Source organism: Nonomuraea sp. NPDC001684 (genome assembly GCF_053596515.1).
The window spans coordinates 1-47,135 of the sequence record NZ_JBSFGJ010000027.1; the positions used below are offsets into that span (position 1 = coordinate 1).

Genomic DNA, 47,135 nt, shown 5'->3' on the forward strand with positions numbered 1-47,135 from the left:
ACCCGAGCGGGCCGGGATAGAGCGCGGCGGTCTCCAGCGGGATCGTCCCGTCGCCGAGCAGCGCGACGGCCACGGCCTCGCACACGACGGCGGCCCCGAGCGTGACGGCCCAGGCCGGGGCCGTCAGCAGCATCGTGAACGCGCTCATGGCGGCCCCCAGGAGCCCGGCGAGCACGAGCGCGAGCAGCATCGCCAGCGGCAGCGGCACCCCGGCGCCCGCCGTGGACGCCACGAAGGCGGCGCTCGCGGCCGCCACCGCGCCCACGGCGAGATTGGGCGTGCCGGTGCGCAGCGACAGGCCGAACCCCATGACGATCAGGCCGAGCTGCCCGGCGTGGGCGAGGATGTCGAGCAGGCGGTCACTGACCGTAGTGATCAGGACGAGTGCCAGGCCCAGCAGGGCGAGGAGTCCGAGCACGCCTTCCCAGGCGCGCTGCCAGGTGCTCACTCCGACGATGCTGACAGCGCCGGACGATCATCGCAACCCCGGCAGGCGCTACCGCGGCGCCGCCCGCTCCAGCAGCTCCTGCAGCACGGACTGCTCGTCGGGCGTGAGCGCGGCCAGCGGCGAGCCCTCGGTCAGCAGGCCCAGCAGGCGCTCCCGCAGGCCGGCGCCCTCCTGGGTGAGCACCAGCAGCTTGGCCCGGCGGTCGCTGGGATGGGGGCGGCGCTCCACCACCCCCTGCTGCTCCAGCCGGTCGATGACGAACGTGGCGTTGGAGGGCTCGCACCCCATGCGCCCCGCCAGGTCGCTCATGGTCATCGGGCCGGTCAGCTCGCGCAGCGCCACCGCCTGGGCGGTGGTGAGGTCGAGCGCGGCCGCGCGTTCCCTGACGTGCCCCTCGATCTGCCTGGCGAGCGCGCCCACCAGGCCGCAGAGGTTCCGCTCGGCCGCGGCCCGCGCTTCGGCTTCGGACGTTGTCATACCGCAAAACTACCTCAAGCTTGGATGTTTGCAACTTGAAAGGTTCTAGCTATAAGTTTCTGCCATGAGCACTTCTGAGAGCCTTCGTCTGCGCCGCCCGTCCACCCTCCGGTCGTTGCGGGTCGGCGATCTCAAGGTCACGTTCGTGCCCGACGGGAGCGTGCGGCTCAAGCCGTACGGCTGGCTGCCGGGCACGACCGAGCGCGACTGGGCCGAGAACGCCGACCACCTGGACGAGACCGGCAACCTCGTGGCCGGCATCGGCGGCCTGCTGGTGGAGGCGGGCGAGCGGGCCCTGCTGATCGACGCGGGCGTGGGCCCGGTGCACCAGCCGGACGACCCGGCCGACCCGCTGATCGGCGAGCTGCGCGGCGGCGACCTGCTGGACAACCTCGCCCGGCTGGGCCGCCGTCCCGAGGACGTCGAGGCGGTGGCCTTCACCCACCTGCACATCGACCACATCGGCTGGGCCTGGCACCCGGCCGCCGGCGGGCCCGCGTTCCCGGCCGCCGAGTACCTGTTCGCCGAGCCCGAATGGACCGAGCGCCACCGGACGCTCGACTTCGGCACGCCGGCGGAGGCCCTGACGACCATGGCTCCCCGGGTCAGGACGTTCGGCGACGGCGAGGAGATCTTCCCCGGCGTGCGGGCCACGTTCGCGCCCGGCCACACCGCCGGGCACACCGCCTACACGATCACCTCGGGCGGACAGCGGCTGCTGGCCTTCGGCGACGCCCTGCACTCCCCCGTGCAGGTGCGCCGTCCCGAGTGGCCGGCCGGCTCCGACCTGGACCGCGTGGAGTCGACCGTGCACCGGCGACGGCTGGTCGAGGAGCTGCTGCGGCCGGACACGATCGGCTTCGGCATCCACTTCGCCGACGTGGTCTTCGGCCGCGCGCGGGACACGGCCGAAGGGCCGGTCTGGGAGCCCGTGGCCTAGGGGGTGGCGGCGGGGGTGCCGTGCCAGCTCGCCCACAGGGCCGCGTACGAGCCGCCCTCGGCGACCAGCTCCTCGTGCGGGCCCAGCTCGGTGATCCGGCCGTCCTCCACGACGGCCACGCGGTCGGCGTCGTGCGCGGTGTAGAGCCGGTGGGCGATGGCGATCACCGTACGGCCCTCCAGGACGGCGGCCAGCGAGCGTTCCAGGTGGCGCGCGGCCCGCGGGTCGATCAGCGAGGTGGCCTCGTCGAGCACCAGCGTGTGCGGGTCGGCCAGGACCAGCCGGGCCAGCGCGAGCTGCTGGGCCTGCGCGGGCGGCACGGCGGCGCCGCCGGACCCGACCTCGGTCTCCAGCCCCTCGGGCAGCGCCTGCACCCAGTCGAGCGCGTCGACGGCGGCCAGCGCCGCGCGCACCGCCGCGTCGTCCGCGCCGGGGCGGGCGATCAGCAGGTTGTCGCGGACGGTGCCCTTGAAGACGTGGTGCTCCTGGGTGACCAGCGCGACGTGCCCGCGCAGGTCGTCGAGCGGCAGGTCGACCAGCGGCACGCCGCCCACGCTCACCTCGCCGGTGCGCGGCCCGTGGATGCCGGCCAGCAGCCGCCCGAGCGTGGACTTGCCGGCCCCCGACGGGCCGACCATGGCCAGCCGCTCGCCCGGTTCGACGGTCAGCGACACGCCGTGCAGCACGTCGCGGCCCTCGCGGTAGGCGTACCTGACGTCGTCGGCCCGCAGCAGCTCGCCGGCCGGGCGGGCCGCGGACGGCTCGCGGTCGTCGGGTACGTTGGCCACGCCGAGCAGCCGGGCCATGGCGGCGCCGCCCACCTGGAGCTCGTCGATCCACATGAGGAACCGGTCGAGCGGGTCGATGAGCTGCTGGGCGTAGACCAGGGCGGCGGTGACCTGCTGGACCGTCACCCAGTCGTTGGTGTAGAACAGGCCGCCGACCAGGAGCGTGGAGACCACCGGGATCACGTAGCCGAGCTCGACCGCGGGGAACCAGAGCGTCCGCAGGCCCAGGGTGTAGCGCTCGGCGGCGTAGGAGCGGCTGATGTCGCCGTCGGTGCGCGCGCGCCGGCGTTCCTGGAGGCCGAGCGCCTCCACGGCCCGCGCGCCCTCGACGGTCTCGGCCAGGCCCTCGGTCATGTCGGCGTACGCGGCGTTCTCGCGCAGGTAGCCGTCGCGCGCCCGCTTGAGGTACCAGCGGGTGGCGAACCAGATCAGCGGGCCGGCGACCAGCATCGGCAGCATGAGCTGCGGGCTGACCAGCACCAGCGCGCCCATGGTGATCACGAACGTGACCAGCGCGATGAGCGTCTCCGGCACGGCGTGCCGGACGGTCCTGGACAACGAGTCGACGTCGCGGGAGGTACGGGTGATCAGGTCGCCGGCGCCCGCCCGCTCGACCGTGGACAGCGGCAGGCCGAGCACCCGGTCGACGAACTCCTCCCGCAGCTCGGCCAGCACCTTCTCGCCCAGCCTGGCCGAGGCGAGCACGGCGAAGCGGACCAGCAGGCCCTGGAGGAACAGGAACGCGCCGATGACGACGGCCACGAGCAGCCCGTCGACCTCGCCGCCGTCCTGGACGGTCTGGACCAGGCTGCCGAGCTGCCACGGCACGACGAGCCCGGCGACGGCGGCCAGGCCGTGCAGGGCCAGGGCGACGGTGAGCTGCCGCGGGTACTTCAGCGTCAGCCTGCGCGCGTAGGCGCGCACCTGTTTCCGGTCGGCGACCGGCAGGATCTCGCGGGCCACGGTCAGCCCTCCCCTCGGGTCACGGTCGCGGCGTACTCGGGGGACGCGTCCAGCAGGTGCCGGTGTGTCCCCTCGGCCAGCACCCGGCCGCCGGCCACGTAGACCACGTGGTCGGCCCGGTCGAGCACCAGCGGGCTGGTCGTGCAGATCATGGTGGTGCGGCCGGCGCGCGCCTTGGCCAGCCGCTCGGCGATGCGGGCCTCGCTGTGGGCGTCGACGGCGCTGGTGGGCTCGACCAGGATGAGCACCTCGGGGTCGGCGACCAGGGCCCGCGCCAGGCGCAGCCGCTGCTGCTGGCCGCCGGAGAACTCGCGCCCGGCCTCGGACACCTGGGCGTCGAGGCCGTCGGGCAGCGCCTCGACGATGTCCTCGGCGCAGGCGGCGTGCAGGGCGGCGCGCACGTCTTCGTCGGTGGCCGCGTCGCGGACGTCGAGCTCGTTCCTGAGCCTGCCGGTGAACAGGCGGGCGTCGTTGCCGGCGACCAGGATGCGCGCGCGGATCTCGGCCATGGGCAGCGAGGCCAGCTCGACGGCGCCGAAGGTGACGTCGCCGGGCGCGTACCGGCCGAGGCGGTCGGCGATGGCGGCGGCCTCCTCGGGCGCGTCGGCCGCGACGGCGGTGAGCATGCCGGGCTGGAGGGTGACGCCGCTGTAGCAGTCGCGCAGCACGCCGCCGCCGCTGGTCTCGGTGCCGCCGGCGACCTCGGGCTCGATGGCCAGGATGCGGATGACGCGGCGGGCCGCGACGTGACCCTTGGTGAGCTTGTCAGCGGCCTCGGTCAAGGTGCGCAGCGGGCCGATGAGGAAGGCGGCGTAGCCGTAGAGCGCGACGAGGTCGCCGGTGCTGATCTCGCCGCCGACCGCGAACGTGGCGCCGATGCCGGTGACGACCGCGATGAGCAGGCCGGGCAGCAGGATCTGGGCGCCTTCGAGCAGCGACTCGACCCGGGCCACGCCCACCCCGGCGTGCCGCACGCGCTGGGACTCCTCGCCGTAGCGGCCGGCGAACACCTGCTCGCCGCCGATGCCGCGGAGCACCCGCAGGCCGGCCACGATGTCGGCGGCCCTGGTGGACAGGTCGCCGGTCAGCTCGCGCTGCCGCTTCTGCCGCCGGTGCAGCGGCTTGAGCAGCGGCGAGACGGCGAGCGCCATGAGCGGCACGCCGAACAGCACGAGCAGCCCGAGCGGGACCGAGGTCGTCAGCAGGATCACGGTGACCGCGACGATGGCCACCACGGACCCGGTGCCGCGCAGCAGGATGTCCATGGAGCTGCCGATGTGGGCGATGTCGGAGTTGCCGACGCTGACGACCTCGCCGGTCGAGACCTTCTTGGGCAGCGTCGCCCCGAGCCTGGCGGCCTGCCGCGCGGTCAGCTGGACGGTGCGGTAGGCGGCCGACAACCAGTTGAACACCGCCATCCGGTGCCGCATGATCCCGGTGAACGCCTGCAGCAGCCCCAGCCCGAGCAGGATCGACGCCCAGGTCAGCAGCGCCCGGGTGTCCTTGGCGGTGACCGCGTCGATGCCCTTGCCGAGCACCGCGGGCACGAGCGCCTGCACCAGCCACCACAGGGTGGCGAAGCCGATGCCGGCGAGCAGGGCACGCGCCTGACGCCGCGCGTTCCACCACAGGTAGCGGAGCGGGCTGCGGATGTCGGGCAGGCCGGGATCGGCCTCAGGAAGGGAGCGCATGGTCTGACAAGGTTGACAAGCCGGCGCCCGGCCCGGCAAACGGTTTTTCGCCTGGCTAACGATCGGGCACGTGCCGGAACGTGCGCACGGTGTAGATCAACGTGACCAGGGCGGTCAGCGCGAGCAGCAGGTAGCCCACGGTGTACGACCCGGACGCGCCGTAGACGGCCCCCATCACCAGCGGCGGGAAGTACCCGCCGAGCCCGCCGGCCGCGCCCACGAGCCCCGTCACCGTCCCCACCTTCGACGCCTCGACGAGCTCGGCGACCAGGGCGAAGACACCGCCCGTGCCGAGCCCGAGGAAGAAGGCGATGAGCACGAAGCAGGCTCCGGCGGGCACCTCGGCGGGCGGCCGGAACGACAGCGCGACCGCCATCACGACCGTCCCGGCCAGCGAGATGAGCAGCACCCTGACCGGCCCGATCCGGTCGGACAACGTGCCGCCGATCGGCCGGGCGGCGACGGCGGCGATCGAGAACCCGGCCGCCCGCAGCCCGGCGCCCGTCTGGGCGAAGTGGTAGACGTTCTGGAGCAGGGTAGGCAGGTACGTCGAGAACGCCACGAAGCCGCCGAAGGTGACGGCGTACAGGAAGGCGCACTGCCAGGTGGCCCTGAGCTTCGTGGCCTCGCGCATCCTGGGCAGGGCCGGGGCGGTGGCGGGCGACCAGGCGGGCGAGTCGCGGCTGCCGCCGATCATGATCACGCCCATCAGGGCGAGCACCGCGGCCATGAGCAGGTGGGTCGCGAACCGGCCGAACTCCTCCACCAGGCGGGGGGTGAAGAACGCCGACAGCGCGGTCCCGCCCATGCCGGCGCCGAACACGCCGGTGGCGAACCCTCTGCGGGCGGGCTCGTACCAGGCGTTGACGAACGGGATGCCGATGGCGAACGACGTGCCGGGGATGCCCAGCAGGAACCCCCAGAACAGCAGCCACCCGTACGACTCGGACCAGCCCACGAACAGGACGGGCACGATCGACACGAAACAGATGACCGCGAACATGCGCCGCCCGCCGAGCCGGTCGGCCAGCACGCCCACCGGGATGCGGCCGAGCGAGCCGACCAGCACCGGGATCGCGACCAGCAGCGAGGTCTGTGTCGCGGACAGGTGCAGCTGCCTGCTGTAACTGCCCGACAGGGGACCGATGAGGTTCCAGGCCCAGAACGTCACGGCGAAGGCCGCCGTGGCCAGCGCCAGGTTCCGCACCTGACCTTTACGAAGCGCAGACATACACCCTGTGTAACAGAGGGTCACCTTCTGTGATGAAGTGGGGGTATGAGCGCCGAGGATCTCCTGCTGAAGACCGGTCGGTTCCTCCGCAGATCGGCCACCAGTGGTGACCTGCGGACTCTCTACCTGAAAGGCGGCACGGAAGGCGACGCGTTCTACCGGGACCGGTGGAGTCACGACAAGGTGGTGCGCTCGACGCACGGCGTGAACTGCACGGGTTCGTGCTCGTGGAAGGTGTTCGTCAAGGACGGCATCATCACCTGGGAGACGCAGGAGACCGACTACCCGGGCGTGGGTCCCGACCGGCCGGAGTACGAGCCGCGCGGCTGCCCGCGCGGGGCGGCCTTCTCCTGGTACACCTACTCGCCGACCCGGATCCGCTACCCGTACGCGCGGGGCGTGCTGGTCCGGCTCTACCTGGAGGCGCGGGAGCGGCTGGGCGACCCGGTGGCCGCCTGGGCCGAGGTCACCACCGATCCGGAGAAGCGGGCGAGCTACCAGGGGGCGCGCGGCCGGGGCGGGCTCGTCCGGGTGACCTGGGACCTGGCCGTCGAGATGATCGCCGCGGCGCACGTGCACACCATCCAGGCGTACGGGCCGGACCGGGTCGCGGGGTTCTCGCCCATCCCGGCGATGTCGATGGTCTCGCACGCCGTCGGCTCCCGGTTCGTGTCGCTGATCGGCGGCACGATGCTCTCCTTCTACGACTGGTACGCCGACCTGCCGGTGGCCTCGCCGCAGGTGTTCGGCGACCAGACCGACGTCCCGGAGTCGGCCGACTGGTGGGACGCCGCGTACCTGGTGATGTGGGGCTCCAACGTCCCGGTCACCCGCACGCCGGACGCCCACTGGATGGCCGAGGCGCGCTACCGGGGCCAGAAGGTCGTGGTGGTCTCGCCCGACTACAGCGACGCGGCCAAGTTCGCCGACGAGTTCCTGAGCGTGCGTCCCGGCACGGACGGCGCCCTGGCCATGGCCATGGGCCACGTGCTGCTGAAGGAGTTCTTCGTCGACCGGGAGGTGCCCTACTTCACCGACTACGTCAAGCGCTGCACCGACCTGCCCTTCCTGGTCACGCTGCGCGAGCACGAGGACGCGTACGTGCCGGACAAGTTCCTCACGGCCAAGGACCTGGGCTCGGCGGAGGAGGCGGCCGAGTGGAAGACCGTGCTCATGGCCGGGTCCGGCGAGCCGGTGGTCCCGAACGGCTCGGTCGGCTTCCGCTGGACCGACTCGGGCGAGGGCCGCTGGAACCTCGACCTGGACGTCGACCCGAAGCTCACCCTGTACGGCGGCGAGTCGGCCCAGCTCCTGCTGCCGCGCTTCGACGGCGAGGGCTCCCTGCGCCGCGGCGTGCCGGTCGCCCGCGTCGGCGGACGGCTGGTGACCACGGTGTTCGACCTGCTGCTCGCCCAGTACGGCGTCCCCAGGCCCGGCCTGCCGGGGATCTGGCCCGGCGGGTACGACGACGCGGCCGAGCCGTACACGCCGGGCTGGCAGGAGCCGGTCACCGGCGTCCCGGCCGAGCGGGTGGTCAAGATCACCCGTGAGTTCGCCAGGACGGCCGAGACCACCCGCGGCCGATGCATGATCATCATGGGCGCGGGCGCCACCCAGTGGTTCCACGGCGACACCATCTACCGGGCTTTTCTGTCGCTGCTGCTGCTGACCGGCTGCCAGGGGCGCAACGGCGGCGGCTGGGCCCATTACGTCGGCCAGGAGAAGTGCCGTCCGCAGAGCGGCTGGGCGGTGCTGGCCGGCGCGCTCGACTGGTCGCGCCCGCCGCGGCAGGCGCCCGGCACGCCGTACTGGTACCTGCACACCGACCAGTGGCGTTACGACCGGTTCGACGCGGGCGCGCTGACCTCGCCGCTCGGGCCCGGCGCGTTCCGCGGCAGGCACACGGCCGACCTGGTGGCCGAGGCCGTGCGCAACGGCTGGATGCCCATGTCGCCCGCCTTCGACCGCAACCCGCTGGAGCTGGGCGAGCACGAGGACCCCGTGGCGTACACGCTGGAGGAGCTGCGGCGGGGCAGGCTCCGGCACGCCGCCGAGGACCCCGACGACCCGGCCAACTGGCCGCGGGTGCTGACCTTGTGGCGGTCGAACCTGCTCGGCTCGTCGGCCAAGGGCAACGAGTACTTCCTGCACCACCTGCTCGGCGCCACGTCGAACCTGGAGCAGCCCGACCCCGAGGCGCCGAGGGGCAAGCTGGATCTGCTGCTCACGCTGGACTTCCGGATGACGTCCTCGACGGTCTACTCCGACATCGTGCTGCCCGCCGCCACCTGGTACGAGAAGTACGACCTGTCCTCGACGGACATGCACCCGTTCGTGCACGCGTTCAACCCGGCCATCTCGCCGCCCTGGGAGACCAGGACGGACTTCGCCGCCTTCCACGCCATCGCCAGGGCCTTCAGCGCGCTGGCCAAGGAGCGGCTGGGGGTGCGCAAGGACGTCGTGGTGGTCCCGTACCAGCACGACACGCCGGGCGAGACCGGGCAGCCGGGCGGGCGCGCGCCCGGCGCGCCGGAGCCGACGCTGAAGGTGGTCGAGCGCGACTACGGCGCGGTCGCGGAGCAGCTGGCCGCGCTCGGCCCGCTCACCGAGCGGCTCGGCCTCCAGGTCAAGGGCGTGACCTTCATGCCGGACGAGGAGGTCGCCTGGCTCGGCCAGCGCTGCGGCCTGGTGCCGCGCGGCGTGGCCAAGGGCCGCCCCGAGCTGGACACCGACGCCAAGGCGTGCGAGACGATCCTCGCGCTGTCCGGGGTGAGCAACGGCAGGCTGGCCGCCCAGGGCTTCCGCCAGCTCGCCCGGCGCACCGGCCGCAGCTTCGACGACCTGATCGACGAGGGCCACCGCATCGTCTTCGCCGACACCCAGGCCCGGCCCACGCACGTCGCGGCCAGCCCCGAGTGGTCGGGCAAGGAGGCGCACGACCGCCGCTACTCGCCGTTCACGATCAACGTCGAGAACGGCAAGCCCTGGCACACGCTCACCGGCCGCATGCACTTCTTCCTCGACCACGACTGGATGCACGAGTACGGCGAGGCCCTGCCGGTCTACCGCCCGCCGCTGGACATGGCCGAGCTCTTCGGCGAGAGCGCCACCCTGCGCTACCTGACCCCGCACTCCAAGTGGTCGATCCACTCCGAGTACCAGGACAACCTGCTCATGTTGTCGCTGTCGCGCGGCGGCCCGACCATCTGGATGTCCACCGAGGACGCGACCCGGCTCGGCATCGCCGACAACGACTGGATCGAGGCGGTCAACCGCAACGGCGTCGTGGTGGCCAGGGCCATCGTGTCCCACCGCATGCCGCAGGGCACGGTCTACATGTTCCACGCCCAGGACCGCCTGATCGACGTGCCGAAGACGGAGGAGACCGGCCGCCGCGGCGGCATCCACAACGCGCTGACCAGGGTGCTGATCAAGCCCACGCACATGATCGGCGGCTACGCCCAGCTCTCGTACGCCTTCAACTACCTCGGCCCCACGGGCAACCAGCGGGACGAGGTCACCACCATTCGCCGCAGGTCGCAGGAGGTGCGCTACTGATGAAGATCATGGCTCAGATCGCCATGGTGATGAACCTGGACAAGTGCATCGGCTGTCACACCTGTTCCGTCACCTGCAAACAGACCTGGACCAACCGTCCCGGCGTCGAGTACGTCTGGTTCAACAACGTCGAGACCCGCCCCGGCCAGGGCTACCCCCGCCGGTACGAGGACCAGGAACGCTGGCGGGGCGGCTGGAAGCTCGACCGCAGGGGCCGGCTGACACTCCGCGCCGGAGGCCGGTTCCGCAAGCTGGCCAACATCTTCGCCAACCCGCTCATGCCCTCCATCCAGGACTACTACGAGCCCTGGACCTACGACTACGAGAACCTGACCCGGGCCCCGCTGTCCGACGACGTCCCGGTGGCGCCGCCGCGGTCGCTGATCAGCAACGAGCCCATGAAGATCCGCTGGAGCGCGAACTGGGACGACAACCTGGGCGGCGACCCGTCCCCCGACCCGGTGCTGGGGAAGCTGTCGGAGCAGGTCAGGCTGGAGTTCGAGCAGGCGTACATGTTCTACCTGCCGCGCATCTGCGAGCACTGCCTGAACCCGTCCTGCGTGGCCTCCTGCCCGTCGGGGGCCATGTACAAGCGGGCCGAGGACGGGATCGTCCTGGTGGACCAGGACAGTTGCCGGGGCTGGCGGATGTGCGTGACGGGGTGCCCGTACAAGAAGGTGTACTTCAACCACCGGACCGGCAAGGCCGAGAAGTGCACGTTCTGCTACCCGCGGGTCGAGGTGGGGCTGCCGACGGTGTGCTCGGAGACCTGCGTGGGCCGCCTGCGCTACCTCGGGGTGCTGCTCTACGACGCCGACCGGGTGAGCCAGGCCGCCTCGGTGGCGGACGAGCGGGACCTGTACGAGGCCCAGCTCGGCGTCTTCGTCGACCCCGACGACCCGGCGGTGGCCGCGTCGGGGCTGCCCGCCGACTGGATCGAGGCGGCCCGCAGGTCCCCGGTCTACGACCTGATCATGAAATATCGCATAGCGCTCCCCCTGCACCCGGAGTACCGGACGTTGCCGATGGTCTGGTACGTCCCGCCGCTCTCCCCCGTCGTGGACGCCCTGGCGAACACCGGGCACGACGGCGAGGACGCGGACAACCTGTTCGCCGCCATCGAGTCGCTGCGCATCCCCGTGGAGTACCTGGCCGAGCTGTTCACCGCGGGCGATCCCGTCCCGGTGACGGCCGCGCTGCGCCGTCTGGCCGCGATGCGCTCGTACATGCGAGGCGTCAACCTGGGGCAGGAGCCGGTCCTGCCGGACACCGGCCTGACCGAGGACGACATCAGGTCCATGTACCGCCTGCTGGCCCTGGCCAAGTACGAGGAGCGGTACGTGATCCCGACCGCGTACGGCAACGTGCCCGGCGTGGTCGAGGAGGCCGGCTGCAGCCTCGACTACTACGGCGGCCCCGGCATGCAGGCCCCCTTCGGGGAGGCGTCGGGCAAGCCGCTGCCGGTCTCCGTCGAGTCCTTCCACGGCCTCAGGGACCGCCAGACCAGCGACGAGATCACCCACGACCGGGTGAACCTCCTCAACTGGGACGGCCGGGGCATCCCCGCAGGACTCTTCCCGCCGAAAAAGGGAAAATCATGAACAAGGCCGTGATCTGGCAGGCTGCCGCGCACCTGCTCGCCTACCCCGACGAACGTTTCCACCGCCGCCTGCCGCTGATCAGGGAGGCCGCCGAGCCGCCCTTCGCGGCGTTCCTGGCGCGGATCGCTGACATGGACGCGGGCGACCTGGCCGCGCACTACGTCGACACGTTCGACCTGCACCGGCGCTGCTGCCTCTACCTGACCTACTACACCGACGGCGACACCCGCCGCCGCGGGGCGTCCCTGGCCGCGCTCAAGCAGCGTTACCGCGTGGCCGGCTGGGAGCTGATGGACGACGAGCTGCCCGACTTCCTGCCGGTCGTGCTGGAGTTCGCGGCGCTCGACCCGTCCGGGGCGGCGCTGCTGCGGGAGCATCGCATCGGGCTCGATCTGCTGCTGTCCGCCCTGACCGAGCTGGGCTCGCCGTACGCGGAGGTGATCGGGGTGGTGTGCGCGGCCCTGCCGTCGCCCACGGCCGCCGAACGCGCCGCGGCGCACCGCCTGGCCGCCGGAGGGCCGCCCGCCGAGACCGTGGGAGGGTACCGGTGAGCTGGGGCGAGAGCATGTTGTGGGTGGTCGCGCCGTACGTCACCCTGGTGATCTTCATCGGCGGCCTGATCTGGCGGTACCGGTACGACAAGTTCGGCTGGACCACCCGGTCGTCCCAGCTCTACGAGAGCCCGCTGCTGCGCGTGGCCAGCCCGGTGTTCCACTACGGCCTGATCTTCGTGATCATCGGGCACGTGACCGGCCTGCTCGTCCCGCTCTCCTGGACGGACGCGATCGGCGTGTCGAACGAGGCGTACCACGCCAACGCCCTGATCTGGGGCGGCCTGGCCGGGCTGGCCACGCTGGTGGCGCTGGCCCTGCTGGTCTACCGCCGCCGCACGAACGGGCCCGTCTTCCTGGCCACGACGAAGAACGACAAGACCATGTACGTCGTGCTCGCCGCGTCGATCGTCGCGGGCGTGGTGACGACGGTGGCGGGCTTCGTGCCGAGCGAGGTGAGCTACCGGACGACGGTCGCCCCCTGGTTCCGCGGCGTCTTCGTGCTCAACCCGGACGCCACCGCGATGGGGCACGCGAGCATCCTTTACAAGGTGCACACCGTGATCGGGATGGCGTTGTTCGTGCTTTTCCCGTTCAGCCGCCTCGTGCACGCCCTTTCGGCGCCGATCACCTATTTGTTCCGCCCTTACATCGTGTATCGGGCCCGGTCCCGATAGCGCGCCGCGCCGCCCGGAACGGGGGCGGGTGCGTCAGAATCGTTGGCTGTGGAGCACGGGTACACCAACAGCACGGTCGGCGACGGCGCTCTGGTCGTCAAGTGTTACCAGGGCCCGGAGGCCGCCTTCAGGCTGGGCACGGAGAGCAGATACCTGCGCCGGCTGCGCGGCCGGCTGCCGGTGCCGCGCGTGCACCAGATCACCGCCACCAGCCTGACCACCCGCTTCGTGGCCGGCGCCCACGGCCAGGACCTGCTGGACGAGGGCCGCGCCGCCGAGGTGCTGGCCGAGTGCGGCCGGGTCCTGGCCCGCATCCACCGCCTCGGCATCGTGCACGGCGACTACGGGCCCCAGAACCTGCTGTTCGACCCCGCCACGTTCGAGACCACCGCGATCCTCGACTGGGAGTGGGCCCATCCGGGCCGGCCGGTGGAGGACCTCGCCTGGTGCGAGTGGATCGTCCGCAGCCACCACCCCGAGCACGTCTCCCTGCTGCCGCGCTTCTTCGACGCCTACGGCGGGCCGGTGCCGTCCTGGGCCGAGCGGCAGGCGTCGATGGTGGCGCGCTGCCGCGACCTGCTGGAGTTCTGCGGCCGGTGGGAGCCGGGCGGGGGCGGCGAGAAGTTGTGGCGCGAGCGCCTCGACCGCACCGCCGCCTGGAGCGCCTGACGCGTCCCGCGGTGCCCGAGCCCCGGGAGCGAGGCCCGGACGTCCTGACGGGGATCAGCCGCAGTGGCTCCAGCCGCTGGTCCACACGTACGGCGACTCGTCCCAGGCGCCGCCCCACTTGACGCAGGTGTCCACGGCCGACAGGATCACCGGCCCGGCGTACGACTTGAACTCACCGGCGTCGGTCTTGGTCGCGCCGCCCTGCACGCTCAGCGTCGCCCGCATCCACCGCGTGTACGGCGTCTTGTTGACCGTCACCACGCAGTTCTTGCCGGTGCCGGAGTTGTAGGACAGGTAGATCGTGCCCAGCGCCGTGCTGCCGGACTTGAACGGGTGCGAGTCGATGACGCGGAACCCGGACCCGCACACGCCGGCCGGGTCCACGGCGGCGACGGCGGCCTGTGCGGGCAGGGCGGCGGCCAGACCGCAGGCGAGCACGCCCGCGGCGAAGAGCGTCTTGGTGATCGTGCGCATGTTCATCCTTACTGTCGCTCTTGAACGCCCGTCAGCTTCGCGCAGCGAGTGATCAAGAAAGCGAACAGCAGGCGAACAACACACAAATGCGATTTCGGCTCCCCCGTAATCCACGGCCTTCCGGCTCGTCCCGGGGGCGACCGCGCAGGTGCGGCGGGGTCATCCCAGCGCCGCGGCGAGCCGCGTGATCTCCGCCACAGCGGCGCCGAGACCGAGCGGGTCTCCTGCGACATGCGCCCTGCTTTGGGGGAGGATCCCACCATGGTGTCGGTATTGCAGAATGTCGCGATCGACTGCGCGGATCCGTACGAGCTCGCCCGGTTCTGGAGCGAGGTGACCGGCTGTCCGGTTCACCCGGAGGACCGCCCGGGTGACGAGGAGACGCGGGTGATGCTGAAGGAGGGCCCGATCCTGCACTTCAACAAGGTGCCGGAGCCGAAGGCGGCCAAGAACCGGCTGCATCTGTGCCTGCGTCCCGACTCCACGCGCGACGAGGAGGTCGAGCGCCTGGTGCGCCGGGGCGCCACCCTGATCGCCGACCTGCGCGAGCCGGACGGCACCGGCTGGGCGGTGCTCGCCGACCCCGAGGGCAACGAGTTCTGCGTCCTGCGCAGCGCCGCGGAGCGCGCCGGGACGGCCCCGCACCCCTGAGCCGTCCCGCGTGACCGCGCACCCGCACGGCCCGTCTCAGGGCCGTGCGGGCCTCAGCCCTTGATGGAGATGAGCTGCCGCAGGTGCGCCACGACCTCCACCAGGTCACGCTGCGCGGCCATCACCGACTCCAGGTCCTTGTACGCCCCCGGGATCTCGTCGATCACCCCGGGATCCTTGCGGCACTCGACCCCGAACGTCTGCTCCTCCAGGTCCTTGACCGTGAACGTCTTCTTGGCCTTGGTCCTGCTCATCTTCCGGCCGGCCCCGTGCGAGGCCGAGTTGAACGCCCGCGGGTTCCCCAGCCCCTTCACGATGTACGTGCCGGTGGCCATCGAGCCCGGGATGATGCCCAGGTCTCCGCTGCCCGCCCGGATCGCCCCCTTACGGGTGACGAGCACGTCCACCCCGTCGTAGCGCTCCTCGGCCACGTAGTTGTGGTGGCAGGAGATGGGCTGGTCGAAGCCGATGCCCGGCAGGTGACGGCGCAGGACGTCGCAGACCAGGCCCATCATCAGCGCCCGGTTGCGGCGCGCGTAGTCCTGGGCCCAGTACAGGTCGCGGCGGTAGGCGTCCATCTCCGGGGTGTGGCCGAGGAACACCGCCAGGTCCCGGTCCACCAGGCCCTGATTGTGGGAGAGGCGGCGGGCCACCCCGATGTGGTGCTCGGCCAGTTCCTTGCCGATGTTGCGCGACCCCGAGTGCAGGACCACCCACACCCAGCCCTCGTCGTCGGCGCACACCTCCAGGAAGTGGTTGCCGCCGCCGAGCGTGCCCATCTGCGCCTCGGCCCGCTCGCGGCGGGCGTGGACGGCCGGGGCCAGGTCGTCGAACTCGCGCCAGAACTCCGCCCACCCGGCCGTCCGCATCCCGTGCACCTTGCCGGGATCGACGGGCCGCTTGTGGTGCTGGAAGCCGACGGGGACCGCCTGCTCCAGCTTCCCCCGCAGGTAGGCCAGGTTGTCGGGAAGCTGCGACGCCTTGTACGACGTCTTCACGGCCGTCATCCCGCAGCCGATGTCCACCCCGACGGCCGCCGGCGACACCGCGTCCTTCATCGCGATGACCGACCCGACCGTCGCCCCCTTGCCGTGGTGCACGTCGGGCATGACGGCGACGCCATGGACCCACGGCAGGTTGGCCACGTTCCGCAACTGCTGCATCGCCTGCGGTTCCACCGTCTCCGGCTCCGCCCACATCCGCAGCGGATGCCTGGTCCCGCTCACCTCGTTGTACGCCATGTCGCCTCCTCCCGGCCGCCTTCATGAACACGATCTATCTGGCCAGACACGACATACCCCCTGCAACCAATTTAGTACGGCCCCCGCCCCCGAAGATCTTGGCAAGCCCGGTCCGGGTCCGCGCTCCATTGGCTATGGTGACCGTGGTGTGCCGACATACACCCTGTATGCGCGCACCCGGGAGATATACCGTTGAGAACGGCCCGACCCCTCCAACCGATCGTGGCCGGGCAGCAGCTCGCCGTCGCGGAGAAAACGGGGCGCACATGATCGCCGTCGCCGGCCAGCCGGACGAGCATCCGCTGGTCCACCAGGCGCTCGTCTACTCCACCGACGCCGGCTTCCTGGCCGCGGCCGTGCCCTTCTGCCGCGACGGGCTGGCCGCGCGGGACAGGGTGCTCGTGGTGACCACGGCCGCCAACATCGGCCTGCTCGCGCGGGCCCTCGGCGGCGACGCGGGCGAGGTCGAGTTCGTCGAGGCCGGCGGCTGGTACGACGCCCCGGGCCGCACCCTGGCCGCCTACGGCCGCTACCTCGACGCCCATCCCCGCGTCAGGGTGATCGGCGAGCCCGTCTGGCACGGCCGCACCCCGGTCGAGGAGGCCGAGTGGACCCGGTACGAGTCGGTGCTCAACGCCGCGTTCGCCGCCCGCGCGGCCTGGATGGTCTGCGCCTTCGACGTGCGCGCGGTCCCGGACCGGGTCGTCGGCGGCGCCCGCCGGACCCATCCGGGGCTGCTGACCGGTGACGGCCCCCGTGCCAGCACCGACTACGTCGAGCCCGAGTCCTTCAGCCACGCCTCCGACCACGACCCGCTGCCGCCTCCGCCGCCCGGGGCCGCCGACCTGCGCTTCGACGGCGACCTGCACCGCGTGCGCCGGCACGTGCGGGCGACCGCCGAACGACTCGGCCTGTCCCGCGCCCTGACCGACCGCCTGCTGCTGACCGTCAACGAGGTCGCCGCCAACGCCGTCGAGCACGGCGGCGGGCACGGCGACCTCGCGATCTGGACCGACGGGAACGCCGTCGTGTGCGACGTGACCGACCCGGGCAAGCTGACGGCCGTCCTGCCCGGTTACCTGCCGCCCGCCCCGACCGCCCTGCGCGGGCACGGCCTGTGGGTGGTGCGCCAGCTCTGCGACCTGCTCCAGGTGCGTTCCGAGCCGGCCGGGACCCGCTTCCGCCTGCACCTGCTGCGCGACTGACGGCGCGGACCGCCGCAGGGCTCAGCGCTTGGGGCCGGCGTCCGTCCAGCCGGCCTCCAGCACGGCCTCGGAGCTCGACACCGTGCCCGGCTCGAAGCTCTTCCACAGTCCGCGCGGCTCGACCAGGACGCTCTCGGTGCCCAGCGCCCGTCCGGTGGCCTCGTCGAAGATCAGGCGGCTCTCCCGCACGCCGGTGCGCTCGTCGCTCTGCTGGATGGCCGCGGCCGTGCCGGTACGCCCCTCGGCGTCGGTGACGTTCTCGATGACCTTGACGGAGTCGAGCCCGGCCAGCATGCGGAAGGCGGCGCCGCGCACCTGCGGCGTCACCGGCATGGAGACGATCAGCCCGACGCTGACCGTGAACAGCCAGGTGTCGGCGGACATCTCCACGCTGGACGACTCGGTGGAATGCCCGTCGTAGGAGTCGAGCAGCCACTTCTTCAGCTTCGCCGGCTCGTCCGGCAGGCCGCGCAGGTCCTTCATCGTGACGTTGCGGCCGAGCCAGAACACCTTGTCGCCGTCGACCAGGGGGCTGTGCGAGGTCGTGGCCTTGTCCGGGGAGGTCCGCAGGGTCAGCGGGGCCACCTTCTTCATCGGCACGACCACCTCGATCCCGGCGGGCGAGCCCGCCTGCTCCCAGGCCAGCCGGTCGGCCTCGCTCGCGGGCAGCGCGCCGAGCCGGCGGGTGCGGCTCCACTGCTCGCCGCCGGTCGCGCGCGGCGTCCACTCCTCGTCGCGCTGCCGGTCCAGCACCAGGTACCCGCCCTTGACGGCGGGGTAGGCGTGCCTGCTCACCGTCACGGTGTACCACCAGTCGCCGGTACGGTCGGGCTGCCGGTCGGCCTTCTCCGCGGCGGCCAGCAGCACCTCCCTGGCCGACAGCGTGACCTTGCGCGGCGTCGCCGACGCGCTCTGCCCGGCCAGCGGAGCCTGCTTCCCGGGCGTCGGAGCCGCGTTCCCCGCCACCACGACGGCCACCGCGGTCGCCCCCGCCGCCAGGGCCGCGAGCCCCCACACCGGCCGTACGGCCGTGCGCCGGCGCCGGGACCCGCGCGGCCCGGACATGGCGTGCGCGAGCTCGGCGGCCCTGGTGTGCTCGTCCACCGGCCGGTCGCCGAGGTGCGCGGGCCGCGCGGCCCTGAGTTCGTCCATCGGGTTCATGACCACTCCTCGCTGAGGTTGCGCACATAGGGACGGGACGGTTCGGCGGACTCCATGGCGCGCGTGAGCCGCTTGCGGGCCCGGTGCAGCCGGACGCGGAAGGCCGCCGACGAGCAGCCGACGACCCGGGCGCCCTCCTTGGGCGACAGCCCGTGCCAGGCGACCAGCATGAGCACCTCCCGGTCGTCCTCGTGCAGCTCGGCCAGCGCCCGCAGCACGCCCATGCGCTCGGTCACCTGCTCGGCCACGTCCGGGCGGCCGTCCTCGGTCCACGAGCTCAGCTCGGCGGCCAGCGCGTCCCTGCGCGCCTGCGAGCGGGCGTCGTCGCGCAGGAGGTTGCGCGCCACGCCGAGCAGCCACGGCAGCGGCGGCTCCGGCACGTCGTCCAGCCGCCGCCAGGCGATGGCGAACGTCTCGCTCACCACCTCGTCGGCCACCTGCCGGCCCGCGCGACTGACCGCGTAGGCCCACACCCGTTGTCGGCATTCGTCGTACATGCCGGTGAAACGGTGGGAATCATCCGTCACCGCGCAGCCCCTTCGTCCCTGATGCGTTCTTCTGACACCGGGAAGTGGTGGGAACGTCCGTGTTGTTACAGCTCGCCGGAAAAGCAGAAGCCCCGCCCCCGGTGGCGTTCCGGGACGGGGCCTGCTCGACCTGGCCTACTTGGCGTTGGCCTTGAGGTAGTCGCTGTTCATCTGGGCAATGGTGTCCAGCGGGATGCCCTTGGGGCAGACCGCCGTGCACTCGCCGGTGTTCGTGCAGCCGCCGAAGCCCTCGGCGTCCATCTGGTCCACCATGGCCTTCGCGCGGGTCAGGCGCTCGGGCTGGCCCTGGGGCAGCAGGCTGAGGTGGGTGATCTTGGCGGCGGTGAACAGGGAGGCCGAGCCGTTCGGGCAGGCGGCCACGCAGGCGCCGCAGCCGATGCAGGTCGCGGCGTCGAACGCGGCGTCGGCGTCCTCCTTGCGCACCGGGACGCTGTGCGCGTCCGGGGCCGAGCCGGCCGGGACCGAGACGAAGCCGCCCGCCTGGATGATGCGGTCGAACGCGCTGCGGTCCACGACCAGGTCCTTGACCACCGGGAACGGCGCGGCGCGCCACGGCTCGATGGTGATCTCGGCGCCGTCCTCGAAGTGGCGCATGTGCAGCTGGCAGGTCGTCGTGGCGCGCTGCTCGCCGTGCGCCACGCCGTTGATGACCATGCCGCACATGCCGCAGATGCCCTCGCGGCAGTCGTGGTCGAAGGCGATCGGGTCGTCGCCCTCCAGGATCAGCCGTTCGTTCAGCACGTCCAGCATCTCCAGGAACGACATGTCCGGGGACACGTCCTCCACCCGGTACGTCACCATGCGCCCGGCGTCCGAGGGGGCGCTCTGACGCCAGACCTTGAGGGTCAGGTTCACTTGTAGCTCCGCTGGGTCATCTTGACGTACTCGTACTCGAGCGGTTCCTTGTGCAGCACCGTCTCGCCGGAGGGCGTGCGCTCCCAGGCCGAGACGTGCGCGAAGTGCTCGTCGTCGCGCAGGGCCTCGCCGTCGGGGTCCTGCGACTCGGCGCGGAAGTGGCCGCCGCAGGACTCGGTGCGGACGAGGGCGTCCAGGCACATGAGCTCGGCCAGGTCGAAGAAGTCGGCGACGCGGCCGGCCTTCTCCAGGACCTGGTTCAGCTCCTCGGCGGTGCCGGACACCTTGACGTTCTTCCAGAACTCCTCGCGCAGCTCGGGGATGCGCTCCAGGGCCTTGCGCAGCGACTCCTCGGTGCGCTCCATGCCGCAGTAGTCCCACATGAGCTTGCCCAGCTCGCGGTGGAAGGAGTCGGGGGTGCGGGTGCCGTTCACCGACATCAGGCGGTCGATCCGGGTCCGGACCTTGATCTCCGCCTCGGCCACGGCCTCCTCGTCCACCTCGCCGTACGGGCCGTTGGCCAGGTAGTCGCCGATCGTGGTGGGCAGCACGAAGTACCCGTCGGCCAGGCCCTGCATCAGCGCCGAGGCGCCGAGCCGGTTCGCGCCGTGGTCGGAGAAGTTGGCCTCGCCGATCACGAACAGGCCGGGGATCGTGGACTGCAGGTCGTAGTCCACCCACAGGCCGCCCATCGTGTAGTGGACGGCGGGGTAGATGCGCATCGGCACGTCGTACGGGTTCTCGCCGGTGATGCGCTCGTACATCTCGAAGAGGTTGCCGTACTTCTTCTCCACGGCGTCGCGGCCGAGCCGGCCGATGGCGTCGCGGAAGTCGAGGTAGACGCCCAGCCCGCCGGGGCCGACGCCGCGACCCTCGTCGCAGACGTTCTTGGCGGCGCGGGAGGCGATGTCACGCGGGACGAGGTTGCCGAAGGCCGGGTAGATGCGCTCCAGGTAGTAGTCGCGCTCCTCCTCCGGGATGTCGCCGGGGGCCCGGTCGTCGTCCTTGCGCAGCGGCACCCACACGCGGCCGTCGTTGCGCAGCGACTCCGACATCAGCGTCAGCTTCGACTGGTACTCGCCGGAGACCGGGATGCAGGTCGGGTGGATCTGCGTGTAGCACGGGTTGGCGAAGTACGCCCCGCGCTCGTGCGCCCGCCAGATGGCCGTCGTGTTGCAGCCCTTGGCGTTCGTGGACAGGAAGAACACGTTGCCGTAACCGCCGGTGGCCAGCACCACGGCGTCGGCCAGGTGCCGCTCGATCTCGCCGGTCACCATGTCGCGCACGATGACGCCGCGCGCCCGGCCGTCGGAGACGATCAGGTCGAGCATCTCGTGGCGGGTGTGCATCTCCACGGTCCCGGCCGCGATCTGCCGCTCCAGCGCCTGGTAGGCGCCCAGCAGGAGCTGCTGGCCCGTCTGGCCGCGGGCGTAGAAGGTGCGGGAGACCTGGGCGCCGCCGAACGAGCGGGTGTCCAGCAGGCCGCCGTACTCGCGGGCGAACGGCACGCCCTGGGCCACGGCCTGGTCGATGATGTTCACCGACACCTGGGCCAGGCGGTAGACGTTCGACTCGCGGGCGCGGAAGTCGCCGCCCTTGACCGTGTCGTAGAAGAGCCGGTAGATCGAGTCGCCGTCGCCGCGGTAGTTCTTGGCGGCGTTGATGCCGCCCTGGGCGGCGATGGAGTGGGCGCGCCGGGGCGTGTCCTGGTAGCAGAACGACTTGACGTTGTAGCCCAGCTCGCCCAGGGTCGCCGCGGCCGAGCCGCCCGCCAGTCCGGTGCCGACGACGATCACGTTGAGCTTGCGCTTGTTGGCCGGGTTGACCAGCTTGGCGCTGAACTTCCGCTTCTCCCACCGCTCCTCGATGGGACCGGCGGGCGCCTTGGTGTCCCGGATCTCCGAGCCTTCGGTGTACTTCACTTCACAACTCCGAACGTGATGGCGAGGGGCGGGGCCAGGAAGCCGACGACCAGGACCGCCGAGACGAGGGCGGCCGTCAGGCGCAGGCCGCGGTAGCGGCTGCGGTTGGCCCAGCCCAGCGTCTGGAAGGCGCTCCAGATGCCGTGCCGCAGGTGCAGGCCGACCATGACGACGGCCACGAGGTAGATGAGGGTCACCCACCAGCGGGACGGGTCGAAGCCGGCGACCATGCGCTCGGCGGGCTCGGAGTCGAAGCCCTTGGGGTTGACGACGCCGAAGGTCAGGTCGAGCAGGTGCCAGATCACGAACAGCAGGATCGTCAGGCCGCCGAACCGCATGATGTGCGTGGCGTAGCCGTTGGCCTGCGACTTCTTGGCCACGTACTTGACCGGACGGGCCTTGGCCGCCTTGCGCGCCAGCGAGATCGCGGCCCACATGTGCAGCACGACCGAGACGACGAGCCCGATCTCCAGGATCGTCAGCACCGTCCGGTACGGCGCGATGGGCTCAAGGAGCGTGCGCAGGGCGACGGCGTACTCGTTGAACGAGTCCTTGCCGAGGAAGATCTTCAGGTTGCCCAGCATGTGCAGGACGAGGAAGGACACCATCACGGCGCCCGTGACGGCCATGACGACTTTCTTGCCGTTCGACGAGCTCAGGAACCGGCTCGGCTTCTTGGACGTCGGTGCGGGCGAGGCACCCTTGGGGGCGTTAACAGGCGCGGTGGCGGCGCCGCGCTCTATCGTGGCAGTCACGTTTGAACGCTAGGTATCCAGCAATGATCCGTCCAAGTCATCGCGGATCTGGTTTCCATAGCTTCCGGCTATGATGCTTGGTTTATACGGTCGGCATAAGGAAAAATGCTCGGCCGGTGCGAGGAAAATCACATGCAGTTGCAGCAGCTCGCCTACTTCGTCGCGGTCGCGGAGACCAGGCACTTCACCCAGGCGGCCGAGCGCATGCGGGTCGCCCAGCCCTCGCTCAGCAAGCAGATCAAGGCTCTGGAGAACGACCTCGGCGCCCCGCTGTTCTCCCGCGCGCGCGGCAACGTCACGCTGACGGCCGCGGGCGAGGCGCTGCTGCCGCTGGCCCGCCGCATGCTGGCCGACGCCGACACCGCCCGGCAGGAGGTGGCCGAGCTGGCCGGGCTGCGCCGGGGCCGGGTGCGGCTGGGGGCCACGCCGTCGTTGTGCGCGGGCCTGCTGGCCGACGCGCTGGCGCGCTTCCACCGGGCCTACCCGGGGGTGGAGCTGCTGGTGGAGGAGGGCGGCTCGCGTGACCTGGTCAGGGCGCTGGCCAGGGGGCAGCTCGACCTGTCGCTGATCATCATGCCGCTGCAGAGCGACGACCCGTCCCTGGTGACCGAGGAGATCCTGCGGGAGAACCTGGTGGTGGTCTCGCCCTCGCACGAGCGGGCGCGGGGGCCGTACCTGCGGATCGAGGACCTGCGCGGCCGGCAGATGGTGATGTTCCGGCGCGGTTACGACCTGCGCGAGGCCACCCTCACCGCCTGCCGCCAGGCCGGGTTCGAGCCCCGGTTCTCGGTGCAGGGCGGCGAGATGGACGCGGTGCTGCGGTTCGTGGAGGCGGGGCTCGGCGTGGCGGTGGTGCCGTCGATGGTGCTCGACGGGCGGCCGGGCCTGTCCGGCACGCCGCTGGCCCCGCCCGGCCTGAGCCGGACGATCGCCCTGGCCCACCGCAAGGACGTCGAGCCCACCAGGGCGGCGCAGGCGTTCCGGGAGACCCTGCTCGCCTTCGTGGTCGAGGCCGGACAGGAAGGCACGCTTCCGCAAGGGGTCGAGCTCATCGCAGAATGAGCAGCAACAGCCCGACTCCCCCGGGAAGGCATTGTGTGACGGCAAACCTCAACGAGCCGCTGACACTGCTCCTCATCGAGGACGACGACGGCGACGCCTTCCTCGTCGAAGAACTGCTCAACCAGGCCGAGGCGCCACCGACGATCTTCTGGGCGCGCAGCCTCCAGGAGGCCAAGGCCAAGCTCGACCCGACGATCCAGTGCGTTCTCGTCGACCTCACCCTGCCCGACGCCAGCAGGCTGGAGGCGCTGGAGGAGGTGCTGGCGCTGGCGCCGCACGCGGCCGTCCTGGTCCTCACCGGCCTCAGGGACGTGCACGTCGGCGTGGCCGCCGTCCAGGCGGGCGCCCAGGACTACCTGGTCAAGCAGGACATCGACGCCCGCCTGCTGGCCAGGTCGATCAGGTACGCCATGGAGCGCAAGCGCGCCGACCTGGCCCAGCTCAGGCTGTTCGAGGCCGAGCTGACCGCCAAGGAGAACGCCCGCCTGGAGAGCGGCCTGCTGCCCGTGCCCCTGCTGCGCACCGAGGCGATCACGCACCAGATCCGTTACCTGCCGGGCAACCAGGGAACCCTGCTGGGCGGCGACTTCCTCGACATGGTCCAGACCGCCGACGGCGCGGTGCACGTCGTGGTGGGCGACGTCTGCGGCCACGGGCCCGACGAGGCCGCGCTCGGCGTGGCGCTGCGCATCGCCTGGCGCACGCTGGTGCTGGCCGGGCAGACCGACGACACGCTGCTGCGCACGATGGACGCCCTCCTGCGCGCCGAGCGCAAGGCGCCCGAGATCTTCACCACGCTCTGCATGGCCACCTTCACGCCCGACCTGCGCCGGGCCCGGATGCGCGTGGTCGGGCACCCGCCGCCGGTGCTGGTCCGCGACGGCGTGCCCGCGGTGCTGGCCGGCACGCCCTCGGGGCCGCCGCTCGGCATCTTCCCCGACGCCGAGTGGACGGTCATCGACGTGCCCCTGGGCGCGGACTGGTCGATCATGCTCTACACCGACGGCCTGATCGAGGCGGCCGTCGGCGGGCAGAAGGAGCTGCTCGGCGTGGAGGGCCTGGTCGGGCTGGTGCGCGAGCACGGCGTGATCGACCTCGACCGGCTGATCAGGCACGCCGGCAGGCTCAGCGACGATCTCGCGGTGGTCCTGGTGTCGAGGAGGAGGGCATGAGCATCCATCCGCTGCCGCCGCCGAAGGCGCCGACCGGGCTCGGCCGGCTGCCGGTGGCCCGCTGGTTCCTGGCCATCGGCGTGCTGGCGGGGTTCGCGTTCGCGACCGGCGTGGTGGTCACCATGTCGATGATCGCGCACGCGCGGGCCCTGGGGCCGAGGCCGGAGATCGCCGCCCAGCTCGACCGGCTCAACGTGGCGCTGATCGTGCTGTTCGCGGTGCTGCTGGCGGGCGGGGCGGGCCTGGCGTTCGTGATCAGGTACGCCGTGCTCAAGCCCATCGACCAGCTCACCGAGCAGGTCCGCACGGTCGCCGCCGGCGACTTCGACCACCGGCTCGGCGTCGACCGGCCGGCCGAGCTGAGCGAGCTGTCCAGCCACGTCGACTCCATGCGCCGCCGCATCGTCTCGGCCTGGCGCGGGGCCGCCGACCAGGCCGACGAGCTGCGCAGGTCCAACGGCGAGCTGGAGCAGTTCGCCTACGTCGCCAGCCACGACCTGCAGGAGCCGCTGCGCAAGGTCGCCAGCTTCACCCAGATGCTGGAGCAGCGGTACGGCCCGCAGCTCGACGACCGCGCCCGCCAGTACATCCACTACGCGGTCGACGGCGCCAAGCGCATGCAGCTCCTGATCAACGACCTGCTCGACTTCTCCCGGGTGGGCCGGGTGAGCGGCGAGCGGCTGCCGACCGACTCCGGCCAGGCCCTGGACCGGGCCCTGGAGAACCTGTCGGCCACGATCGAGGACACCGGCGCCACCGTCACCCGCGACGACCTGCCCGTGGTCGAGGGCAACCGGATGCAGCTCACGCAGCTCTTCCAGAACCTCGTCGAGAACGCGATCAAGTTCCGCTCCGAGGACCCGCCGCGCGTGCGCCTGACGGCCGAGCGGAAGGGCGACATGTGGGAGTTCAGCTGCTCCGACAACGGCATCGGCGTCGACCCCAAGTACGCCGACCGCATCTTCCTGATCTTCCAGCGGCTCCACCCCCGGGACGTGTACCCCGGCACCGGCATCGGCCTGGCGCTCTGCCGGAAGATCGTCGAGTACCACGGCGGGCAGCTCTGGCTCGACGCTGAACCGGCCGATCAGGGCACGACGTTCCGCTGGACGCTGCCGGCGGCGGGAGGCGACGCATGACGGACTGGCGCCCGATCGACGTGCTCCTCGTGGAGGACGACCAGGGGGACATCCTGCTCACCAGGGAGGCGTTCGACCTCAACAAGGTGCGCAACCGGCTCAACGTGGTCAACGACGGCGAGCAGGCGATGGCGTACCTGCGGCGGGAGGGCGCCTACGCCGGCGCGCCGCGGCCCGACCTGATCCTGCTCGACCTCAACCTGCCCCGGATGAACGGCCTGGAGGTGCTGAGCGAGGTCAAGGCCGACGCCGCCCTGCGGACGATCCCCGTGGTGATCCTGACGACCTCGGAGGCGGAGGAGGACATCCTGCACAGCTACCGGCTGCACGCCAACGCCTATGTCGCGAAGCCGGTGGATTTCGAGCAATTTATCCGTGTTGTCCGGCAAATAGATGATTTTTTCGTGACCGTTGTGAAGCTGCCGGCCCCCGGCCCGCGGCCCTGACGCGTATACGTGACAGGAATCACAGTGGGTCATCGAAAAAGTGAGTGACCCCGCTCACAAAATCGTATGCGGTCGTCGTAACGTATCCCCCACCAATACGCGCCCAGAGCGGTACCGCACCCGCCGTACGCGCGCCCAGTGAAACGACCCGGACCCCCCTGTGTGCAGGGTCCGCGGGAGGTGGAGAGGTCCGCGATGACCCAGACGACGCCCGAAGCCCCGCTCAGAAGGCAACGTGCCCAGGTGAGGGTGCGCACGCTGCGCACCGACAGGTGGTGGCTGGTCCCGCTGCTGACCTTCCTCGGGCTCAGCTCGTTCCTCGTCTACGGCGTGTGGGCGATCATCGACGGCAGTTATTTCGTCGATCCGTACATCGCCCCGTTCGCCTCGCCCTGTCTGACCACGGCGTGCCCCGAGGGCGCGCGGCTGTTCGGGTGGGCGCCGATCGGCGACTGGTTCACCCTGCCGCCGGGGCTGCTCATCCTCGGCCTGCCGGGCGGGTTCCGGCTCACGTGTTACTACTACCGCAAGTCGTACTACCGGTCGTTCTGGCTGTCGCCGGCCGCGTGCGCCGTCCAGGAGCCGCACGGCAAGTACACCGGTGAGACCCGGTTCCCGCTGATCCTGCAGAACATCCACCGGTACTTCTTCTACGCGGCCATCGTGATCGGCCTCGTGCTGGCCTACGACGCCGTCCTGGCGCTGGTGCACAAGCCGCAGGGCCTCGGCACCTGGATCCTGGTCGTCAACGCCGTGCTGATCAACACGTACACGTTGTCGTGCCACTCCTGCAGGCACATCACCGCTGGCAGGCTCAACCACTTCTCCCGTCACCCGCTGCGCTACAAGGCCTGGACGTTCGTCTCCAAGCTCAACGCCAAGCACCAGCAGCTCGCCTGGGCCTCGATGTTCTCGGTCATGATCGCCGACTTCTACGTCCGCATGGTCGCCAAGGGCGTCATCGCCTTCCCGTTCGCATAAAGGACTTCTTCCAGTGGAAATCGAGCGTCACGAATACGACGTCGTCGTCATCGGTGCGGGCGGCGCCGGGCTGCGGGCCGCCATCGAGGCCCGTCAGCAGGGCAAGCGCACAGCGATCGTCTGCAAGTCGCTGTTCGGCAAGGCCCACACCGTCATGGCCGAGGGCGGCGCGGCCGCCGCGATGGGGAACGTCAACTCCGACGACAACTGGATGGTGCACTTCCGTGACACCATGCGGGGCGGCAAGTTCCTCAACAACTGGCGCATGGCCGAGCTGCACGCCAAGGAGGCCCCCGACCGCGTCTGGGAGCTGGAGGCGTGGGGCGCGCTGTTCGACCGCACCAAGGACGGCAAGATCAGCCAGCGGAACTTCGGCGGTCACGAGTACCCGCGGCTCGCACACGTGGGCGACCGTACCGGCCTGGAGCTGATCCGCACCCTCCAGCAGCGGGTCGTCGCGCTGCAGCAGGAGGACTTCGAGACGCACGGCGACCACGAGGCCTACATCAAGGTCTTCGCCGAGTGCACGGTCACCCGCCTGCTGAAGGACGGCGACCGCATCTCCGGCGCGTTCGGCTACTGGCGCGAGACCGGCAACTTCCTGCTGTTCGACGCCCCCGCCGTGGTCCTGGCCACCGGCGGCATCGGCAAGTCGTACGTCGTCACCTCCAACTCCTGGGAGTACACCGGCGACGGCCACGCCCTGGCCCTGCTCGCCGGCGCCAACCTGATCAACATGGAGTTCATCCAGTTCCACCCCACCGGGATGGTCTGGCCGCCGTCGGTGCGCGGCATCCTCGTCACCGAGTCCGTCCGGGGCGACGGCGGCGTGCTGCGCAACTCCGAGGGCAAGCGCTTCATGTTCGACTACATCCCCGAGGTGTTCAAGGACAAGTACGCCACCACCGAGGAGGAGGGCGACCGCTGGTACACCGACCAGGCCAACAACCGGCGCCCGCCGGAGCTCCTGCCGCGTGACGAGGTGGCCCGCGCGATCAACGCCGAGGTCAAGGCGGGCCGCGGATCGCCCCAGGGCGGCGTCTTCCTCGACGTCTCCACCCGCCTGCCGGCCGAGGAGATCAAGAAGCGGCTGCCGTCGATGCACCACCAGTTCAAGGAGCTGGCCGACGTCGACATCACCGCCGAGCCCATGCAGGTGGGCCCGACCTGCCACTACATCATGGGCGGCGTCGAGGTCGACGCCGACACCGGCGCGGCGGCCGTGCCCGGCCTGTTCGCGGCGGGCGAGGTGTCCGGCGGCATGCACGGGTCCAACCGGCTGGGCGGCAACTCGCTGTCCGACCTGCTGGTGTTCGGGCGGCGCGCGGGCGCGGGCGCGGCGGCCTACGTCGACGGGCTCAAGGCCCGCCCCAAGGTCGTCCAGGAGCTCGTGGACGCGGCCCGCGAGGAGGCCCTGGCGCCCCTCCAGCGCGACGGCGAGAACCCGTACGAGGTGCACCACGAGCTCCAGCGGACGATGAACGAGCTGGTCGGCATCATCCGCAAGGCCGAGGAGGTCTCCGAGGCCATGGAGGTCGTGGAGAAGCTCAAGGAGCGGGTGCGCCAGGTCGGCGCGGCCGGCTCGCGGATCTACAACCCCGGCTGGCACCTGGCCATCGACCTGCGGAACATGGTCCTGGTCTCCGAGTGCGTGGCCCGCGCCGCCCTCCTGCGCGAGGAGAGCCGCGGCGGCCACACCCGCGACGACTTCCCCGGGATGAACCCGGAATGGCGCCGCAAGCTGCTCGTCTGCTCCACCGCGGACGGCAACGACGTCCAGGTCGTGGAGAAGGTCCAGCCGTCCATGCGCGAGGACCTGATCACCCTGTTCGACCGGGACGAGCTGAAGAAGTACCTCACCGACGAAGAGATGGCCGAGTTCGACGGGATTGCCAAATGAGTTACAAGGCGAAGTTCAAGGTCTGGCGTGGTGAGGGCGGCGAGGGCAAGCTCGAGGACTTCACGGTCGAGGTGAACGAGGGCGAGGTCGTCCTCGACATCATCCACCGGCTGCAGGCCACGCAGGCCCCCGACCTGGCGGTGCGCTGGAACTGCAAGGCCGGCAAGTGCGGCTCGTGCAGCATGGAGATCAACGGCAAGCCGCGCCTGGGCTGCATGACCCGGATGTCCACCTTCTCCGAGGACGAGACCATCACGGTCACCCCGATGCGGACCTTCCCCGTCATCAAAGACCTGGTCACCGACGTGTCCTTCAACTACCAGAAGGCCCGCGAGATCCCCTCGTTCACCCCGCCGGCGGGCGTCCGGCCCGGCGAGTACCGCATGCAGCAGGTCGACGTCGAGCGCTCGCAGGAGTTCCGCAAGTGCATCGAGTGCTTCATGTGCAACAACGTCTGCCACGTGATCCGCGACCACGAGGAGAACAAGCCGGCCTTCGCCGGTCCGCGTTTCCTCATGCGGATCGCCGAGCTGGACATGCACCCGTACGACGTGGCCGACCGGCAGGAGGCCGCCCAGGAGGAGCACGGGCTCGGCTACTGCAACATCACCAAGTGCTGCACCGAGGTCTGCCCCGAGCACATCAAGATCACTGACAACGCGCTGATCCCGATGAAGGAGCGCGTGGCCGACCGCAAGTACGACCCGCTGGTCTGGCTGGGCAACAAGATCTTCAAGCGCGCCAAGTAGGCGGAAAAAGCGGAAGCGGGGGCCGGACGGATCCGGCCCCCGCTTCCACTTTGCGCTACTTGCGGCCCCAGCGCTTCTTCCGGTGCTTGGGGTCCTGCATCTCCTTGGTGGCGCCCTCCGGGGGCTGCGGCGGCAACGGCTGGACGACCGTCGCGGCGTCCCCCTCCGGCGGCAGGTACGGCGGCGGCCGGTAGCCCTCCGGCGGCTCCGGCTGCTCGCCCTGCGGTCGCACCGGCGGTCGGGGCTGCACCGGCTGCTTCGGCTCGAACAGGGACGGGCCCTGCTGCCAGGGCTCGGAGTCGCCGCTCTCGGCCGCCGCCGCCGGGGCGAGCGGGAACTCGCGCTCGTCCTCGTACGGCTTCCCGCCGCCCGGGGGGATCTCGGCGGGCGGCTGCTCGGCCGGGATCAGCGGCTCGAACGGGTCACGGTAGTCCTGGGCGGGCTGCGGCGGCTCGTTGTAGGAGTCGAACTCGTCCGGGTGCAGCACGACGGGCTCGGGCGCGGTCGCCGGCATGGTGGCGGGCATGTTGGCGGGCACGGTCGGCGCCGGCTCCGGCGGGTAGCCGCCCTGGGGCCCGTACGGGTCGTGGTAGGCCGGGTCGTGGTGGGCCGGGCCGTAGCCGGGCTGACCGGCCGGGTAGGTCTGGATCGGGACGAAACTGATGATCGGCGCGTACGCCGTGCCTCCCGGGTAGCCGGGGGCGGGGAAGGACGCCGTGGCGTAACCGGGTCCGGCGGGGTAGCCGGGCGGGGGTGCGTCCGGGCGGCCCATCGGGGAGGCCATCGGGGGGCCCGCCTTGCGCACGGCCGCCGCATGGGCCATGCGGCGCAGCCGTCCCTCGAAGATGAGCACCGCGAACAGCGCGAGCAGGACCAGCACCAGCGCGGGGATGCTGAGCTTCTGCGTCAGCGACTTCTGGTCGAACTCCGGCGCGGCCGCGCGCACCTCGAGCTGGACCGAGTCCGTGGTCGGGGCGGTGTCGGCCGTCAGCGGGGCGGTCGTGGTGGGCGAGTCCGTCGGCGCGACGGACGGCATCTCGACGGACGGCTCCGTCGTCTGCTCCGTGGGCAGCGGACCGGCCGTGGTCTGCGCGGTGGGCAGGGGCGCCAGCGGCTGCTGCGTCGTCTCCTGGACGGGCGGGGGCGTGGGGGCCGTAGTGGTCTTGGGCGGCTTCGGGGCCTTCGTGGTCTTCGTCGGGCTCGCGGTGACGGTGTGCGTGATCGTCGTCTCCGGAGCCTCCTCCGGCGTGGGCGTGCCCAACGTCGTCGTGACCGTGACCGTGGTCTGCGGATCACAGGTCTGGCCCGCGTCGCACGGCTCCACCGCCGGGTCGAACGCCGCGCGGCTGACCGAGGCGCTCGCGCTCTGACCGACGAAGGGGGCCACGCCGACGCCCGTGAGCCCGAGCGCTAGGACGATCGCGGACACGGCCGTCGCTCGCGTGCGTGCCACCGGAGCCCTCCGCATAGTCCCGGAACCATGGTCAAGGGAATACTAGTCGGGTCAAAGCAACAGTAAAGACGGAATTACCATACGTTTCGCGGCTTATGGCGGCGTTTTGCTCGCGTAACCAGCCACAAGGCCCCCAGCAGGACGCCGATCGCCCCGATGACCAGCGAGAAGCCGCGCGGCCCGTCCAGCGGGCTGGTGTACGCGACCGGACGAACCGGTTTCCGTGCCTCCACCACCTGCACCGGCCAAGGCGCCCCGGCCCCCGACTCCGGCGCCAGACTCACCGCCCCGCCGCCGGGAACCACTCCCCCTTGCACCCCGCCACCGACGCCCCCCTGCGCCACACCCCCGGCGACACCACCCGGGGCCATGCCTCCGGCGACACCCCCGGGCACCATGCCCCCGGCCACGCCTCCCGGCGCCACACCGCCGGCAACGCTCCCCGGCGCCACGCCTCCGGTCACACTCCCCGGTGGCATACCGCCGGGCAGGCTCTGATGGGTCATCCCCGGCACCCCACCCTGCGCCAGCCCTGCCGCGCCGGACAGCCCTCCGTGCGCCGCACCACCTGGCAGGCGCCCCGTGAGTCCGCTGGACAGGCTGCCCGCCGCGCCGCCAGGCAGGCTGCCCGCCGTCAGGCCGCCGGGGAGGCCGTTTCGTGCCGTTCCCCGGGCGCCGGTGGGCGCCCGGCCGGTCGTTCCAGGGGTGAGGCCCTGGCCCACGCCTCCCGCACGCGGGAACGCCCCCAGGGTTCCGCCCGCGCCTCCCTGCCGCGGCGCCCGCGCCACGCCCCCGCCGCCGACGCGCGGAAGCGCTCCTCGGGCTCCACCGGTGATCGGCAACCCTGCGGCCCCTCCAGGGAGGCCGCCCCTTCCCGCCGTCGTACCGGCCCCTCCGGGGAGGCCACCCCTTCCCGCCGTCGTACCGGTCAGGCTGGGGAGGCCGCCTCGCGTCGTTCCGCCCGCCCCCGGCGCCAGCCCGGCGACGCCTCCGCCCGTCCCCGTGAGGAGCCCGGCGGCCCCCGCCTGCTGCCCCTGTCCACCTGCCACCTGCCGGCCCGGCCGCCTCCGCTTGTGGGGGGCCGTGGCCGGAACGGGCACCGCCTGACCGCTGATCGTGGCGGTCTCGCGCGGCATCTCCTCGGCGACCTGCATGGACGTGGTCCTGTTGATGGTGGTCAGCCCACCGGAGGGCGTCCGCATCCTGGCCACCGCCGCGAGCACCACCTCCTTGGCCCCCTCGGGCGCCTGGAAGGTCACGTCCAGCGCCCGCTCCCCGAAGATCGGCCCAAGGGCACAGACCCGCGCGCCGGGCAGCGTACCGCCATCGGAAGCCGAGCCCTCCACGCCGGCCAGCGCCCGCGCGGCCAGCACCCCGGCCGCCTGCCGCCCCCCACCGACCTGCCCCCCACCCGGCCCACCCTCAGCCGGAAACACCCCTCGACCAGCCTCGGCCTGAGACATCCCCTGACCACCCTCGGCTCGAGACATCCCACGACCACCCTCAGCCCGAGACGCCCCCTGGCCACCCTCGGCCCGCGGCACACCCCAACCGCCCTCAACCCGGGACATCCCCCGACCGCCCTCAACCCGAGGAACGCCCCGACCGCCCTCAGCTCGGGACATCTCGCGACCGTCCTCAGCCCGAGACACGCCCTGACCGTCCTCGGCCCGCGACACTCCCCGACCGCCCGCAGCCCACGGCGCGCCTTGACCGGCTTCAGCCCACGGCGCGCCCTGTCCTGCCTCCGCGCGCGGCGCCCTCTGACCGTCCTCGGCGTGCGGCATCCCCTGAGCCGCGCCATCCGGCGGCATCCACTGACCGGCCTCCGCGCGGGTCAGGCGCCGGCCCGGCGCCGGCCGCCACGCCTCCGGGCCATCCGGGCCCTCCGGTTCCTCCCGGAACGCCCCGGCATCCGGATCCGTCGCACCGCCGGCGCTCCACGGCCCCGATACGGGATCCCCTCCGGATGCCGGAACCCCACCAAAAGCCTCGGAACCCTCGGCCCCCTCAACCCCACCGGCCGACAGCCGGGAAGCACCGGAGGGCGACGGGCACGCCAACCCCGACAACGCCGCCGCCGGACTGGTCGCCACCGCGACCCTGACCCCCTTGCCCATCCCGTTGAGCCGGACCCTGAAACGCTGGACGTCACCCGTCCTGATCCACTGGCCCACACCCTCGGGGCCGCTCACGCGTTCGAGCACGAGCGTCACCCCCGCCGCCGCCACGGGGACGGAGGGCAACGCCACCAGGATCAGCGCCCCAGAAAGGATCCAGCCACGCCGCATCACTCCACTCCCCCACTGCGACAAATCACGTGTAGTAATCGTTATGTCACAGAGAGAGACGGTCTAATCCTGCTGAAGCAGACTCTCCACGGTCTTCATGATCGGCAGGTCGGCGCCCAGCCACTCCACGTCGTAGTACTCCCCCGGCCCCAGCCAGCGAAGAGCCAGGTGCTCACGGGCCTCGGGCGTGCCGGAGGTGAGCGTGGCCAGCCAGACGCGCAGGACGTACCCGTCCGACAGCGCCCAGTCCTCGCCCACGCGCGCGCCCACCGCGATCTCCACGCCGAGCTCCTCGCGGCACTCCCGGACCAGCGCGGCCACCTCGCTCTCCCCCGGGTCCACCTTGCCGCCGGGGAACTCCCAGCCCCCGGCCAGCGCGGCCGGCGCGGCGCGCTGCGCGGCCAGCACCCTGCCGCCGGGGGCGACGATCACCGCCGCGACCACGATCGTGCTCATGCGTTCGTCATCCTCATAGTGCGGGATTCTGCAGCTTCTTGAGCTGGTCGAGCACATCGGGGTTCTGCAGGGGACGGGTGAAGCCCACCTTGTTGTCGCGCGCCTGGTAGCTCGTGACCTTGATCGGCCCGCAGAGCGTGCACCGGGCCTCCAGCATCTTGCCCTTCGACACGACCAGCCCGACATGACCCGGATTGTCGGCCGACGTGCCCGGACCGGCGTTGAAGAACACCAGGTCACCGGGCTCCTCCTCGCCCGCTGACACCTTCACCCCGAACGGCCACTGCGTGAACGTGGTGCGCGGGATGCTCAGCCCGGCGGCCCGGTAGGCCGCGTAGATGATGCCCGAGCAGTCGAACGCGTCCGGCCCGGTGCCGCCCCACAGGTACGGCTTTCCGCGCTGCGCCAGCGCGAACTGCAGGATCTTGGCCACGACGTCGCTGGGCGCGGCCGCCACCAGGGGGTCGTCGCACTCCTCGGCGGCCTGCGGCGGCACCTCCACCTCGCCCGACTTGGCGTACTTCCTGGCGATCTCCTCGACCTGGTCGACGTACCACCAGGCGCGGTTGTAGGTGAACAGGGCCCGCCGGACGTTCTCGGGAGCGCCGTTGCGCTTGAGCATCTTGGCGGCCCCGAGGATGGCGTCGGCGGGGTTGTAGACGTCGCCCACGCCGTCGCCGTCGCCGTCGGAGGCGTACCCGTTGAACGTCGAGGAGATCGGGATCTGCGCCTTGCCGCCCCAGGTCGAGATCAGGAACTGCATCGGGCCGGCCGCGCCCGCGTAGTTGGTGCCGCTCTTGACGCCGGGCAGGTCGGAACGGCCGTGATCGGTCTCGCGCTTGCCCACGGCGGCCAGGATGGTCCACTGGACGCCGATCTTCTTGCCCCACTTCTTGTACAGGTCGAGGTAGTCGCCCGGGATGTCGGCGGCGCCCGAGTCGGACACCTCCTGCACCTGGGTGCCGCCCTCGCAGTCGACCGAGCCCTCGCCGCCGCCGTTCAGGAAGGACGGCATCGTGACCAGCAGCATCGGCGAGATGATGATCGCGGCCAGCAGCAGGATCCCGGCGAGACCGAGCAGCAGCGCCAGGCGGGTTCGGGAGGACTTCACCGCTAGCTGTCCCCGTCCTGGCCCTCGGTGGCGGGCAGCACGTCGAAGATCCGCCAGTCGGCGCCGAGCTGGCTCACCGTGACCGCCAAATCCTCGACGTCCTGCCGGTTGCCGCTCTTCGCGGTGACCTGCCTGGTCTCGGTCACGACGAACACGATGGAGGTCTTCTCGATCTGCCTGATCTCCTTCAGCCTGGCCGTGGCCTGGGAGACGATCTGGTCGTCGCGGTTCTGCTGGACGGTGCCCGCCGAGGTGAGCGTCCGGGCGAGGATGTTGCCCAGCTCGGCGGTGGTGAACGTCTTGACCCTCGTGGCGTACGCCGCCGGGTCCTCGTCGTACCTGAAGGTGCCGTAGACGGCGGTGAAGCGCTCGGCGAGGTCCGCCGCCGCGGCCAGCTGCTCCTTCTTCATCGGCAGGTACGAGTAGACGTCGAACGGCGCGGCGCTGGCCGTGGCCAGCGGCTTGCTCGCCGCCGTGGGCGCGGACGCGGACGTCGTGCCCGTGGCCGGGGCCTGCTCGGGCGGATCGTCCGAGCTCGGCCACATCGTGAGGTAGACGCCGACCGCGGCGATGACCACGACGATGGCGGCGAAGGCCAGCCCGCGCTTGTCACCGGACTGAGCCATGGTCAGTCCTTGCCGCGGTTGGGCTTGAGCCAGAAGGGCACCGACGGATCGTCACCCGAGCCGCCGTTGCCGCTGCCGCGCAGCCACAGCGGCGGCGCCTCGGACGAGCGGGACGACGGCTCGTCCGAGCCGAAGATCCTCGACCCCGACGACGCGCCGGACGGCCGGGCCGCGGCCCCTCCGGACCTGGACCCGCCACCGTTCCTGGACCCGCCGCCGTTCCCGGATCCACCGCTCCCGGATCCACCGTTCCTGGATCCGCCGCCGCCGAACAGCCCGCCGCCGGAGCCACGCGACCCCGAGGACGGCGAGCCACCCGACCCGCCCGACCCGCCGAACCGGGAGCCCCGCGAGCCGCCCGACGACCCGTTGCGCGAGCCGCCGGAACCACCACCGCGCGAGGCCCATCCGCCGCCCGACCGCCCGCCGAACCAGCCACCGCCGCCACTGCTGGAACCGCCGCCGGAACCGCCGCCGGAGGTCGTGGCTCCGGCGGCCATGCCCCCGGACGCGGTGCCGCCCGCCGCCGCGCCACCGGAGCCGCCGCGGGCGCCGCCGGCCGTCGCGGGGCGCGTCCGGCCGGCCTGGCCGCCGAGGTTGAGCGGGGGCGCGGTGCCCCTGCGGGGTTCGAGCGGGGGCCGGGCCCCCGCCTTGCCGCCGTGCTGGTCGGTGTCGAGCGGCGCGGCCGCCACCGGCATCCGGGTGCCGGCCGAGACGCCCTCGCCCTCCTCGCCGCGCATCCGCGCCTGGGCGACCGCGGCGCCGGCCGCCGCGCCCGCGCCGCTGCCGGCCGCCGCCGCCCTGATGAGCGGCTCGGCCTTGCGCAGGCCCCACCGGCCGAGCTTGGCCCCGGCGACCGGCGGCAACACGTTCGCGGCCCGCTCCAGGACGGGCGAGCTCGCGGCGTCGCCGAGCATGCGGGTGGTGACCGTGTGGCCGCTCAAGGACGCGAACAGGTGCTGGAACGGACGCCGGTAGAAGAACACCGCGATCGTCAGCAGGGCCATGAACAGCACCTGGAGCCCCCAGGGCATGGCCGTGGAGATGATCAGCGCGTACCCGTAGACCAGGACGCTGAGCACGAGCGTCAGCACCGCCTGCCTGAGCAACGTGCCGACGAGCATCTCCACCCACCGCATGGCGATGATGCGCCCGCTGCCCGGATGCACGCCGACCAGCAGGAACACCGGCCCGAGTATCAGCAGCAGCAGGAAGCCCACCTTGAGCACCAGCAGCGAGACCGCCACCAGGAAGATCAGCAACCCGGCCACCACCGCCGCGATGAGCGCGCCGACGGCCACGCCGAGCCTGCTCGACCAGTCGCGGCCGGAGAAGACGGTGTAGCGGGAGTCGTTCTTGAGCAGCTCGGCGACCTTGGCGTACTCGGCCTGGTGGGCGGCGATGTCGGGGGCGGGCTGGCCGGCCACGGCGGGGGCGATCGACTGGGTCTCCAGCATCTTGCGCCCGAAGTCGCGCACGATCGGCTGCTGCGGGTCGGCGGTGCCGAACATGCCCACCAGCCACGGCTTGCAGACCAGCGTGGACCACAGGGCGTCGGCGTTCTGGTCGACGCCGGCTGTGCCGACCTGGCCGTATCCGCCCGGTTTGACCTGCGGGTTCGTCTGGCCGGGTGGCGGCAGGCAGGACGCGCCGCCGGCGCCCGGCAGGCCCGAGAAGGCGGAGTTGACCACTTCGCCCGTCTTGTCGGTCACGACCTTGCCGAGCCCGGTGAAGTCGCCGGGCCTGCTGAAGAACCACACGGCCACGGTGACCGCGAGGACCATCCAGATCACGCCTTCGGCGGTGGTGGTGGCCCGCTTGCGGATCAGGCCGTACCAGGCGAGCCAGATCGCGCCGAGGATCACGATCGGCCGCAGGAACGGCCAGTACATGGCCTCGGACAGGTTCTGGACGATGTCGTCGACGACGTCCTTGATCGACTGGAGCGGTCCTTCCGTCGCGGCCGCCTGGTACGTCGTGATCGTCAGCCGGTCGATGGCCTTGGCCGCGGTGAAGACGCCGTTGGCCCACATGTTGCCGAGCACGGCGACGTAGTCGGAGCAGCCGAGCCCGTGGGTCTGCCAGAACTGGCCGGCCATGCCGAACTGGCCGTAGTTCGTCGTCGGGGCCTGGACGCCGCCCGCGGGAGGCGGCGGCTGGATCATGCCGTCGGTGCCGCCGCCGATCATCTCGGGGTTGAGCGGCCCCGACAGGTCACAGGGCGCCGCGGCGACGGGCGTGGAGAGACCGCCCACCACCAACGGAACCACGAGGACGGCACTCACGAGCGCGAGCGCCAGCGCCAGTCGTCGGGATAGTCGGATCTTCATGACCGTACCTCCTGCGCCCTGCCCACGCCCCCTCGAAGATCATCATGCCCGCCACCGTCTGGTTTGTCGTGTGTCGGGTTCGTGTCGAGCCAGCGGAGCAGTTCTTCGGAGATCAGGTCTACTCCGATGCGCCCGGCTCTGCCATCCAGATCACGGAATACGCATTCGCCGTTGCCCAGCGAGCGCAGCACGGCCTTGTGCTCCTCCGACGGCTCCACGCCGAGCAGCGACATGACGTGGTCCACCTCCACCCTTTCGGTGGAACGGAACGCGAACACCGAGGACAGACAGTTGGTCACCTGCTCGTTCAGCAGGTCTCCGGCGTTCTGGGAGACCAGGACGAGCGCGGTGTTCCTGGACCGGCCCATGCGGCTGACCTCGGGGACCAGCTTGGCGCCCTCCGGCGTGGAGGTGATCGCCCACGCCTCGTCCAGGAAGATCGCCTTGGGGGCCCGCCGGTCGAGGCCGTTCATCAGCCTGCGGGCGAACTGCGAGACCAGGTAGAGCAGGGCCACCGACAGCCGCTGCTCGTAGGAGTAGTCGTCCCTGGTCGTGGCGACGTCGGGCAGCGTCAGGCCGCCCAGGGTGAACACGGTGGTCCAGCCCTCGCTGTCGATCTGGTCGCCGCCCGAGGGGTCGAAGCAGAGCCTGGCCAGGTGCATCTCCGACATGGAACGCAGCACCGCGCCCAGGTTCTTGGAGGCCGGGTCGTCGGCCTGCTCCAGGTAGTCGACCACCTTGCCCAGCGACGGGTCGGGGCCGTTGGAGACCGCGGCCACGGCCTGGATCATGGCCGACTCGCGCTCCTCCGACATGCGGGGCAGCAGCAGCCGCAGCGTCTCGGTCGCCATGGTCTTCTTCGCCGCGATGTCGTCGCCGAACGAGAACGGGTCGAGCAGCCCCGGCGCGGCCGAGCCCAGCGGGATCACCCTGGCCTTGCGCCCGCGCTTCTCCAGGAGCTGGACCAGCGACTCGGCGTCGCCCTTCGGGTCGATCACCGCGACCGTGACCCCGCGCAGCGCCATCTGGTAGATCATCAGCAGCGCGAGTGTGGTCTTGCCGCCGCCCGGCTCGCCGGTGATCGCGATGGCGGTCGGCCGGTTGCGGCTCGCGGCCAGCAGCGGGTCGAAGTGCACGATGCTGCGCGCCCTGCCGACGGTCTCCCCGATGTACGGCCCGAGCCAGCCCTCGCTGCCGTCGTCGAGCCGGTCGCCGAGGTCGACGGTGGCCGTGGCCATGCCGCCCGCGATCGTCCGCAGCGGCTGACGCTGGGCGTAGGCGTTGACGCGCACCTTCTCGCCCGGCAGCGTCTCGCAGAACAGCGAGAACTGGTCGCCGGTCGAGTTCACCACGTCGATGCCCATGTCGCGGTAGTGCTCGACGACCGCCTCGACCCGCTGCACGCAGATGTCCTCCGTGGGGGCCGAGACGATCAGGCGGTGCCAGCCGTACACGAAGGGCAGTCGTTCCTTGGTGATGCCGTGTTCGAGCATGCGGGCCGCGTCGATCTGCTCGGCCAGCGCGATCGGCGCCTCGGCGCCCGCCTCGCGGATGTGGTGGTCCATGTCGCGGGCGTGGGCCAGCTTGCGCGCGACGTCCTTCGACGCCTTGACCGGCGGGATCAGCCGCATCCTGGACGAGATCTCCACCGGGAAGGGCAGCTGGTCGGCGAAGTGCATCCACGGCTCGCCGTCGGGGAACGGCATGAGGTCGGGGAAGCGGGCGAACGACAGGTGGGCCACGTACGAGTCGCCCTGCGGCTGCACGATCCGCAGCAGCGACCTGCCGTTGTGGATCTCGCCCTCGACCAGCGACTCGATCTCGCCCTTGCCCCAGCGCCGCTTCGGGCTGGCCGAGGGCGGCGGGTCGCCGACCGCTCCGGCGGCGGCGTGCTGGAACAGCCAGGCCACCTCGACGGACGTGGCGTGCCTGGCGTACAGGGCGCTGGAGGCCAGGGCCCGGCCCAGCCGTTCGGCCGACTCCGTCCAGCGGCCGATCTCGCTGTCCGGGACGTGGTCGTCCTCCATGCCGAGCGCCTTCTCGGTCTTCTGGTAGAAGCCGAGGAGCTGGGCGAGCACGCCGCTGCCGAGCTGCTTGCCGCGCGGCCCGAGGCGGACGCCCAGGTAGACCTCCTTCGACCAGAAGTCCTTCGCCCAGACGTGCCGGTACATCTCCTCCAGGTAGTCGCGCCAGCCCGGCCCCTCGTCGGAGGTGGCGTTGAGCGCCATCGCCCACTCGGCCGCCGGGTAGGTGCGGTGCGCGACCCGCAGGTGGACCTCGGCGTCGGGCATCCTGATCGCGGCCAGCGCGATCGTGACGTTGGTGGCCAGCGCCTCGCGCTCCTCCGGCGTGACGAACTCGTAGCTGACCGTCGGAAGCCGGAAGTACGCCCACGCGCAGGTGTCCGTGAGCAGGATGCGGTCGTCGAAGTAGCGGACCGCGAGACGCTGGTGTGCTCGGGACGCCCTGCTCATGCCGCCCCCTCGGCGCATGAACGGGCCAGACCTGCTCGCATGTTCACTTAACGCTCACCGATTCTCGTGCCCGGGGGGTCACTCGCCAACTCCTCTTCGCTCGGTCGGACGGCCTGTCCGTGTGCCTGTACCGCGAAGCCTGCAACCACGACGCCGGCGAGGGCGAGGTAGGCCCGCCGTCCGGCCGCGCGCAACTGACCGGGGTCGACGATCTCCGCGCCGCCGGGCGCCAGGCCGTCCTCCCACGGGACCCTGACGATGGCCCGGCATCTGCCTCGGGCCACCGCCTCCGCCTGCTCGACGTCGGCCATCGACCGCCTGCTCACGCCGTTGACGACCATCACCGCCCGCCTGCGCAGCTCGCCGCAGCCGTGCCCGTCGAGCCATTCGTACGTCATCGCCACCGCCTCGGCCGCCTCCTCGCTCGCCGGGACCACCAGCACGAGCTGGTCGGCGTACGGCAGGATGCGGGCGGCGAGCGCGGCGGCCGGGTCGATGACCGACAGCTTGTAGTGGCGGTCGAGCAGGCGCATCGACTCGCCCAGTCGGTGGTCGGAGAAGAAGCTGCGGTCGGCGAGCCGCTGCTCGGCGCCCGCGTCGGTGTCGGCCGAGATCACCTCAAGGCCGGAGGCGGTGCGGGTGGTGAAGCCCCGCATCGTCAGGTAGCCGCTGACCTGGTCGAGGCCGGACAGCAGCGACGTGAGGGTCTCCGGCGTCTCGGGCTCGATCCTGCTGGTCAGCGTGGTGCCGCCGGTGTTGGCGTCGACGGCGACGATCCGGTCGTCGCGGTAGGTGGCGAAGGTGTGGCCGAGCATGAGCGCCGTCGTGGACTGGCCCGCGCCGCCGGTGCAGCCGAGCACCACGATCCGCCTGCTGCCGCCGAACACGGCCCTGGCCCTGGCCTCGTCGATCTCGGACCCGTCGGTGCGTACGCCGCCTCCGCCCACCACGACCTGGGCGATCCGGCGCCATCCGCCGGAGTCCCGGCCCACCACGGACTCGACCCTGCGCACCCGTCCTTCGGCGGGCCTGCCGCCTTCACCGGGCCTGGGAACCGGCACAGGCGCCACGAGCCCGCCCGCCCTGTCCCCTGGCAGTCCGCCGGCCCCTGGCAGTCCGCCGGCCCCTGGCAGTCCGCCGACGCCGTCCCCTGGCCGACCGCCGGCCCTGTCACCTGGCGGGCCGCCGGCGGGCCGCCGCCGCGCCGCCACGTCCCGCCCGGGCTCGCCGTACGCCTCGGAAGGCTTGGCCTGCTCGTCCGGTACGCCCCCATCGCCCTCGGACCGAGCGGCCGGCACCTCCGTACGTCCGCCCCCAGCCCCTTCGACGACCGCGCCCACGTCGGCAGACACCCCTACGACAGCCCCCTGCTCGCTGGCGGCATCCTCACCCTCGGAAACGGCCCGCCTTCCGGCACCGGCCCTCCGGTCGGGAGTGCCCTGCCCAGCGGGGACATCCTCCTCGCCGGTGACAACCGGCCCGGAGGACACGCGCCCTTCGCCGGAGACCGGCCGCTCGGCAACATCCTCGATACCAACGGAAGCTTCGCTACCAGCGGAGGCTTCGCTACCAGCGCGGGCTTCGCTACGGGCCGAGGCTTTGCCGCCAGAGGGCGTTTCGCTGCGGGGGGAGGCTTCCCTGGGGGCCGAGGCTTCGCTGCGAACGGGCACTTCGCTGCCGGAGAGGGCTTCCCTGCGGGCCGAGGCTTCGCCCCGGGCGAGCTCTTCGGCGGAGGCTGAGACCTCGGCGGAGGCTTGGGTGGGAGCCTCGTGCGTGGTCTCGAAGGACCGTTCGGCGTCGGGCGCGTGGGAGTTCGGAGCGTCTGTGCCGGCGGCGGGAGCGGTCTCCTCGACGAAAACGCCCTCGCCTGTCGACTCGTCCTCGCCCGTCGGGACATCTGCGCTGGTCCGAGTCCCCTCGCCCGAATGCGCGCTTTCTTCCACATGCGCGCCCTCGCCCACATGCCCGGCTTCGGCTGCCGGTGAGTTGTCGGCGGGAGGGTGGGGGGTGAGGATCTGGTCTTCGAGGCGGAGGGGTGGGCCGGAGAGGGGCTTGGCGTCGGGGTCGACCGGGGGCCAGGAACGCTGGGCGCCCAGGATCACCGTCCCGGGCGCGACCCGCGGCGGCTGCCCCTTCCTGTGCTGGTCGCGGGCGATCGTGTTCTCGTCCTCGCGGCCCACGCCTTCGGGACGGCCGGCGACGCCCTGGCGGCGCTCGTCCGTGCTCTCACGACGTCCGGTGACGTCGTCGCGGCGCTCTGCGACGCCGCGCTCGCCTTCCGCGCGACCCGCCGCCTCACCGGGCGCGTCGGCGGTGGCGGCGAGCCGGCGCAGCCGCCGCAGGGCCTCTGTGTCGATCGGCTTGCCGGCCACGGGCCTGAGCCCCTCCGCCGACCGGATCGGCACGACGGCCCCACGACCACTCTGTACCTCACCCGCACCGGCGTCCGTACGCTCGCCCGACGCCCTGCCCGTGGAGCCCCTGGGCGCGCTCGGCTGCGCCGCCTCCGAGACCTCCCGCTCCTCGGGAACGGCGGCCTCGGGAACGGCGGCTTCGGAACCCACGGCCTCATGGCCGGGCGCGTCGCGTTCGGATCGGCGGTCGGGGGCGGCGCGGCGGCGGCGGGCCGGGAGGGCGCCGCCGGTGAGCTCGCGGCTGGCCAGCTCTCCGGCGGCGACGTCGTGCTCGACCGGCGGCAGCGCCGGTCCGTTCTCATCTCCCGGGACCAGGACCAGCGGCACGTCCCGGCCGAAGGCAGGGGCGGGACGGCGGGCCTGCGGCGCCAGCGCGGGCGCGATGCCCCGCCTGGTTCGCGACCCCCACCCGGTACGCGCCTCCGCCACCGGCGCCTGCTGGGCGGCCGCCGCCGCGGCGGCCACGGCCGGACGGACCTGGCGCGGACCCGTGATCCGCTGCCCCTCACGCTTGCGCTGCGGCTGGCGGGACTTGCGCGCCGCCTTGGCCTTGACCCGCACCGGAGTGGTACGCCAGATGCGCCCCGAGAACGTGACCGCCTCGGGCTCGGAGGTGGGCGCGAGCCGGTACCAGGCCTTGGGCTGGCCCAGGTAGCGCAGCTGGGATTCCAGAAGCTCGGTGAGCCGCTTGCCCTCGATGACGGGACGCGTGGACAACCACGTCACGATCCCCGGCGGGACCAGGAACAACACGTGCCACGGCATGGCCACCGGCACGCCCACCAGGATCAGCAGGAGCGACCACGGCACGAACACCCCGACGAACACGCCGATCCAGACGATGGGGAGCGGCATCGGGAGGCGAAGGTCGTAGAGCTTGTAGAGCCGCTTCTCGATGCGCCAGATGTTCGTATACGTGGGCAGGTCCACGCAGTCCTCCTCTCCACCCGCTCGTACATGACCGCCCTGGAGCGGTCTCAACCCTTTACTTGATGCCGAGAGCGCCCGCGATCGCCTTCGCCGTCACCTCGATGATGTTGGGCACGTAGAAGATCACTCCGATGGCCACAGCCAGGATGAGGAACTGGACGAAACGCGTGATCTCGCGGGTGAAGAGGAAGAAGAGCGCGACCACGGAGACGACTACCAGGAACAACGGGGCAAAGAAGGCACGCAGGAAGTTGGCGAGCCCTCCGGTGTCAATGCCGGTCGGCGACGGCGACGGCGACATTTCGATCAAGGTGAGCACTACGGTCTTCAACGTCACTTCTTGTCCTCCCGGGGGGTACCGAACAACAGCGCGGTCGTGCGTCTATCCAACGGCCCGACCAGCGCCGCGGATGTCGGCGACGTACCACTTGTCGCCCTGCTTCTCCACGGTGAGGCGGTAGGCCTGCTCCAGCCGCCCGCCGACGGCGGCCGGGTCGGTGGCGCTCGGCGTGGCCGGAGCGTCGCCGTTGGGCACGATCCACACCACGACCGCCTGGATCTCTCGGGTGGCACCCCCCACAGGCACCACGATGTCCTTCAGCTCCGCGAAGGTGAAGGCGCTGCCGAAGCTCGGCAGGGTCTTCCCTGCGGCCACGTAGCGCTGCAGCCCGGCGGTGTCGCCGGAGGCGTAGTCCTTGAAGAAGCCCTCCAGTTGCGGCTTGAGCTCGGCCGCCGCCGCGTCGTCGGTCTCCGGCTTCGCGAGCTGCGGCAGGTCGGCCGGGGCCGGCGCGGGAAGGATCGCCGGACGGCCCGCGATGACGAACCGCCTGCCGTTGTCGTCGCCGGAGTAGTAGATCGGGACCGACAGCATGAGCCGGCGCGGCCCGGACTGGAAGGCCACGCTGACCACGGCGTTCTGGGCGTCGGTCGCCTCGATGTCGTACGGCTGGATCGCGACGGCGGCCATCTTGCCGAAGCCGTCCCACCACATCTGCGCGTCCATGCCCTCGGCCAGGAACGCGGCGAGCTTCCTGGTCCGGCTGGCCGCGTCTTCCGGGCTGAAATTCAGATAGACCCCCGCGAACTGGGCGGCGAAAGCCATGCCCTGGTCAGCGGGGAATCCCTTGTGCGCCACGGCGGCGCCATTCGTCGTCGTAGGCTCTTGCTGGGTAAACCGCTCAAATGGGGCACGAATCCCATTCACCACGATAACCACAATAAGCGCCCAGAGAATGATGCGGCCGGCCCAGACCAGCCACCGTCCGCCGCCACCGGACCAGCCGCCCCGACGCGGCCTGCGCGAGGGCGGCGCGTCGAAGTCAGCCATGTCCGGGCGCGCGGAAAGCTCGGGCTCGCCAGCGATCCGAGGATCGTGCTGGACGGTAGACCTACGAGCCATCACGCCTCCGCTCGCGCCGATCCCCCCGGTTGGCGCGGTGTCGTCCGTTGCCGATCCCCATCATCCGCGGTGAAGTAGTCACCCTATCCGGTCCCGCCATTCTTCCAGGAAAGCCACGCCCATGCTGCAGGCATGACCGCCCTGACGGCAAACCGGATCCGTATGGCAGACGTCAGCGCCGGTTCCCGTCACTTACTGGCGGAATCACCATTTGACCAGGCCAGACGCCCATTTCCGCCTAGCGCGGCAGACATGGATTCCTGTCCAAAACAGGCATAGATGCTCACGACCTGCGCATTTGGCATGAGAGGAGGACAGAGGGTGTTATGCACCACTTCTGGGGGTACGACAGTCTCGGCTCAGGCGGGCTCGGGGTCCTGGCTCGTGCGTGCCCGGCGACGGCTGTGCAGGTCGACGACCGTGGGCGACACCGCGCGCTCCAGCGACCCCCGCAGGTCGGCGAGCATCGAGGCGGCGTCCCGCTCCCGCATGCGGCTGGCCAGCTCGTTGCGCTCGTCGACCTTCCTGCGCAGGTACGCCTCACGGTTGACGCGCAGCCCGTACATGAGCTCGACCCTGATCAGGGCCAGCTCCTCCTCCAGGCTGATGCCCGCGAGGGTGGGCGCCGGACGTCGTTTCCGGATGATGCGTCGGATCATGAGGGCCTCCCGAGTCAGCGTGAACGCCGTGACGATTCGACGCGTAGGGACCCAAAGTGGTTGACGCGTCAGTTGTCCCGGAATCACATAATCCCGGAGGGGCCTGCGCGTTCGTCATCCGGACGATGGGCTTTCGACGGCGATCCGCCGGTAACCTAGCGTAGCGAAAGTTAGCCCACCGTGATTGGACTGATGTGATGCGTCGCCTCGCCGCCGCCCTCCTGCCCGCCGCCGCGCTCGCCGCGTTCGCCCTCTGCGCGCCCTCCCCGGCCACCGCCGCGCCCTCCTGGGTCACCGACAGCGAGTGCACCGAGGCGGGCGGCAAGGTCTCCCCCGTCGGCCGCGGCAAGGCCGTGTGCCAGGGCGGCACGTACGCGAACGAGATGATCCACTTCGACAAGAAGCCCGCCGGCAACGGCGGCGGGGGCCCGCTCAGCGGGGGCGGCGGCCCGCTCAGCGGCGGCCCCGCGGCCCTGCTCGGCGGGCTGCTCGGATAGCACCGGGCCGGCGGATCAGACGTTGAAGCGGAACTCCACCACGTCGCCGTCGCGCATGACGTAGTCCTTGCCCTCGATGCGGGCCTTGCCCGCGGACCGGGCGCTGGCGATGGAGCCCACTTCGACGAGGTCGTCGAAGGAGACCACCTCGGCCTTGATGAAGCCGCGCTGGAAGTCGGTGTGGATCACGCCGGCCGCCTCGGGCGCCGTGGCGCCCTTGCGGATCGTCCAGGCCCTGGTCTCCTTCGGACCGGCGGTCAGGTAGGTCTGCAGGCCCAGCGTCTCGAAGCCGACCCGGGCGAGCTGGCGCAGGCCCGACTCCTCCTGGCCGACCGACTGGAGCAGCTCCAGGGCCTCCTCCTCGTCGAGCTCGACCAGCTCGGACTCGATCTTGGCGTCGAGGAAGACGGCCTCGGCCGGCGCGACGATGGCCGACAGCTGCTCCTTGAGCGCGGTGTCGGTCAGCTCGTCGGCGTCGAGGTTGAAGACGTAGAGGAAGGGCTTGGCGGTGAGCAGGTGGAGCTCGCGCAGCTCCTCCCGGTCGAGGCCGCTCTCGAAGATGGTCCTGCCGGTCTCCAGGACGGCCAGCGCGGCCTCGGCGGCCTCCAGCGCCGCCTTCTTGTCCTTGTTGTTGCGCGCC

The 47,135-nt window shown here is 71.5% G+C and carries 38 protein-coding genes and 1 pseudogene; 16 read left to right on the forward strand and 23 right to left on the reverse strand.

The features are described 5' to 3' along the window. Together ACWCSD_RS08395 and ACWCSD_RS08400 are read right to left on the reverse strand one after the other, a co-directional pair. Positions 1 to 448: pseudogene (locus ACWCSD_RS08395) on the reverse strand (hypothetical protein); the annotation flags it as partial. A gap of 48 nt (positions 449 to 496) precedes the next feature. Continuing rightward, entirely contained in the window at positions 497 to 925 is a 429-nt protein-coding gene (locus ACWCSD_RS08400; RefSeq protein WP_397161233.1) for a MarR family winged helix-turn-helix transcriptional regulator, read from the reverse strand. 64 nt (positions 926 to 989) lie between these two features. On the opposite strand from ACWCSD_RS08400, the gene ACWCSD_RS08405 reads away from it, so the two are divergent. Then, a complete protein-coding gene (locus tag ACWCSD_RS08405) occupies positions 990 to 1,865 on the forward strand; it encodes an MBL fold metallo-hydrolase (protein ID WP_397161235.1) in 876 nt (291 codons plus the stop codon). Here the strand turns inward: ACWCSD_RS08405 and ACWCSD_RS08410 are convergent. Genes ACWCSD_RS08410 through ACWCSD_RS08420 form a run of 3 tightly spaced genes read right to left on the reverse strand, consistent with a single transcriptional unit; the run spans position 1,862 to position 6,538 of the window. Further along, entirely contained in the window at positions 1,862 to 3,616 is a 1,755-nt protein-coding gene (locus tag ACWCSD_RS08410) for an ABC transporter ATP-binding protein (protein WP_449913695.1), read from the reverse strand. The two genes, ACWCSD_RS08405 and ACWCSD_RS08410, sit on opposite strands and share 4 nt — an antisense overlap. 2 nt (positions 3,617 to 3,618) lie before the next feature. Then, entirely contained in the window at positions 3,619 to 5,307 is a 1,689-nt protein-coding gene (locus ACWCSD_RS08415) for an ABC transporter ATP-binding protein (RefSeq protein WP_358294417.1), read from the reverse strand. A gap of 55 nt (positions 5,308 to 5,362) precedes the next feature. Then, positions 5,363 to 6,538, reverse strand: a complete 1,176-nt coding sequence (locus tag ACWCSD_RS08420) for an MFS transporter (protein ID WP_449913696.1) — start codon at positions 6,536 to 6,538, stop codon at positions 5,363 to 5,365. A 45-nt stretch (positions 6,539 to 6,583) separates the two neighbouring features. Here ACWCSD_RS08420 and ACWCSD_RS08425 point away from each other — a divergent pair, with 45 nt between their 5' ends. The 5 genes from ACWCSD_RS08425 to ACWCSD_RS08445 are packed head-to-tail and all read left to right on the forward strand — an operon-like array spanning position 6,584 to position 13,594. Next, a complete protein-coding gene (locus ACWCSD_RS08425; RefSeq protein ID WP_397161242.1) occupies positions 6,584 to 10,096 on the forward strand; it encodes a nitrate reductase subunit alpha in 3,513 nt (1,170 codons plus the stop codon). Further along, positions 10,096 to 11,697 (forward strand): nitrate reductase subunit beta, encoded by a 1,602-nt coding sequence (gene narH, locus ACWCSD_RS08430; protein ID WP_397161244.1) that lies wholly within the window; start codon positions 10,096 to 10,098, stop codon positions 11,695 to 11,697. Before ACWCSD_RS08425 ends, narH begins: the two co-directional genes overlap by 1 nt. Next, positions 11,694 to 12,248, forward strand: a complete 555-nt coding sequence (gene narJ, locus ACWCSD_RS08435) for a nitrate reductase molybdenum cofactor assembly chaperone (RefSeq protein WP_449913697.1) — start codon at positions 11,694 to 11,696, stop codon at positions 12,246 to 12,248. Before narH ends, narJ begins: the two co-directional genes overlap by 4 nt. Continuing rightward, positions 12,245 to 12,925 carry a respiratory nitrate reductase subunit gamma gene (gene narI, locus ACWCSD_RS08440; protein WP_387677196.1) on the forward strand — a complete coding sequence of 227 codons (681 nt, stop codon included), beginning with the start codon at positions 12,245 to 12,247 and terminating at the stop codon, positions 12,923 to 12,925. The genes narJ and narI overlap by 4 nt, the downstream gene beginning before the upstream one ends. A 48-nt stretch (positions 12,926 to 12,973) precedes the next feature. Then, positions 12,974 to 13,594, forward strand: a complete 621-nt coding sequence (locus ACWCSD_RS08445) for a phosphotransferase (RefSeq protein WP_352352909.1) — start codon at positions 12,974 to 12,976, stop codon at positions 13,592 to 13,594. Positions 13,595 to 13,648: 54 nt separating this feature from the next. Here ACWCSD_RS08445 and ACWCSD_RS08450 read toward each other — a convergent pair whose 3' ends face one another. Then, positions 13,649 to 14,068, reverse strand: a complete 420-nt coding sequence (locus ACWCSD_RS08450) for a spore-associated protein A (protein WP_358294424.1) — start codon at positions 14,066 to 14,068, stop codon at positions 13,649 to 13,651. A 261-nt stretch (positions 14,069 to 14,329) separates the two neighbouring features. Between ACWCSD_RS08450 and ACWCSD_RS08455 the strand changes: the two genes are divergently transcribed. Next, positions 14,330 to 14,719 (forward strand): VOC family protein, encoded by a 390-nt coding sequence (locus ACWCSD_RS08455; protein WP_358294425.1) that lies wholly within the window; start codon positions 14,330 to 14,332, stop codon positions 14,717 to 14,719. Between the two features lie 53 nt (positions 14,720 to 14,772). Here the strand turns inward: ACWCSD_RS08455 and ACWCSD_RS08460 are convergent, their stop codons facing one another. Then, the gene (locus ACWCSD_RS08460) at positions 14,773 to 15,960 is read right to left on the reverse strand and encodes an RtcB family protein (protein WP_358294426.1); all 1,188 of its coding nucleotides are present in this window, start codon (positions 15,958 to 15,960) and stop codon (positions 14,773 to 14,775) included. Positions 15,961 to 16,226: 266 nt separating this feature from the next. Here ACWCSD_RS08460 and ACWCSD_RS08465 point away from each other — a divergent pair, with 266 nt between their 5' ends. After that, on the forward strand, positions 16,227 to 17,165 hold the full coding sequence (locus ACWCSD_RS08465; protein ID WP_449913699.1) for an anti-sigma factor RsbA family regulatory protein: 939 nt from the start codon (positions 16,227 to 16,229) through the stop codon (positions 17,163 to 17,165). Between the two features lie 21 nt (positions 17,166 to 17,186). On the opposite strand, the gene ACWCSD_RS08470 is transcribed toward ACWCSD_RS08465, so the two are convergent. The 5 genes from ACWCSD_RS08470 to ACWCSD_RS08490 form a co-directional block, all read right to left on the reverse strand. Then, positions 17,187 to 18,326: a CU044_5270 family protein gene (locus ACWCSD_RS08470; protein ID WP_449913702.1), complete on the reverse strand. Its 1,140-nt coding sequence runs from the start codon at positions 18,324 to 18,326 to the stop codon at positions 17,187 to 17,189. Continuing rightward, complete coding sequence (locus ACWCSD_RS08475) at positions 18,323 to 18,853, reverse strand: RNA polymerase sigma factor (protein WP_352352915.1); 531 nt, start codon at positions 18,851 to 18,853, stop codon at positions 18,323 to 18,325. Before ACWCSD_RS08475 ends, ACWCSD_RS08470 begins: the two co-directional genes overlap by 4 nt. A gap of 135 nt (positions 18,854 to 18,988) precedes the next feature. After that, positions 18,989 to 19,729 carry a succinate dehydrogenase/fumarate reductase iron-sulfur subunit gene (locus ACWCSD_RS08480; RefSeq protein ID WP_352352916.1) on the reverse strand — a complete coding sequence of 247 codons (741 nt, stop codon included), beginning with the start codon at positions 19,727 to 19,729 and terminating at the stop codon, positions 18,989 to 18,991. Continuing rightward, a complete protein-coding gene (locus ACWCSD_RS08485) occupies positions 19,726 to 21,651 on the reverse strand; it encodes a fumarate reductase/succinate dehydrogenase flavoprotein subunit (RefSeq protein ID WP_352352917.1) in 1,926 nt (641 codons plus the stop codon). Before ACWCSD_RS08485 ends, ACWCSD_RS08480 begins: the two co-directional genes overlap by 4 nt. After that, positions 21,648 to 22,406, reverse strand: coding sequence for a succinate dehydrogenase cytochrome b subunit (locus ACWCSD_RS08490; protein WP_352324154.1), 759 nt, complete (start codon positions 22,404 to 22,406; stop codon positions 21,648 to 21,650). The genes ACWCSD_RS08485 and ACWCSD_RS08490 overlap by 4 nt, the downstream gene beginning before the upstream one ends. A gap of 132 nt (positions 22,407 to 22,538) precedes the next feature. On the opposite strand from ACWCSD_RS08490, the gene ACWCSD_RS08495 reads away from it, so the two are divergent. The 7 genes from ACWCSD_RS08495 to ACWCSD_RS08525 all read left to right on the forward strand — a co-directional run bounded on the left by ACWCSD_RS08495 (position 22,539) and on the right by ACWCSD_RS08525 (position 29,855). After that, positions 22,539 to 23,468: a LysR family transcriptional regulator gene (locus tag ACWCSD_RS08495; protein ID WP_387677177.1), complete on the forward strand. Its 930-nt coding sequence runs from the start codon at positions 22,539 to 22,541 to the stop codon at positions 23,466 to 23,468. Positions 23,469 to 23,503: 35 nt separating this feature from the next. Then, complete coding sequence (locus ACWCSD_RS08500; protein ID WP_449913705.1) at positions 23,504 to 24,640, forward strand: PP2C family protein-serine/threonine phosphatase; 1,137 nt, start codon at positions 23,504 to 23,506, stop codon at positions 24,638 to 24,640. Beyond that, a complete protein-coding gene (locus ACWCSD_RS08505) occupies positions 24,637 to 25,779 on the forward strand; it encodes a sensor histidine kinase (protein ID WP_449913707.1) in 1,143 nt (380 codons plus the stop codon). The genes ACWCSD_RS08500 and ACWCSD_RS08505 overlap by 4 nt, the downstream gene beginning before the upstream one ends. Further along, entirely contained in the window at positions 25,776 to 26,225 is a 450-nt protein-coding gene (locus ACWCSD_RS08510; protein ID WP_352352922.1) for a response regulator, read from the forward strand. The genes ACWCSD_RS08505 and ACWCSD_RS08510 overlap by 4 nt, the downstream gene beginning before the upstream one ends. Positions 26,226 to 26,420: 195 nt before the next feature. Next, positions 26,421 to 27,206 carry a hypothetical protein gene (locus ACWCSD_RS08515; RefSeq protein ID WP_352324159.1) on the forward strand — a complete coding sequence of 262 codons (786 nt, stop codon included), beginning with the start codon at positions 26,421 to 26,423 and terminating at the stop codon, positions 27,204 to 27,206. 13 nt (positions 27,207 to 27,219) lie between these two features. Continuing rightward, positions 27,220 to 29,106 (forward strand): fumarate reductase/succinate dehydrogenase flavoprotein subunit, encoded by a 1,887-nt coding sequence (locus ACWCSD_RS08520; protein ID WP_358294433.1) that lies wholly within the window; start codon positions 27,220 to 27,222, stop codon positions 29,104 to 29,106. Next, entirely contained in the window at positions 29,103 to 29,855 is a 753-nt protein-coding gene (locus ACWCSD_RS08525) for a succinate dehydrogenase/fumarate reductase iron-sulfur subunit (RefSeq protein WP_397161264.1), read from the forward strand. The genes ACWCSD_RS08520 and ACWCSD_RS08525 overlap by 4 nt, the downstream gene beginning before the upstream one ends. A gap of 55 nt (positions 29,856 to 29,910) precedes the next feature. On the opposite strand, the gene ACWCSD_RS08530 is transcribed toward ACWCSD_RS08525, so the two are convergent. The 10 genes from ACWCSD_RS08530 to ACWCSD_RS08575 all read right to left on the reverse strand — a co-directional run bounded on the left by ACWCSD_RS08530 (position 29,911) and on the right by ACWCSD_RS08575 (position 45,998). Further along, on the reverse strand, positions 29,911 to 31,308 hold the full coding sequence (locus ACWCSD_RS08530) for a hypothetical protein (protein ID WP_397161266.1): 1,398 nt from the start codon (positions 31,306 to 31,308) through the stop codon (positions 29,911 to 29,913). Positions 31,309 to 33,662: 2,354 nt separating this feature from the next. Further along, on the reverse strand, positions 33,663 to 34,055 hold the full coding sequence (locus ACWCSD_RS08535) for a (deoxy)nucleoside triphosphate pyrophosphohydrolase (RefSeq protein WP_358294435.1): 393 nt from the start codon (positions 34,053 to 34,055) through the stop codon (positions 33,663 to 33,665). A 13-nt stretch (positions 34,056 to 34,068) separates the two neighbouring features. Further along, on the reverse strand, positions 34,069 to 35,166 hold the full coding sequence (locus ACWCSD_RS08540; protein ID WP_358294436.1) for a C40 family peptidase: 1,098 nt from the start codon (positions 35,164 to 35,166) through the stop codon (positions 34,069 to 34,071). 2 nt (positions 35,167 to 35,168) lie between these two features. Beyond that, positions 35,169 to 35,792 (reverse strand): hypothetical protein, encoded by a 624-nt coding sequence (locus ACWCSD_RS08545; protein ID WP_352352929.1) that lies wholly within the window; start codon positions 35,790 to 35,792, stop codon positions 35,169 to 35,171. 2 nt (positions 35,793 to 35,794) lie between these two features. Next, positions 35,795 to 38,122, reverse strand: coding sequence for a type IV secretion system protein (locus tag ACWCSD_RS08550; protein ID WP_449913712.1), 2,328 nt, complete (start codon positions 38,120 to 38,122; stop codon positions 35,795 to 35,797). After that, positions 38,119 to 40,596 carry an ATP-binding protein gene (locus ACWCSD_RS08555; RefSeq protein WP_397161271.1) on the reverse strand — a complete coding sequence of 826 codons (2,478 nt, stop codon included), beginning with the start codon at positions 40,594 to 40,596 and terminating at the stop codon, positions 38,119 to 38,121. The genes ACWCSD_RS08550 and ACWCSD_RS08555 overlap by 4 nt, the downstream gene beginning before the upstream one ends. Before the next feature lie 47 nt (positions 40,597 to 40,643). Continuing rightward, positions 40,644 to 43,940 (reverse strand): TcpE family conjugal transfer membrane protein, encoded by a 3,297-nt coding sequence (locus ACWCSD_RS08560; protein WP_449913714.1) that lies wholly within the window; start codon positions 43,938 to 43,940, stop codon positions 40,644 to 40,646. Positions 43,941 to 43,995: 55 nt separating this feature from the next. After that, a complete protein-coding gene (locus ACWCSD_RS08565) occupies positions 43,996 to 44,241 on the reverse strand; it encodes a hypothetical protein (protein ID WP_352325464.1) in 246 nt (81 codons plus the stop codon). A gap of 81 nt (positions 44,242 to 44,322) precedes the next feature. Then, entirely contained in the window at positions 44,323 to 45,075 is a 753-nt protein-coding gene (locus ACWCSD_RS08570; protein WP_352352933.1) for a conjugal transfer protein, read from the reverse strand. A 623-nt stretch (positions 45,076 to 45,698) separates the two neighbouring features. Next, positions 45,699 to 45,998, reverse strand: coding sequence for a hypothetical protein (locus ACWCSD_RS08575; protein WP_352352934.1), 300 nt, complete (start codon positions 45,996 to 45,998; stop codon positions 45,699 to 45,701). 197 nt (positions 45,999 to 46,195) lie between these two features. Here ACWCSD_RS08575 and ACWCSD_RS08580 point away from each other — a divergent pair, with 197 nt between their 5' ends. Further along, complete coding sequence (locus ACWCSD_RS08580) at positions 46,196 to 46,495, forward strand: hypothetical protein (RefSeq protein ID WP_364337782.1); 300 nt, start codon at positions 46,196 to 46,198, stop codon at positions 46,493 to 46,495. 15 nt (positions 46,496 to 46,510) lie between these two features. Here the strand turns inward: ACWCSD_RS08580 and ACWCSD_RS08585 are convergent. Further along, on the reverse strand, positions 46,511 to 47,135 hold a 625-nt coding region (locus tag ACWCSD_RS08585), incomplete at its 5' end, for a DUF933 domain-containing protein (RefSeq protein WP_449913715.1).

Excerpts from the sequence above, each read along its gene's own strand:
- ACWCSD_RS08400 (WP_397161233.1), bottom strand. The coding sequence starts at position 925 with ATGACAACGTCCGAAGCCGAAGCGCGGGCCGCGGCCGAGCGGAACCTC.
- ACWCSD_RS08405 (WP_397161235.1), top strand. The coding sequence starts at position 990 with ATGAGCACTTCTGAGAGCCTTCGTCTGCGCCGCCCGTCCACCCTCCGG.
- ACWCSD_RS08415 (WP_358294417.1), bottom strand. The coding sequence starts at position 5,307 with ATGCGCTCCCTTCCTGAGGCCGATCCCGGCCTGCCCGACATCCGCAGC.
- ACWCSD_RS08420 (WP_449913696.1), bottom strand. The coding sequence starts at position 6,538 with ATGTCTGCGCTTCGTAAAGGTCAGGTGCGGAACCTGGCGCTGGCCACG.
- ACWCSD_RS08425 (WP_397161242.1), top strand. The coding sequence starts at position 6,584 with ATGAGCGCCGAGGATCTCCTGCTGAAGACCGGTCGGTTCCTCCGCAGA.
- narH (WP_397161244.1), top strand. The coding sequence starts at position 10,096 with ATGAAGATCATGGCTCAGATCGCCATGGTGATGAACCTGGACAAGTGC.
- narJ (WP_449913697.1), top strand. The coding sequence starts at position 11,694 with ATGAACAAGGCCGTGATCTGGCAGGCTGCCGCGCACCTGCTCGCCTAC.
- ACWCSD_RS08450 (WP_358294424.1), bottom strand. The coding sequence starts at position 14,068 with ATGCGCACGATCACCAAGACGCTCTTCGCCGCGGGCGTGCTCGCCTGC.
- ACWCSD_RS08455 (WP_358294425.1), top strand. The coding sequence starts at position 14,330 with ATGGTGTCGGTATTGCAGAATGTCGCGATCGACTGCGCGGATCCGTAC.
- ACWCSD_RS08460 (WP_358294426.1), bottom strand. The coding sequence starts at position 15,960 with ATGGCGTACAACGAGGTGAGCGGGACCAGGCATCCGCTGCGGATGTGG.
- ACWCSD_RS08465 (WP_449913699.1), top strand. The coding sequence starts at position 16,227 with ATGATCGCCGTCGCCGGCCAGCCGGACGAGCATCCGCTGGTCCACCAG.
- ACWCSD_RS08470 (WP_449913702.1), bottom strand. The coding sequence starts at position 18,326 with ATGAACCCGATGGACGAACTCAGGGCCGCGCGGCCCGCGCACCTCGGC.
- ACWCSD_RS08495 (WP_387677177.1), top strand. The coding sequence starts at position 22,539 with ATGCAGTTGCAGCAGCTCGCCTACTTCGTCGCGGTCGCGGAGACCAGG.
- ACWCSD_RS08505 (WP_449913707.1), top strand. The coding sequence starts at position 24,637 with ATGAGCATCCATCCGCTGCCGCCGCCGAAGGCGCCGACCGGGCTCGGC.
- ACWCSD_RS08510 (WP_352352922.1), top strand. The coding sequence starts at position 25,776 with ATGACGGACTGGCGCCCGATCGACGTGCTCCTCGTGGAGGACGACCAG.
- ACWCSD_RS08515 (WP_352324159.1), top strand. The coding sequence starts at position 26,421 with ATGACCCAGACGACGCCCGAAGCCCCGCTCAGAAGGCAACGTGCCCAG.
- ACWCSD_RS08525 (WP_397161264.1), top strand. The coding sequence starts at position 29,103 with ATGAGTTACAAGGCGAAGTTCAAGGTCTGGCGTGGTGAGGGCGGCGAG.
- ACWCSD_RS08535 (WP_358294435.1), bottom strand. The coding sequence starts at position 34,055 with ATGAGCACGATCGTGGTCGCGGCGGTGATCGTCGCCCCCGGCGGCAGG.
- ACWCSD_RS08545 (WP_352352929.1), bottom strand. The coding sequence starts at position 35,792 with ATGGCTCAGTCCGGTGACAAGCGCGGGCTGGCCTTCGCCGCCATCGTC.
- ACWCSD_RS08550 (WP_449913712.1), bottom strand. The coding sequence starts at position 38,122 with ATGAAGATCCGACTATCCCGACGACTGGCGCTGGCGCTCGCGCTCGTG.
- ACWCSD_RS08555 (WP_397161271.1), bottom strand. The coding sequence starts at position 40,596 with ATGAGCAGGGCGTCCCGAGCACACCAGCGTCTCGCGGTCCGCTACTTC.
- ACWCSD_RS08565 (WP_352325464.1), bottom strand. The coding sequence starts at position 44,241 with ATGTCGCCGTCGCCGTCGCCGACCGGCATTGACACCGGAGGGCTCGCC.
- ACWCSD_RS08575 (WP_352352934.1), bottom strand. The coding sequence starts at position 45,998 with ATGATCCGACGCATCATCCGGAAACGACGTCCGGCGCCCACCCTCGCG.
- ACWCSD_RS08580 (WP_364337782.1), top strand. The coding sequence starts at position 46,196 with ATGCGTCGCCTCGCCGCCGCCCTCCTGCCCGCCGCCGCGCTCGCCGCG.